At 33.2% G+C, this 45,811-nt stretch carries 47 protein-coding genes; 20 read left to right on the forward strand and 27 right to left on the reverse strand.

Annotation, left to right across the window (positions count from 1 at the left end; genetic code table 11):
• Window positions 1–163: 163 nt before the first annotated feature.
• Genes J6V67_RS03840 through J6V67_RS03850 form a run of 3 tightly spaced genes read right to left on the reverse strand, consistent with a single transcriptional unit; the run spans window position 164 to window position 3,910 of the window.
• Window positions 164–2,578, reverse strand: coding sequence for an MMPL family transporter (locus J6V67_RS03840; RefSeq protein ID WP_291859003.1), 2,415 nt, complete (start codon window positions 2,576–2,578; stop codon window positions 164–166).
• Complete coding sequence (locus tag J6V67_RS03845; RefSeq protein ID WP_291859007.1) at window positions 2,575–3,168, reverse strand: phospholipid-binding protein MlaC; 594 nt, start codon at window positions 3,166–3,168, stop codon at window positions 2,575–2,577. The genes J6V67_RS03840 and J6V67_RS03845 overlap by 4 nt, the downstream gene beginning before the upstream one ends.
• A gap of 22 nt (window positions 3,169–3,190) precedes the next feature.
• On the reverse strand, window positions 3,191–3,910 hold the full coding sequence (locus tag J6V67_RS03850; protein ID WP_291859010.1) for a VacJ family lipoprotein: 720 nt from the start codon (window positions 3,908–3,910) through the stop codon (window positions 3,191–3,193).
• Window positions 3,911–4,090: 180 nt separating this feature from the next.
• Between J6V67_RS03850 and J6V67_RS03855 the strand changes: the two genes are divergently transcribed.
• The 5 genes from J6V67_RS03855 (at window position 4,091) to J6V67_RS03875 (ending at window position 8,076) form a co-directional block, all read left to right on the forward strand.
• A complete protein-coding gene (locus J6V67_RS03855) occupies window positions 4,091–4,876 on the forward strand; it encodes a TOBE domain-containing protein (RefSeq protein ID WP_291859013.1) in 786 nt (261 codons plus the stop codon).
• Window positions 4,877–5,177: 301 nt separating this feature from the next.
• Complete coding sequence (modA, locus tag J6V67_RS03860; protein ID WP_291859016.1) at window positions 5,178–5,909, forward strand: molybdate ABC transporter substrate-binding protein; 732 nt, start codon at window positions 5,178–5,180, stop codon at window positions 5,907–5,909.
• Window positions 5,910–5,916: 7 nt separating this feature from the next.
• Window positions 5,917–6,825 (forward strand): sulfate/molybdate ABC transporter ATP-binding protein, encoded by a 909-nt coding sequence (locus J6V67_RS03865; RefSeq protein ID WP_291859020.1) that lies wholly within the window; start codon window positions 5,917–5,919, stop codon window positions 6,823–6,825.
• Window positions 6,822–7,487, forward strand: coding sequence for a molybdate ABC transporter permease subunit (gene modB, locus J6V67_RS03870; protein ID WP_291859023.1), 666 nt, complete (start codon window positions 6,822–6,824; stop codon window positions 7,485–7,487). The genes J6V67_RS03865 and modB overlap by 4 nt, the downstream gene beginning before the upstream one ends.
• 34 nt (window positions 7,488–7,521) lie before the next feature.
• The gene (locus J6V67_RS03875; protein WP_291859026.1) at window positions 7,522–8,076 is read left to right on the forward strand and encodes a hypothetical protein; all 555 of its coding nucleotides are present in this window, start codon (window positions 7,522–7,524) and stop codon (window positions 8,074–8,076) included.
• Window positions 8,077–8,237: 161 nt separating this feature from the next.
• On the opposite strand, the gene J6V67_RS03880 is transcribed toward J6V67_RS03875, so the two are convergent.
• On the reverse strand, window positions 8,238–9,032 hold the full coding sequence (locus tag J6V67_RS03880; RefSeq protein WP_291859029.1) for a sulfite exporter TauE/SafE family protein: 795 nt from the start codon (window positions 9,030–9,032) through the stop codon (window positions 8,238–8,240).
• A 134-nt stretch (window positions 9,033–9,166) separates the two neighbouring features.
• Here J6V67_RS03880 and J6V67_RS03885 point away from each other — a divergent pair, with 134 nt between their 5' ends.
• From J6V67_RS03885 to thiS, 12 genes are all read left to right on the forward strand, one after another.
• Window positions 9,167–10,423 carry an anthranilate synthase component I family protein gene (locus J6V67_RS03885; RefSeq protein WP_291859032.1) on the forward strand — a complete coding sequence of 419 codons (1,257 nt, stop codon included), beginning with the start codon at window positions 9,167–9,169 and terminating at the stop codon, window positions 10,421–10,423.
• Between the two features lie 3 nt (window positions 10,424–10,426).
• Window positions 10,427–12,028, forward strand: coding sequence for an anthranilate phosphoribosyltransferase (gene trpD / locus J6V67_RS03890; protein WP_291859034.1), 1,602 nt, complete (start codon window positions 10,427–10,429; stop codon window positions 12,026–12,028).
• Window positions 12,025–13,125 carry a DNA adenine methylase gene (locus J6V67_RS03895; RefSeq protein ID WP_291859037.1) on the forward strand — a complete coding sequence of 367 codons (1,101 nt, stop codon included), beginning with the start codon at window positions 12,025–12,027 and terminating at the stop codon, window positions 13,123–13,125. Before trpD ends, J6V67_RS03895 begins: the two co-directional genes overlap by 4 nt.
• Window positions 13,122–13,736, forward strand: coding sequence for a phosphoribosylanthranilate isomerase (locus tag J6V67_RS03900; protein ID WP_291859040.1), 615 nt, complete (start codon window positions 13,122–13,124; stop codon window positions 13,734–13,736). Before J6V67_RS03895 ends, J6V67_RS03900 begins: the two co-directional genes overlap by 4 nt.
• Window positions 13,737–13,740: 4 nt before the next feature.
• Window positions 13,741–14,922: a tryptophan synthase subunit beta gene (trpB, locus tag J6V67_RS03905; RefSeq protein ID WP_291859043.1), complete on the forward strand. Its 1,182-nt coding sequence runs from the start codon at window positions 13,741–13,743 to the stop codon at window positions 14,920–14,922.
• Entirely contained in the window at window positions 14,915–15,661 is a 747-nt protein-coding gene (gene trpA / locus J6V67_RS03910; protein ID WP_291859046.1) for a tryptophan synthase subunit alpha, read from the forward strand. Before trpB ends, trpA begins: the two co-directional genes overlap by 8 nt.
• A gap of 108 nt (window positions 15,662–15,769) precedes the next feature.
• Window positions 15,770–16,189, forward strand: a complete 420-nt coding sequence (locus tag J6V67_RS03915) for a restriction endonuclease (RefSeq protein WP_291859048.1) — start codon at window positions 15,770–15,772, stop codon at window positions 16,187–16,189.
• Window positions 16,186–16,491, forward strand: coding sequence for a flagellar motor switch protein FliN (fliN, locus tag J6V67_RS03920; RefSeq protein ID WP_291859053.1), 306 nt, complete (start codon window positions 16,186–16,188; stop codon window positions 16,489–16,491). The genes J6V67_RS03915 and fliN overlap by 4 nt, the downstream gene beginning before the upstream one ends.
• Complete coding sequence (locus J6V67_RS03925) at window positions 16,488–17,633, forward strand: hypothetical protein (RefSeq protein ID WP_291859055.1); 1,146 nt, start codon at window positions 16,488–16,490, stop codon at window positions 17,631–17,633. Before fliN ends, J6V67_RS03925 begins: the two co-directional genes overlap by 4 nt.
• Before the next feature lie 19 nt (window positions 17,634–17,652).
• The gene (locus J6V67_RS03930) at window positions 17,653–18,840 is read left to right on the forward strand and encodes a tetrahydrodipicolinate N-succinyltransferase N-terminal domain-containing protein (RefSeq protein WP_291859058.1); all 1,188 of its coding nucleotides are present in this window, start codon (window positions 17,653–17,655) and stop codon (window positions 18,838–18,840) included.
• 9 nt (window positions 18,841–18,849) lie between these two features.
• Window positions 18,850–20,442, forward strand: coding sequence for an ABC-F family ATP-binding cassette domain-containing protein (locus tag J6V67_RS03935; protein ID WP_291859061.1), 1,593 nt, complete (start codon window positions 18,850–18,852; stop codon window positions 20,440–20,442).
• Window positions 20,442–20,642, forward strand: a complete 201-nt coding sequence (thiS, locus tag J6V67_RS03940; protein WP_086229880.1) for a sulfur carrier protein ThiS — start codon at window positions 20,442–20,444, stop codon at window positions 20,640–20,642. Before J6V67_RS03935 ends, thiS begins: the two co-directional genes overlap by 1 nt.
• Before the next feature lie 254 nt (window positions 20,643–20,896).
• Here thiS and flhB read toward each other — a convergent pair whose 3' ends face one another.
• The 13 genes from flhB to lpxB are packed head-to-tail and all read right to left on the reverse strand — an operon-like array spanning window position 20,897 to window position 33,065.
• Complete coding sequence (gene flhB / locus J6V67_RS03945; RefSeq protein WP_086228752.1) at window positions 20,897–21,973, reverse strand: flagellar biosynthesis protein FlhB; 1,077 nt, start codon at window positions 21,971–21,973, stop codon at window positions 20,897–20,899.
• 9 nt (window positions 21,974–21,982) lie between these two features.
• Entirely contained in the window at window positions 21,983–23,116 is a 1,134-nt protein-coding gene (gene nspC, locus J6V67_RS03950) for a carboxynorspermidine decarboxylase (protein ID WP_291859072.1), read from the reverse strand.
• Window positions 23,117–23,169: 53 nt separating this feature from the next.
• Window positions 23,170–23,724 (reverse strand): aminoacyl-tRNA hydrolase, encoded by a 555-nt coding sequence (gene pth / locus J6V67_RS03955; protein ID WP_291859075.1) that lies wholly within the window; start codon window positions 23,722–23,724, stop codon window positions 23,170–23,172.
• Window positions 23,724–24,260: a 50S ribosomal protein L25/general stress protein Ctc gene (locus J6V67_RS03960; RefSeq protein ID WP_291859078.1), complete on the reverse strand. Its 537-nt coding sequence runs from the start codon at window positions 24,258–24,260 to the stop codon at window positions 23,724–23,726. The genes pth and J6V67_RS03960 overlap by 1 nt, the downstream gene beginning before the upstream one ends.
• A gap of 57 nt (window positions 24,261–24,317) precedes the next feature.
• On the reverse strand, window positions 24,318–25,298 hold the full coding sequence (locus tag J6V67_RS03965) for a transaldolase (protein ID WP_291859081.1): 981 nt from the start codon (window positions 25,296–25,298) through the stop codon (window positions 24,318–24,320).
• 10 nt (window positions 25,299–25,308) lie between these two features.
• The gene (gene serB / locus J6V67_RS03970; RefSeq protein WP_291859083.1) at window positions 25,309–25,932 is read right to left on the reverse strand and encodes a phosphoserine phosphatase SerB; all 624 of its coding nucleotides are present in this window, start codon (window positions 25,930–25,932) and stop codon (window positions 25,309–25,311) included.
• A 9-nt stretch (window positions 25,933–25,941) separates the two neighbouring features.
• Complete coding sequence (locus tag J6V67_RS03975; RefSeq protein ID WP_291859086.1) at window positions 25,942–26,442, reverse strand: chemotaxis protein CheW; 501 nt, start codon at window positions 26,440–26,442, stop codon at window positions 25,942–25,944.
• Between the two features lie 9 nt (window positions 26,443–26,451).
• On the reverse strand, window positions 26,452–28,812 hold the full coding sequence (locus J6V67_RS03980; RefSeq protein ID WP_291859089.1) for a chemotaxis protein CheW: 2,361 nt from the start codon (window positions 28,810–28,812) through the stop codon (window positions 26,452–26,454).
• A gap of 10 nt (window positions 28,813–28,822) precedes the next feature.
• Window positions 28,823–29,779, reverse strand: a complete 957-nt coding sequence (locus tag J6V67_RS03985; RefSeq protein WP_291859092.1) for a chemotaxis protein — start codon at window positions 29,777–29,779, stop codon at window positions 28,823–28,825.
• Window positions 29,772–30,488, reverse strand: coding sequence for a UDP-2,3-diacylglucosamine diphosphatase (locus tag J6V67_RS03990; protein WP_291859095.1), 717 nt, complete (start codon window positions 30,486–30,488; stop codon window positions 29,772–29,774). Before J6V67_RS03990 ends, J6V67_RS03985 begins: the two co-directional genes overlap by 8 nt.
• A complete protein-coding gene (argC, locus tag J6V67_RS03995; protein WP_291859098.1) occupies window positions 30,485–31,492 on the reverse strand; it encodes an N-acetyl-gamma-glutamyl-phosphate reductase in 1,008 nt (335 codons plus the stop codon). Before argC ends, J6V67_RS03990 begins: the two co-directional genes overlap by 4 nt.
• A gap of 18 nt (window positions 31,493–31,510) precedes the next feature.
• Window positions 31,511–31,996, reverse strand: coding sequence for a transcription elongation factor GreA (gene greA / locus J6V67_RS04000; protein WP_291859102.1), 486 nt, complete (start codon window positions 31,994–31,996; stop codon window positions 31,511–31,513).
• A 43-nt stretch (window positions 31,997–32,039) separates the two neighbouring features.
• On the reverse strand, window positions 32,040–33,065 hold the full coding sequence (gene lpxB, locus J6V67_RS04005; protein ID WP_291859105.1) for a lipid-A-disaccharide synthase: 1,026 nt from the start codon (window positions 33,063–33,065) through the stop codon (window positions 32,040–32,042).
• Window positions 33,066–33,145: 80 nt separating this feature from the next.
• On the opposite strand from lpxB, the gene surE reads away from it, so the two are divergent.
• From surE to J6V67_RS04020, 3 genes are read left to right on the forward strand one after another with little or no spacing between them, the layout of a single operon-like run.
• Window positions 33,146–33,928, forward strand: a complete 783-nt coding sequence (gene surE, locus J6V67_RS04010) for a 5'/3'-nucleotidase SurE (protein WP_291859108.1) — start codon at window positions 33,146–33,148, stop codon at window positions 33,926–33,928.
• The gene (locus J6V67_RS04015; protein ID WP_291859110.1) at window positions 33,918–34,556 is read left to right on the forward strand and encodes a ThiF family adenylyltransferase; all 639 of its coding nucleotides are present in this window, start codon (window positions 33,918–33,920) and stop codon (window positions 34,554–34,556) included. Before surE ends, J6V67_RS04015 begins: the two co-directional genes overlap by 11 nt.
• The gene (locus tag J6V67_RS04020; RefSeq protein WP_291859113.1) at window positions 34,553–35,434 is read left to right on the forward strand and encodes a nuclease-related domain-containing protein; all 882 of its coding nucleotides are present in this window, start codon (window positions 34,553–34,555) and stop codon (window positions 35,432–35,434) included. Before J6V67_RS04015 ends, J6V67_RS04020 begins: the two co-directional genes overlap by 4 nt.
• Here the strand turns inward: J6V67_RS04020 and J6V67_RS04025 are convergent.
• From J6V67_RS04025 to J6V67_RS04070, 10 genes are all read right to left on the reverse strand, one after another.
• Window positions 35,427–35,849: a Sua5/YciO/YrdC/YwlC family protein gene (locus J6V67_RS04025; protein ID WP_291859116.1), complete on the reverse strand. Its 423-nt coding sequence runs from the start codon at window positions 35,847–35,849 to the stop codon at window positions 35,427–35,429. The two genes, J6V67_RS04020 and J6V67_RS04025, sit on opposite strands and share 8 nt — an antisense overlap.
• 46 nt (window positions 35,850–35,895) lie before the next feature.
• On the reverse strand, window positions 35,896–39,150 hold the full coding sequence (gene carB / locus J6V67_RS04030; RefSeq protein ID WP_291859139.1) for a carbamoyl-phosphate synthase large subunit: 3,255 nt from the start codon (window positions 39,148–39,150) through the stop codon (window positions 35,896–35,898).
• A 169-nt stretch (window positions 39,151–39,319) separates the two neighbouring features.
• Window positions 39,320–40,066, reverse strand: a complete 747-nt coding sequence (gene mreC, locus J6V67_RS04035) for a rod shape-determining protein MreC (protein WP_291859118.1) — start codon at window positions 40,064–40,066, stop codon at window positions 39,320–39,322.
• Window positions 40,059–41,093 carry a rod shape-determining protein gene (locus tag J6V67_RS04040; RefSeq protein ID WP_291859120.1) on the reverse strand — a complete coding sequence of 345 codons (1,035 nt, stop codon included), beginning with the start codon at window positions 41,091–41,093 and terminating at the stop codon, window positions 40,059–40,061. Before J6V67_RS04040 ends, mreC begins: the two co-directional genes overlap by 8 nt.
• 10 nt (window positions 41,094–41,103) lie before the next feature.
• Window positions 41,104–42,318, reverse strand: a complete 1,215-nt coding sequence (gene clpX, locus J6V67_RS04045) for an ATP-dependent Clp protease ATP-binding subunit ClpX (RefSeq protein WP_086225529.1) — start codon at window positions 42,316–42,318, stop codon at window positions 41,104–41,106.
• On the reverse strand, window positions 42,318–43,103 hold the full coding sequence (lpxA, locus tag J6V67_RS04050; RefSeq protein WP_291859126.1) for an acyl-ACP--UDP-N-acetylglucosamine O-acyltransferase: 786 nt from the start codon (window positions 43,101–43,103) through the stop codon (window positions 42,318–42,320). Before lpxA ends, clpX begins: the two co-directional genes overlap by 1 nt.
• 12 nt (window positions 43,104–43,115) lie before the next feature.
• Window positions 43,116–43,562 carry a 3-hydroxyacyl-ACP dehydratase FabZ gene (gene fabZ, locus J6V67_RS04055; RefSeq protein WP_291859129.1) on the reverse strand — a complete coding sequence of 149 codons (447 nt, stop codon included), beginning with the start codon at window positions 43,560–43,562 and terminating at the stop codon, window positions 43,116–43,118.
• 107 nt (window positions 43,563–43,669) lie between these two features.
• Window positions 43,670–44,743, reverse strand: coding sequence for an epoxyqueuosine reductase QueH (locus J6V67_RS04060; protein ID WP_291859132.1), 1,074 nt, complete (start codon window positions 44,741–44,743; stop codon window positions 43,670–43,672).
• A gap of 5 nt (window positions 44,744–44,748) precedes the next feature.
• A complete protein-coding gene (gene bcp / locus J6V67_RS04065; RefSeq protein WP_291859135.1) occupies window positions 44,749–45,267 on the reverse strand; it encodes a thioredoxin-dependent thiol peroxidase in 519 nt (172 codons plus the stop codon).
• Window positions 45,267–45,467 (reverse strand): 4-oxalocrotonate tautomerase family protein, encoded by a 201-nt coding sequence (locus J6V67_RS04070; protein WP_291859137.1) that lies wholly within the window; start codon window positions 45,465–45,467, stop codon window positions 45,267–45,269. Before J6V67_RS04070 ends, bcp begins: the two co-directional genes overlap by 1 nt.
• Between the last annotated feature and the right edge of the window lie 344 nt (window positions 45,468–45,811).

Consider the following 45,811-nt stretch of genomic DNA (forward strand, 5'->3'; position numbering starts at 1 on the left):
AGTCTAAAGAATTTCATCGCTAAAAATAGCCTAGATGAAAGTGAGTTTATAAATATGCTTCTAAAAAACTAAAAGGCAAAATAGAGCAATTTTAGAGTTTAATACTTTTTAATTGCTCTTTATAATTTAAACGTTATTATAAAAATTTTCTAGCTTATAATACCTAAATACGCACCTTATAAAATGATACAATCATCGCTGGAAGTAGTATCAAAGCTCCAAGCAACATCATAAACATAACCAAATCTGTCAAAATTCCAAAATAAATAGTCGGCCAAAAATTACTAAGGCTCATCACGCTAAAGCCTAAAAATATTGCAAAAGATGTGTAATACATAGCATAGCCAATACTTGCATGTGAACGCTCTACTGCGCTAAAAATATTATGTGTACGATTTTCTTTTTTAAATCTATGAATATAATGGATTATATCATCAACCCCAATTCCAAGACTAATAGCAGCAATTGTAATACTCATAATATCAAGCGGGATTCCTACAATCCCCATTATGCCAAATACAGCACACAGAGGAACAAGATTTGCAATAATTCCAATTAGTGATAACTTAATACTTCTAAAAATTACTACAAAAACCAAAAATAGTGCCAAAACTACAAATATAAATGTATCAGCCTGTGAACTAAAGAGCGCTTGAAGCATATTATTATATAGTACCATTACGCCAGCTACTTGAATCTCTACTGGTTCATCTTTTAATAGTTTTTGCAAATCGGCCTTGAGTGATTTGACAAACTCATCACGGCGTAAATTTGGATCACTATCGATAGTTCTAATACTAAATCTTGCCTCATTATTTTCTATATTTATATATGGTGTTAAGATTAGCTGCTTATACTCATTAGGTAAATTTGTATAAATTAGCGAGAGTGCAAGCGGATCAAGCTCCTTACCATTATTTATACTTTTTCCTACTTCAAGTAAAGTAGCAAGCGAGCCAACATTTCCAACAAACTCACGCTCAGCAATAAATTTATTAACTCTTTTAATAATATCAAGCTTATAAGCATTAAACCAATATTGCTCCTCTTGACTACCGCCAAATTCATCTTCAAATTCGCCTAATTCATCATCACTATTTTGCTCAATTGGTTTAAATTTAATAATCACATCCAAAGGAATCGTTCCGCCTAGCTCTTGATCGATCACCTTCATACCTTGGTAAATTTCAGTATTTGATTTAAAGTATCCTATAAAACTATTTTCAACCCTAAGCTGACTAATACCATAAATACCAATAACTACTATAAACAAACTAATTATATATATTATTTTTGGTTGATTTATGGCAAATTTAGCACACCACTGTGTGAATTTAAAGTGATTTTCAAAGCTCATTTTTGGCTCTTTTTTCTTAAGCATCATAAGCAAACTGCCAAAAATAAAAAATGCAACTAAAAGCGATATAGAGATACTCACACTCATCATCGCCCCAAGCATAATAATTGGTTTAATATCGCTTAGGCAAAGTGATAAAAATCCAATTACTGTAGTAAAAATTGCAAAAAAGCAAGGTGTGAATTTAGAACGCAAAGTAAGATAAACTAACTGCGCATTTGTATAAATTTTATGTTTTAAATACAACTCACGATATGCTACGATTAAGTGAATCACCACTGAAATTGTAATGATTAGCTGAAGGGCTATATAATTAGAGCTAATTACGGTAATCTCATAACCTAAAAGCCCAAATAGTCCACTTGCTAAAATTACACTTAAAAAACAGACAATCACTGGTAAAACTACAAACCTAACTTGTCTAAAAAATAACCATAAACAAAACCCAAGAAGCACTAAAACACTACTTCCATAAACTACTAAGTCATTTTTAACAAAGCTTATCATATCATCAGCGATCATACTAATGCCGCCTAAAAATAGCTGCTCATCCCCCTTATAGCGCTCTATAATCTCCCTAATTTTAGCAATATTTTCATGCTCAACAATCCTTTGAGCGTCTCTGTATTTTTTAAATTCAATTTCTAAATTTGCTAATTCTTGGCCCAACTCTTTTAGCTTTGCTCTTTGTTCTAAAAATCTAGCATAAGTCTCATCATCTTTTAAATTTACCACAATAGCTGTGGTTTTAAAATCACTACTAACTAATGAGTTTTTATATAATAAGCTATTCATTAGCTCATCTTTGGCCTTGGCCATATCGATACCAGTTTTGCTTAAATTTGGCACATCCTCTATTAGTTCACTAATGCTTAAATTGGGATTATTAGTTAAAAGTGGGGCTTTTAAGATTGAAAAAACTGAATCAACACTTTTTAAATTCTCAAGCTCTCTTGAGATTGCTGCGATTTTATCTAGGCTATTTTGGTTTAAAAGTCCTAAATTTGGCGTATAAGCAATAACTAAAAAATTCTTACTATCATAGCGTTTAGCAATATCACGCCAAATAGCTAAATCCTTATCATTTTCAAGTAATAAAGTCTGAGTAGAAGCATCAATCTCAAGTTTATAAGAAAAGACTCCTATTCCAAGGCAAATAAGCAAACTAAACGCTAAAACAGCCTTAGGAAATGCGACAATTAGCTTAAATATTTTTTTCATTTAACAGTGGCATTATGATCAGCTGTTGCATTTTGAAGACGCTTTATAATCTCATCAAAGCCTGCATTTTTACTTAAATCATTAAACTGACTTCTATAGCTTTGAACTAAACTCACGCCTAAAATATCAATATCATAGATTAGATAATCACTCTTATTTGCTGGATGAAATTTAAAAATTAATGGATAATTTTCGCTTTTATTTTTTATTACAGCATAGACATTGTATCGATTTTTGTTTCCCATTTCGCCTTTTACAAACTCAATCTCTTGATCGCTATAATATCCAAGCTTTTGCGTAAAAGATGCCTTTAAATTTGCTATAAATTGTTTTTTAAACTCATCTTGCTGCATAGGATTTAGCCCATTATATTGCTTAGAAAGGGAGAGTCTAGCCATCAGTGAGTAGTCAAAATATCCATCAAAAAGCTTAAAAAGCTCTAAAGGCTTTTGCTCTTTTGCTATAGATTTATCATTCATTATCTCTATTGCTTTTTTAAAATCACTCTTTAGCGTATCATCAATTTTTTTAAACTCAATTCCAAAAGCTACACCACAAATTAAAAATAATAAAAATAAAACTTTTTTCACATTACCCTCCTATTTTTTAATTCTACTCTTGAATCAATGCATTTCTGCGTTGTTCATAGCCATCTTTTATAAATGTATATAAATCAATTGCACCACTAGTAAGCTTATTATATAGTTCTGGATCTTTAGAACCATCGTTAATTAATTGCCATGATTTAACAGCTAAATTTAGATGAAAATATTTATGACCATCATCGCTAAAGGCTTCATTTGTATATGTTAATGGGTTAATAAAAAAATCACCGCCCATACCGACTAAATCACGCAAATTTGTCTGTCCTAAAACTGGTAATACTATAGGAAAACCGCTACCAATTCCCCAATATCCAAGTGTTTGACCAAAATCCTCATCATGTCTTTTAAGCCCATAAACATTAGTTGCTACATCGCTTATACCACCAAAACCAATTATAGTATTAGCAATAAATCTTAGCGTCTCCTCTCCAGCTGCTACAAATTTAAACTGCAAAAGATTATTAACTAATCTAATTGGAAACATTAAATTATCAAAAAAATTACTTATAGCATCTTGAGCAGGATCTGGCATAATATAATCATAACCTTTAAATGTCGGTACAAACAGATTTTGATATAGAGTATGGTTGAATTTAGTCATAACTCTATTATATCCGCTAAGTGGGTCAAAGCTGCTACTTTGAGAATATTCATCTTCAAAAGAGTCTATATCATTTGCTAAACAACTCATAAAAAATATTAAAATTACAATAAAAATTCTACCCATTTTTTCTCCAAAAATAAAATCTAAAATTATATAAAAGTAAAACTTAAAATTAGTTTTAATTATATAATTTAGTATATTACTAGATTTTTCAATAATTTATCTAAATTCTACTATAATTTTAAGAAATTTATATTATAATAAACTTAGTAATAATTATATTTAAAAAGGAAAATGGTTTTTATGAAGGCTCAAATTAATCTTGAGCTATTTTTAGATGATGAAATAGCTTTATTGCCCAAACATATTAAATTATTAAAAGCTCTTGATGAAACTAAAAGCATAACTAGAGCAGCAAATGCAGTTGATATCTCATATAAAAATGCTTGGGATTGTCTTGATCTTATAAACTCACGCGCTAAAGAGCCACTTATCTTAAGAGTCGATGGCAAGCGTAAAAATAGCGGAAGCGAGCTTAGCTCATATGCTAAAGAGATTATTAGTAGATATGAAGTAATTTTAAAAGCTCAAAATGAGTTTTTAAAAGAGATATGTGCGCACAGTCAAATCGATGTAAATAATCTAAAAAGGATAAATATGAAACTCAGCGCTAGAAACCAACTTCAAGCTACAATAACAGATATTAATCTAGGTGCAGTAAATGCCAAAATAACTGCTATGCTAAATGATGGAACCAAGCTAAAAGCTATAATTGCATTAGAGAGCCAAAAAGAGTTAAATTTAGAAGTTGGCAAGGAAGTTTTATTTATATTTAAAGCCTCAAGTGTAATTCTAGCTAAAGCAGATGAAAACGAGCTAAAAATATCTGCATCAAATAGACTCAAAGGCAAAATAACTCAAGCTACTTTAGGGGCAGTAAATGCGCAAGTTGCCGTAAATATAGGCAGTAATCAAATAATATATGTCGCTCTAACAAACGAATCAGCTCAAGATATGAAAATAAATGTCGGCGATGATGTAGAGCTATTTATCAAAGCTAGCCAGATCATAATCGGCGCCCAAATTTAATTTACTACTTATAATTTTAACAATCAAACTTATTATTTTTTAATAGCTACAAGCTAATTCATCGCAATGGCGATTTTTTCGTCATTGCAAGCTGATTAGTTGGCTTACAATGACAGCTATATTTGATAATAAATCTAGCATATAACAACAAATTTAAAATAGATTTTGGTTTTAAGAAATTTGACTAATTTAACAACTTTTTTAAAAATATAAATATATAATTTATATAAATAAAATTACTATATATTTATATTTTTACCATATAATTTCAAAATATAATTTTAAAATATGAAAGATAAAAATGAAAATACTCTTGTTACTTTTAACTTTTATAGTTAGCTCATTTTCTGCTAGTTTAAATATTGCAGCTGCAGCAAATACTGCTTATGTTTTAGAAGAGATCAAGCGTGAATTTATAAAACTCTACCCAGATGCTAAAATCAATATATCTCTTGGTTCAAGCGGTAAGCTGGTTGCACAGATTAAAAACGGTGCCCCATTTGATCTATTTTTTAGTGCAAATATGGACTTTGCACAAACACTTTATAATGATAAATTTGCCATTAATGCGCCTCAAATTTATGCTAGTGGCAAGGTGGCAATTTTAAGCATTAGAGGCCATAAGCCAAATCTTAACTCCCTAAAAGATGATAAAATCAAAACCATAATAATCGCCAATCCAAAAACTGCCCCGTATGGTGCTGCTACTCTTGAGATACTACAAAAAGTTGGAATTTACGAAGACATCAAGCATAAAATTATAAAGACCAATAGTATAGGTGATGCGCTAAATCAAACTATAAAAGCTGGCGATATTGGATTTGTTGCAGCTAGTTCTTTGATGGCTAAACAGATGCAAATATATAATAATTACTTAATACTTGATAATTCACTTCATACTAGTATTGACCAAGGAATGGTGATTTTAACTCATGGCAAGGACAATCAACTAGCCAAGGCTTTTTACGACTTTATCTTAAGCAAAACCGCTCAAGATATTTTTGCAAAATTTGGTTATACACCTGTAATTTAGGGATAAAATGATAAAATTTAACTGCCAAAAATCTTTTAAAAACTTCTATTTAGATGCTCAATTTGAAGTTCAAAATGGTGAGTTTATTGCACTATATGGTAAAAGCGGTAGTGGAAAAAGCACTATTTTGCGGTTATTAGCTGGGTTTGAGCGTCCTGATAAAGGAGAGATTTTAAACAAAGAAGAAATTTATTATGATAAATCCACATTTTTACCTCCACAAAAACGAAATATCGGCTATCTATTTCAAGATTACGCCCTATTTCCCAATATGAGTGTAATTCAAAATCTACTTTTTGCTAAAAATGATCCTAAATTTGCTAAAGAATTGCTAGAGCTTTTTGAATTATCGCAATTTTGCAATACCAACCCTAGCCTGCTCTCAGGAGGTCAAAAGCAACGCACAGCATTAGCTAGATGCCTAATGCGTCGCCCTAATCTTTTGCTTTTAGATGAGCCACTCTCAGCACTTGATAGCAATCTAAGAGCAAAATTACAAGAATATTTAAGCCAAATTCATAAAAAATATTCTATAAGTATCATTTTAGTTAGCCATGATAAGCACGAAATTTACAGACTTGCAAGTCGTATCTACTGTATTGAAAATGGCAAAATTACTAAAACTGGTACACCAAAAGAGATATTTTTAAGTCCTAATTTAGGACAAAATATCAACTTAATGGCTACAGTTTTAGAGATCAACAATGGCATTATCACCTGCGAGCATGCAAATCAAATTTATCAGATTTCTATGTCTAATTTAATACCAAATACTACGCCAAATTTAAAAACAACCACCATAAATTCCCAGCTAAATTCTAGCAACACAATCACAAATCTAACACCAAATACTCTAAAAATTGGCGATATTATAACTCTAAGTATTGATATGTCAAATTTAAAGGTTATACAATGATTGATTGGACGCCATTTTTATTATCATTTAAACTTGCTTTTATATCTACTATTATACTATTTATTGTATGTTTGCCACTTGCGTACATTATAGCACGATGCGAATTTAAGCTAAAGCCTGTTATTGAGAGTTTGATCTCTTTGCCGCTAGTGCTTCCGCCATCGGTGCTAGGCTTTTATATTTTAATACTTTTATCGCCATATTCATTTTTGGGTGAATTCATACAAAAGCATTTTGATATGCGGCTAGTTTTTAACTTCACCGGTCTTGTAATTGCTAGCTGTATTTACTCGCTTCCTTTTATGTTTTCACCAATTTTATCAGGCTTTAAAACGCTTCCAAATTCATTAATTGAGGCTAGTTATAGTCTTGGTAAAGGGCGCATTACTACGCTTTTTCGTGTTGCAATACCAAATATAAAACCATCGTTACTAAGTGCGATTATCATTAGTTTTGCTCATACCCTGGGTGAATTTGGCGTTATTTTAATGATTGGTGGAAGTATTGAAGGAGAGACTAAAGTCGCAAGTATTGCAATCTACGATGCTGTAGAGATTTTAGATTATGAGTTAGCGCATATCTATTCAGCTGCAATGCTTGCTATTAGCTTTTTGGTGTTATTTTTAGTCTATTTTATCAACCAAAAAATGGCAAAAAAATAGTATAATTTAAAATTTAAAAAATTGGAGAATAAATATGAAAAATATACTTTTTTATCTATTTATTATTTTAGCGTTTATTGGATGCGGCAAATCCATCCAACATAGTTATATAGCTACTTCAAATCCAATTTTTATCACTGAAAAAATTAAAGGTTTAAGCTTTAATCTATCATCACAAGGATTTTCACCAAATTTTGAACAGAATTTAACTAAAGCTTTAGAAGAAAATGGCTACAAAAAAGCTATACAAAATCCTGATATTATTATTAAAACTAACTTAAATTATCTGCGTAAAAATAGTGATATTCGCCCTAATAACTTTATGGAATTTGGTATTGGCTTTGGCGGATTTAGGGGAATTGGTTTTGGAAGTAGATTTGGGGGTGGATTTGATTCTAGATATGAAAATGAACATTTTTATGATGCTCAAGCAGAGCTATTTATCGCTATTAGCAAAGGCAAAGAGTATCAAACAAATCTAAATTTACAAAGTCAAAAATCTAGCTACGACTATGGTAAAGCTCAAACTCAATCAAATTTTGAAGCTGAAATTATAAATAAAATTATAGATATTTTAAATGGGTTTTAAGTTTTTAGTTATGCAATACTTTAAAATCAAAGCTTTGCTATGTTAGTTAAAACTAGCTACTTATTTTACCTTTTAAATTACAAAGAATAAAAAATAGACTAAAAAGCGTTTATGATCTCTTGTATTAAATTTATTTCTATACTAAATTTTAGCTATTTAGCCTAAGATAAGATATTTTTAACCATTAAAATAAACATAATTATATAAAGCCCTAAGGCTAATTTTTTTTGAATTTGCTTATCAACCCTATGACCGGCCTTAACACCAAAATAGACCCCAATTATAGAACCAATTCCTATCATTAAACCAGTTTTATAATCTACTAATTCAGCATTTGCTAAGCTAATAAGTCCAGCAAATGAGCTAAATACCACAAAAAATAGCCCGATTGATACAGCTTTTTTAATATCCATTTTTAAAAAACCAACAAAAATCGGAGTTAAAAATAAAGCTCCCCCAAGTCCTACAGATATTGCCACAGCGCCAACAAATAGCCCTACACAAAACATTATAGGTTTTGAGATCTCTTTTGGGTTTGGATTTTGCACATCGGTTTTAAAAAATTTAACTATTGCAACCATAAGCATAAAAAGCACAGCTAGCTTAAGCACTATACTAGGTGTATTAGCTACAATTAATCCGCTAAAACTTGCTCCAACAAGCCCGCCAATACCGACTATAATTCCATCATTTAGTACTAATTTTTTATTTTTATAATTTACATAACTACCAAATAATGCACCCATAAACATCTGAAGAACGCTAATACCAATTGCACTTTTAATATCAAAACCTAAATTTAATAATATCGGAACTAAAATAGTACCACCGCCAATGCCAAAAAATCCGCTAACAAACCCAATCCCCATACCAATTACTACAAATATAGCAAATGACATAGCCGCCGATATTACAAAAACATTATCAAATATCATTAAATTAAATTCGCCAACCATTTTTATACCTTAATTTTATTAATGCCCTATTATAATAATCTTAAGATAAAATTAGCTTTAAAAGGTTAAATTTTAAGATTGATAAAGAAAAATTTTTGTATAATATTTTTTTAAAAAAACTTTTTGGAGCTAAGATGCTTTTATATGATCCCACTATATATTTTAAAGAAATTTTAAACAAATATCCTCGCTCATATCTAGCCGAAGATGAAACTCAAGCCATCATAGGAATTGATTGCGAATACATAAGTGGAGATGATTTTGCTAAGCTAAATGAAAGGATCAAAAATGGCAATAAAATCTCAAATTTTGCTGGACTTTTTGGGATTTTAAGCTATGAGGCAGTATATAAATTTGAAAATATTGGCAATACAAAACCTACTTTATATGAGTTTCCACTTTATCACTACAGCGATGCTAAAGCATATTTGCACTATGATAAACAAAGTAAAATTTATAGCTTTTATGGAGATAGTATCTACTTTAAAGAGCTTGAAAATATAAAACCTCAAAATATTCAAAACCAAAACTACTACTACACTATAAAAACTGATTTAAAAAATGAAAAAGAACACTACTTAAATATGATCCAAACTGCTAAAAAATATATAAAAAGCGGAGATATATTTCAAGTTGTTTTATCTAAAACCTTAGAATTAGAAAGCGATTTTGATCCACTTGAGTTTTATCAAATTTTAAAAGCTCAAAATCCTAGCCCATATATGTTTTACTATCCAAGCGAATTTGGAATTGTAGTTGGTAGTAGCCCCGAACTTGTAGTAGAGATTAAAAAAGGAATAATCCACACAAGCCCAATTGCTGGTACAAGAAAGCGTGGAGTAGATGCTAATGAAGATGAGGAGATAAAAAAAGAGTTATTAAGCGATGAAAAAGAGCTTAGTGAACATAGAATGCTTATTGATTTAGCTAGAAATGATATAGGCAAATTTGCTCTTAAAGGTAGCGTAAAGGTAGTCAATCCAATGCATATAAAGCTATATGAAAGCGTAATGCATATTGTAAGCGATATTTACGCAGAACTTAAAAGCTCAGCTTCTGCTATGCAAGCACTTACTACTATATTTCCAGCTGGCACACTTAGTGGCAGCCCAAAAATTAGAGCAATGCAGATCATAAATGAGCTTGAAGATTATAGTCGTGGAATTTATGGTGGTGGAATTGGATTTTGGCATTTTAATGGTGATATGCAAATGGCTATTCTTATTCGCTCAGCTATCTTTACTAAAGATTTAAACTCAAATAGAGTATTTATCGGAGCTGGAGCTGGAATTGTATGGGATAGTATCGCTCAAAATGAGTATGATGAGATCTGCAACAAACGCAAAAGTTGCCTAAAAATTTTTGAACAATACGCAACTCAAAGGGATTAAACTATGATTTTAATGATTGATAACTATGATAGCTTTGTTTATAATATATACCAATATCTTTTAGATACAACTAATGAGCCTATAAAATGTGTACGAAATGATGAGATTAGCATTGATGAAATTAAAGTATTAAAACCTAGTAAAATTATCCTAAGCCCAGGACCAAAACACCCTAAAGATAGCGGAATTTGCATTGATATCCTAAAGGCAAATTTAGGTATTCCAATTCTTGGAATATGTCTTGGCCATCAAGCAATTGGTCTAGTAAATGGTGCTGATATAAAAGTACTTGATACTCCAGTACATGGTAAAACTAGCCAAATTCAAACTCAAAATAACAGCATCATTTTTGATGGGTTACCAAGTAGTTTTAGCGTAATGAGATATCATTCATTATATGTAGATAATCTACCGCCAAACTTGCAAGCTACAGCATATAGCAGTGATGGAATTATCATGGCGCTAGAGGATAAAGATAAGCAAATTTTTGGTATTCAGTTTCATCCTGAAAGCTTTTTTAGCCAATATGGAAAGCAGATAATTGCTAATTTCGTCTCATTAAATAAAGTAAAAGATCAAATTCAAGAAAAAGCAAATTTTGCCCCATTTCTGACTAAATTGCAAAAAGGCTTTCCATTAGATGCTAGCGACTATGAGATAATATGCAAAGAAATTTATAATAAAAACTATGATGATGTACAACTAGGTGCACTTTTAGTGCTAATAAGCGAAAAGTCGCTATATCCAGATAGCTTAGCTGCACTTGTTAAAAATATACTAAAATACTCTACAACCTACAGCGATAACTCACAAATGATAGATATAGTAGGCACTGGTGGAGATGCACTAAAAACTATAAATATCTCTACTACGGTAAGTTTTATTCTAGCTGCACTAGGAGTTAAAGTAGCTAAGCACGGCAATAAAGCTATAACATCAAAAAGCGGAAGTAGCGATATTTTAAGCCAGATTGGTATAAATCTTGATAGCAATATAGAACATTTAAAATCTAAACTAAATGAGCAAAATCTAGCCTTTTTTCATGCTCCATATTTTCATCCTATAACTGCGTGTGTGCGTGATGTTAGATTGCGACTTGGGATTGGGAGTGTATTTAATATCCTTGGCCCTTTGCTTAATCCAAATTTAAACCTATCTAATCAAGTTGTTGGAAACTACCTTGAAGAGGTAAATGAACTAATTGCTAGAACGCTTTTATCGCTTGGACGAAAACACGCTCTAGTAGTCCATGGTATGGATGGTATGGATGAGATTACTCTATGCGATGAAACGCTAATCCACGAAATAAAAGATGGCCGAATTTTAGAGTATAAAATCACGCCTGAACAGTTTGGTTTTGATAGAGCATTTCACGCTGATATTGCTGGAGGCGATGCTAGCTATAATGCTGATATTTTAAGAGCCACATTAAAAGGAGAACTTAGCGGGGCTAAATTTGATATAGTACTTTTAAATGCAATGTTTGCTTTATATGCTGCTGATGCAGCTGTTTCGCCTATGATTGCTAAAGATATAATATTAAATGCTATAAATAGCGGTAAAGTTTGGGAATTTTATAAAAACTACACCGGAGATAATAAGTGAAAGAAGACAAAGAGTATCTAACTACTCAGTTAATTAGCTATTTAGGCAATAAAAGAGCGCTTTTAAATCATATTGAAGATGTTATAATTGATATTAAAAATGAGCTTAAAAAAGAACGCATTGAGTTTGCCGACGTATTTAGCGGTAGCGGTGTAGTCGCACGAGTTGCCAAGGCGCATTCTAGTTTAGTTTTAGCTAATGATTTAGAAAGATATTCATATATTATAAACTCTTGCTATCTATCAAACTCTAGCTTAGAGTTATTAAATGCTTTAAAAGAGTATTACGCTCAAATTCAAAATAATTTTACTCCAAAAGAGAGTTTTATCAGTGAGCTTTATGCTCCAAAGGACGATAATAATATAAAAAATAATGAGCGGGTATTTTATTCTCGCTCAAACGCTTTGATTATTGGTGGATTACGCCACGCCATAGAACAAATCCCAGCTGAATTTCAAAACTTTTTTATCGCTCCTTTACTTAGTAAGGCTTCAGTGCATTCAAATACTGGTGGAGTGTTTAAAGGCTTTTATAAAGATAAAAATGGAATAGGCAAATTTGGCGGAAGCGGAGAGAATGCTTTAAGTAGAATTCTAGGCAAAATTACTCTTGAGATGCCAGTATTTTCAAATTTTAAAAGCGAATTTGAAGTATTTCAAAATGATGCGTTAGAATTTGCCAAGATTGCTCCATCTGTGGATATAGCATATTTTGATCCACCTTATAATCAACATCCGTATGGCTCAAACTATTTTATGCTAAATTTAATTAGCGATTTTAAAGCACCCAATACAAATAAAATCAGCACAATAAGCGGAATACCAGATAATTGGAATCGCTCAAATTATAATAAAAAAGCCTTAGCAAGTAAGGAATTTTTCAATCTTTTAAGCGAATTTAAGGCTAAATATTTAGTAATATCTTTTAATTCTGAAGGCTTTATAACAAAAGATGAGTTTATCTCTAATTTAAATCAAATAGGTAAAGTCTATACTAAAGAGATAAAATATCCAGCCTACAGGGCTAGTAGAAATCTAAACAATCGTGAACTTTATGTAACTGAGTATCTCTACATTATCAAAAAGGAGATCAAATGAGCGTTTTGATTAAGGTGTGCGGGATTAAAAGCCAAGATGAGGCAAAAAGCGTCTGTGAAGTTAATTATAATGGCAAGAAAGTAGATTTTATAGGAATTATCCTAGCTAAAAGCCCACGCCAAGTAGATCTAGACACAGCCAAAGATATAGTAAATTTAGCTCATAGCTATGATATAAAGGCTGTAGGAGTTTATGATAGTAAAAATTTAGATGAGATTTTGCATAGTGCTTTAGAGGCTAAATTTGATGTAGTGCAAATTTATACCCAAGCAAGCGAGCAAGACTTTGTAAAATTTAGCTCAAATAGTATAAAATTATGGCAAGCATGTAGTGTAAGCTCAAAATTGCCAGATTTAAGTCAAAATTGCGATCTTATTTTATATGATGCCAAAGGCGTAAGCTTAGGCGGTAATGGAATTAGCTTTGATTGGAGACTTTTAGATGGAGTTAAGGGCAAATTTGGTCTAGCTGGCGGGCTAGGCGCGCATAATGCTAAAGATGCGTTAAAAATAGGGGCAGTTTTGCTAGATTTTAATAGCAAATTAGAAGATAAAAATATGATTAAAGATCCCCAAAAAATATATGAGATATTAAAAATTATTAAGGAATAAAAATATGAATGCAAAGGCCTATTTTGGTAAATTTGGAGGGCAATTTGTCCCTGAGACTGTTATGAGTGCTTTAATAGAGCTTGAAGAAGCGTATGAAAAGATTGCAAAAAGTGATGAGTTTAAAACCGAACTTAACGGACTTTTAAAAGATTACGTAGGAAGACCTAGTCCATTATATCACGCTAAAAGACTAAGCGAGCATTATGGACATGATATCTATCTAAAACGAGAGGATTTAAATCACACAGGTGCGCATAAAATCAACAACGCCCTAGCCCAAGCCCTACTAGCTAAAAAAATGGGGAAAACAAAAATAATGGCCGAGACTGGAGCTGGGCAACACGGAGTAGCTACTGCTACAGCGGCTGCTCTTTTAGGGCTTGAATGTGATGTGTATATGGGTGAATGCGATACTAAGCGTCAGGCGTTAAATGTATATAAAATGGAGCTTTTAGGTGCTAATGTTGTGCCTATTAGTGATGGGCTTGGCACATTAAAAGAGGCTACCACCGCAGCTATTCAAGCGTGGGTAAATGAGATTGAGAGTAGATTTTATGTAATTGGCTCAGCTGTAGGGCCTCATCCATATCCAAAGATTGTTAGAGATTTCCAAACTGTAATTGGCTCTGAGGCCAAAGTTCAACTAGAAGAAATTGGGGTAAAACCTGATTATATAATCGCTTGTGTTGGTGGAGGTAGTAATGCAATTGGAATATTCTCAGCTTTTATTGATGACCCAAGTGTAAATATAATTGGAATTGAAGCTGCAGGGCTAGGAATTGAGACAAAATATCACGCTGCTACATTAACCAAAGGTAATGAAGGGATAATACATGGAATGAAAACCATAGTACTTCAAGACGAATTTGGTATGATCTTGCCAGTACATAGCATTAGTGCTGGGCTTGATTATCCTGGTGTTGGACCAGAGCATGCACACTTACAAGATATAGGAAGAGTAAGCTACTACGCAGTTAGCGATGATGAATGCATTAATGCTTTAAAACTATTATCAAAGCTTGAAGGCATAATCCCAGCCATAGAGAGTTCGCATGCTCTAGCTTACTTAGATAAATTATGTCCAACACTGCAAAAACGCTCAAATATCGTAATAAATGTAAGCGGTAGAGGTGATAAAGATATGCATACTATAATGGATTATAAAAAAGGAACGATATATGGATAAGATTGCAAATGCTTTTAAAGACAAAAAAGCAAATATAGGCTACATTGTAGCTGGATACCCTAGTCTTGAATACAGCAAAGAGTTTTTAAATTTACTTGATGATAGCATACTTGATATGATTGAGATTGGAATACCTTATTCTGATCCTCTAGCAGATGGTAAGCTCATAGCCAACGCAGCATTTCAAGCATGCAATAATGGTGTAAATACAGCCAAAGTATTTGATATGTTAAAAGGTGTTAAAACCTCTAAAGCATTAGTATTTTTAGTATATTATAATATTATTTTAGCTTATGGCGAAGATAAATTTTTGCGCCAAAGCTTAGAGTGTGGTATTAGTGGGATTTTAGTGCCTGATATGCCTTATGAGGAGAGTTGCGAGCTTGCTGCTAAGTGCGAACAATATGGTATTAGCTTAATCCGTCTAATTGCACCTACAAGCACTAAACGTTCAAAGGAAATCTTAAATGGCTCTAAGGGCTTTATCTATGCAGTTGGCTCTCTTGGTGTAACTGGTGGCGAACAAAGTTCACTAGATAGACTCAAGGATATGATTAAGTTTATAAAAGATAATACTAATTTACCAGTTGCAGTTGGGTTTGGGATTAAAAACTCAAGCGATGTTAAAAAAACCAAAGAGTACGCAGATGGCGCAATCATAGGTACAAAAATTGTAGAGATTACAAGCAAATTTGACCCACAAACCGCACATCAAAAGATAAAAGAGTTATTTGAATAGTTACACAATTTGACTAAATTTCAAACTAAAATCAGTCAGAATTTAGTCAAATAAACTCTTTTAAAGCTAAATTTTGTATAATATTAGCCAAAACTCAAGGAGATTATAATGCTAAATGCTATCAATTATGCTACTAGACACTTTTGCACAGATGTCTTTGGCTATGAGATAGAAGAGGGAAAAAGCTTAGGTAAAAATCTATATGGTGCTAGTATTCCACTGTATAAAGATGATACTGAATTTCAATTTTTTCTATATTTTAAAAAAGAGACTCTAGAGCTTTTTTTAGATAAATTATTTAACCCAGAAGAGGCTAAAACTGTTGAACTAGGAGATTTAAGCAGAGAGGTAGCTAATCAAATCGTAGGTTATGCCAAGCATCTCTTAAGTGATAACAATGATGGAATTTATAGGCTTGGTACACCTGAATTTCTAGGCAAAGTCGAGAGATTTCCAGTTAGACTTGAAAAATCTCATATCTTTAAAATGAAAAATAAAACTTTCAAAATAGGCTATAAAAAAGTATGAACGAGACAAATACAAACCAAAATGGATTATTTCGTGGCTACGATGAGTTGCTAGATATTGGCGTAGAGTTTATTAGCGATCTTGGTATGACGACCATTAGCGTACGTGAGCTTTTACGACTTGATGTTGGTTCAGTTATCGATTTAGATAAACCAGCTGGTGAAAGCGTAGAACTATACATCAATAATAGAATATTTGGCAAGGGCGAGGTAATGGTATATGAAAAAAACTTGGCAATCCGTATAAATGAGATATTAGATTCTAAATCTGTAATCCAATATTTTAGAAGAGAGCTAATATGAAAATTTGGCTTTTAATGTTTATAGCTCTGCCAATTTGGGCAGCAAATTTGCTTACTCACAATATATATGAACGTGATGAGCGTATCGATATTATGCTTAGTTTTGATGCTCCATATGATGGCACTATAAAACAACAAAATAACGCTGATTTAACCTATATCATCCTAAGCGATCTATCTTTAAAAGGTCAAGTAAGCAAGCAGATCAAATCAAATATTATCCAAAATATTTTGATTACCTCAGCTAATAATAGTGCTACACTACAGCTAAAATCATCTAAGCCAATCTCTATAGTTGCCTCTAAAACTAGCGATAAATTTGGTCTTAGAATCCGTGTAACACCACAAATCCCAATTAAATCTACTAGTCAGTCAGCTATAGAAAAAACTGCCCAATCAGCACAAAATATCAAACCAACACAAGTTGCAAATACTCAACCAAAAGAACAAAATCTACTAGCTAATATCCCAACCAAAAAAGATAGTGGCGATGATATGTATACAAACTACATTATAGTAATTTTAGTTCTATTTACACTCTTTGTTTTTTTAATGTTTATCAAAGCTAAATATACAAAAAAACATCAACAAGCCAAAAGCATACAAACTGCTAAAACTACTATAAATACACCAAAAGTTACGCCAAATCCAAAACCATTTGATATTGCTACACCAAATCCACAAGTATCGCAAAATTATCAAGCCGCTGATTTTCAAATAGAACAAAATCATCAAAGCACTACAAATTCACAATCAGCACAAAGTTATCAAACGGCTCAAGATTTTCAATCCTCACCAAATTCGCAAGCAAACTCAAGCTATCAAACCGCTTCAAATTTTCAAGCCACTACAGCCACTATAAGTAACTTTAATTGGGGCAATGATAGTGTAGATGTCCTCTATGAAAAGTCATTAGATGCCCAAAATAAAGTAGTTTTACTAAACTACGAAAACCAAAAATATTTAGCTTTAGTAGGTAATTCAAATGTACTTTTGGATAAATTTGGCGAAGATGGAATAAAAAGTCAAGATGATTTTGAACTGATTATACAACAAAGCAAGCCAAGACTAAATAGCTATCTACAAGAGCGTAAAAATGCTCTAAGTAGCTACAAAGATATGATGGACAAAGAGTCAATTTAATTTAAATAAAAGGAAAGATATGAATATTAAAAATTTAGATGATTTAAAAAAATTTACCGATGAGATTCGTTCTCAAGCTGGTTATAAAGATCCAATTGCATTTGCAATCGGTAGAAGCATAAAAGGTAAATCAGCCAAAACAATCAGCGTAAATTACGCAGTAGTAAATATGAATGAAAATTATGGAAGTGCAGCTGTATTAAACTGGGCAATTGAAAAAAATGGTATAAAAATAGATAATAGTGGGAGTGAATTTGTAGCACCAATCAATTCAGCCATTACAGCTGATGCGCTTAATGTATTTGATTTTTTACTAGATGAATGCGAAGGTGATAAGCATAAAAATGTCCAAAATCTACTAGTAATAGATGAGATTTTAAATGATGGCGAAATAGAAAATGATGTTGAGTTTGTAGTAACATTCTTATATAGTGATGATGCGCCAAAAAGTGTTGAAGCTGTCTATCTCAAACTATATTTACTATCGTTAAATAAAGCTGAAATTCGATCATTAAATCTTAATGGCGCCTTTGGCCTATTACCAAATTTAGCCTGGGATAGCGATGGCAATCCACACGAACTAGATCACTTAAGAGAGAATGAAATTTGGTTAAAAATGAAAGGCTGGTATCCAAATATAGTGAGCGTGGATAAATTCCCACGCTACTTAAATCACATAATACCAAGTGATAATACTAGAATACTAGATAGTGCAAAAGTAAGAATGGGTGCAGTCCTAGCACCTGGCACAACAGTAATGCCGGGCGCTTCATATATCAACTTCAACTCTGGAACAACCGGCCCAGTAATGGTAGAAGGCAGAATCTCAAGCTCTGTAAGCGTGGGCGATGGAAGTGATGTAGGTGGAGGCGCTAGCATTCTAGGCGTACTAAGCGGTACAAACGGTAATCCAATTAGCGTAGGCAAAAGATGTCTTTTAGGCGCTAATTCAGTAACTGGCGTGCCTCTTGGCGATGATTGTATAGTAGATGCTGGATTAGCAATTCTTGAAGGTACAAAAGTTTATATAAATGATAAAGAGGCTCTTGAAAATTTAAATCCTGAATTTAAATTTGATAAAGAGATATACAAAGCAATTGAATTATCAAATCTAAATGGTATTCACTACCGCCAAAATAGTCAAACAGGTCAAATCACAGCTAGCATCAGCAAAAGGGCTATTAAGCTAAATGCTGACTTACATTAAGGAATAGTAATGGTTGAAATTAAAGGCTTAACGCACCGTTTTGGCTCTCAGCTACTATTTGAAGATGTGAATTTAAAGCTAAATTCACACAATCGATACGGCTTAATAGGTGCCAATGGTGCTGGAAAATCGACATTTTTAAAAATTTTAAGTTCTCAAGTAGAACATACTAGTGGTGATATTATTATAGAATCAGGTAAGAGAATTGGTGTCTTAGGTCAAGATCAATTTGCATTTGAAAATTTTACCTTAAAAGATGCTGTTTTATGGGGTAATAAAAGATTATATGATGCAATTAAAGAAAAAGAAAAGCTCTATTTGAGTGAAGAATTTACAGATGAGATTAATGAGCGTCTTAGCGAGCTTGAGATTATTAGCGCCGAAGAGGATCCTACCTATGAATATGAGACTAGAATAGAAAAAATCCTAAGTTCTCTTGGTTTGCATGAATATGATAAATTAATGAGCGAAATCGAAAGCAGTGATAAGGTTAAAATCTTATTAGCTCAAGTACTATTTCCTAAGCCTGATATATTATTCCTTGATGAGCCAACAAATAACCTTGATATCGATGCTATTGCATGGCTAGAAAGAGAGTTAATCAATCATGAAGGAACTTTGGTAGTCATAAGCCATGATAGACACTTTTTAAACCGAGTTTGTACTCATATCTTAGATGTAGATTTTAAACAAATTAGAGAATTTAGCGGCAATTATGACGACTGGTATATAGCTGCAAATTTAGTTGCTAAACAAGCTGAAATGGAGAGGGATAAAAAGCTAAAAGAGCGTGAAGAGCTAGAGAAATTTATCGCTAGATTTAGCGCTAACGCTAGTAAGGCTAAACAAGCAACAAGTAGAGCCAAACAGCTTGAAAAGCTTCAAATAAATGAGATTAAAACTTCTAGCCGTAGAGATCCTAGTATTTTATTTAGAACTAATCGTGAAATAGGAAATGAACTAATAGAGCTAACTGCCATCAATAAAAAATTTGATGATAAGGTGATTTTGAATAATTTTAATTTTAAAATGAACAAAGGTGATAAAATCGCTATTATTGGCACTAATGGCGTAGGTAAATCAACTCTATGTAAAATTTTAATGAGTGAACTAGAAGCTGATAGTGGCAAGGTACATATCGGAGCTACGATTGAGCCAGGCTACTTCGCACAAGATAGCTCAAATAAAATAACAGGTACTCTAAAGCTATATGAATGGCTTCAAGATAGCAAAAATAAAGATCTAGATGAGATCCGTAAATGCCTTGGTAGAATGCTATTTAGTGGAGCTGAGCAAGAAAAAGAAGTAGGCAGTCTAAGTGGAGGGGAAAAACATAGATTAATGCTCTCAAAACTAATGCTACAAAGAGCAAATTTACTAATATTAGATGAACCAAATAACCACTTAGATCTAGAGGCTATCATTGCTTTAGGTGAAGCATTATATAATTTTAGCGGTAGCTGTATTTGCGTTAGTCACGATAGGGAACTAATCGATGCCTTTGCCAATAGAATATTACACCTAAAAGGTAATGGTGAAATTATAGACTTTAAAGGTAGCTACGAAGAGTATCGTACAACCTATGCAATGGATGAGAAGTAATGCAAATTTGGCTAAACTCAAATCTAATTAATATCGCTGATGATACCAATCTAGCCCAGCTCATAGAATCTCAAAACTATGATAGCAACAGAGTTGCTGCCGAAGTTGATATGCAGATAGTCCCACGGACTATCTGGAATGAATTCAAACTAAAAGATCAGATGAAAATCGAAATTGTTGAATTTGTCGGTGGCGGCTAAGCAATTAATTTAATTGCTATATCATTATATACATTAAGAAAACCATTAAGGCAATACTCTACTAAAGCCTTTTTGCGTTTCATACTAATTGCCATTTTTAATACATCATTTTGCTATTAAACATTCTACAAAAAGAATCTAAACTACTAAAAATGGCAACAAACTCTTATACTATAAGCAATACGTAAAAAATTATTATACCTTGCTTTTGCAAGTATAATCACAACTAATGATAATACTTAAAAAATAAACACTTACCCATTTAATCTTTTAGCAAATTTAGTCTTATTACCTAAATATACAAATGTAAGCACTTCGGCCACAGCCTTAAATAGCGTAGCTGGAATCTGATCGTCAACATCACACAATCGGTATAGCTCACGAGCAAGAGGCGGATTTTCTACTATTTGCACTCCATGCTCAATGCCAATCTGTCTAATTCTTAGAGCTAAATGATCCACGCCTTTAGCTAGCACTACAGGTGCTGATTCTTTATCTTTATCATAACGGATAGCTACAGCGTAGTGAGTTGGGTTAGTTATAATAGCATCAGCTGCTGGAATATTTTGCATCATACGCTTCTTGGCTGCTTGCATCTGAAGCTGACGAATTCGCCCTTTGACACGAGGATCTCCATCCATTTGCTTGTATTCATCTTTTACCTCTTGCTTAGACATCCTAAGCCCTTTAAAATATTGATACCTTACGATAAAAATATCTGCAATTGCAATCAGCATAAAGAGCAAGAGCATAATCCCAGCTAAAATAAACATTTTATTTCTAAGCCAAACTAACTGGTCAAACATCGTATAAAACATTGTATAAGGCAACTCGGTAATAAATTGTAAAAATACGTAAAACGCACAGCCAAAAATTGCCGAAACTTTAACTACAATCTTAACCGTCTCCACAGCTTTTTTGAGTGAAAAAAGATTAGCAAGACCTTTAATTGGGTCAAGTTTAGAGAAATTTGGCGTAAGCGGCTCAGTAGTAAAGATAAAACCAAACTGCATAACATTAGCAATAATACCTGCGATCATCACACAAATTAATAGCGGTAAAAGTATAAGCAAGCACTGTAAAACCGAATGAATTACAATCTTAAAAAACAGCTCTCTAGTAAGCGGAGTGCCAATTATATCTTGATAATATAGATACAAATTCATTACTCGATCGCCCATAAATCCCATCAAAGCAATGAGTGCTACACATCCCACAAGCAATGTTACAAAGCCGCTCATATCTTGAGATTTAGGGACATTACCTTTATTTCTAGCATCCTCAATCTTCTTGGCGGTGGCCTCTTCGGTTTTCTCTTGTTCGTCTGCCATTTAATCTACTTAGTTTCGTTTTGCATAATCATCATAACCAAATTCACGCCAAATAGTGACATTGCCACTCTCATCCATCATTGCCAAACTTGGAAGCTTAACGCCATTAAAGGTAGTATTTTTAACTATTGTATAGTGAATTTGATCCTCAAAAATTACCCTATCGCCGATATCTATTGGCTTATCAAAGCTATAAATTGGCTCACCGGCCTCAGCTCCTACTATATCGCCAGCTAAGCAAGTCGCTCCACCAAATCTGTAACAAAATTCACCATCAACTCTCTCGCCTCTAATTTTTGGACGATATGGCATTAAAATCGTATCAGGCATATGACATTCAGCTGAGGCATCAATTATACAAGTTTTTTGCTCATTATCTACAATATCAAGCACACTTGCAATCAAAAACCCGCACTCCCAACCTACAGCTTCACCTGGTTCAATATAGACTTGTACACCATATTTTTGAGAAAAGCTTTTAATTAAATTTATTAATAGCTCTATATCGTATCCTGCTTTTGTGATGTGATGGCCTCCACCAAAGTTAATCCATTTCATACGTGGAATAATCTGACCAAATTGCTCTTCAAATGCTTTTAAAACAATCTCTAAGCTTTGCGCACTCTCCTCGCAAAGTGCGTGAAAATGTAATCCTTCAATTCCATCAAGCTCATTAAATTCAAAGTTTGTTTTAGTAATACCTAAACGAGAATATTTTCCACATGGATTATACATATCAGTTGGACTAGCTGAGACATTTGGGTTGACACGTAAGCCTATGCTAGCTTTACTATTTTTAGCCTTAGCAGCAAACCTTCTCCACTGTGCAAAACTATTAAAAACAACATGATGGCTAATTGATAAAACTTCATCTATATCATCATCGCTAAAAGCTGGAGAATAGGTATGAATTTCTCTAAAACCATGCTCTTTGGCATATTTAGCTTCTATTAAACCACTACATGTAGCACCATTTAACATTTTAGAGACAAATGGCATACCAGGGGAAAAAGCAAAGCCCTTAAGCGCACAAAGCACCTTAGCTCCACTCTCTGTGGCAACATAGTTAAGTATATTCAAATTTGACTTAAGTTTAGCCTCTTCACAAACATAGGCTGGAGTTTTAATATCTTCTAATTTCATGTTAATCCTAAATTTAATTTTAGTATTATATCAAATTTAGGATTAAGATAATTTTATGCTTTAAGTGTAAATTTTGATGAAATAGCTGCAATATCACCAGAATTTGCTAAGGCTAAAACAGCTTCTTTAGCATGAAGTAAAATTTTATTAAGTTGCGTCATCTCACTATTATCAAATTCACCCAAAACATAACTAATCACATTTCTTTCGCCTTTATCGCTACGACCAATACCTATGCGAACTCTATCATAACTATTGCCTATTAATGCGTCAATAGATTTAATACCATTGTGGCCGCCGCTACTACCGCCATGTTTAAATCTCATCGCACCAAAAGCAATATCTAATTCATCATGGACTACTATTATGCGCTCGGGCTTATAAAAATCATTTACAGCTTTTAGAGATTTACCACTTGCATTCATATATGTGGAGGGTTTAAGAAGAAGAAGTGAGCCTTTTTTATATAGCTCACCTTGAAATTTAGCCGAACTAACATCACTAAACCCGCCATCTTTTAAAATAAGATCAACGAGCATAAATCCGACATTATGGCGAGTATTTTCATACTCCTTACCGATATTGCCTAGTCCGGCTATTAGGATCATTACTTAGCTTTTACAACACCTAAAACTGCCACACGGCCTGCATCAATTATGCGAACATTTTCTGGTGCTACGATATCACGAACTAAAACTGTATCATCAATATCAAGTGGAGTTACATCAATGTTAAAGCTATCTGGAAGGTCTTTACCTTTACATTTTACGCTTAAGCGTTTTTTAGATTGTAGTAAAACACCTTTATTTTTAATACCTGCTGGAGTACCAACTGGAACAACTGGAACAAGGTATTTAGACTCAACATCTGGTAAAACAACTTTCAAATCAACATGTTTTAACATACTTGTTACTGGATGTTTTTGATAATCAACAACTACAACATTGTAAGTTTTACCACCTACGCTTACATCAAATTTCAAACCGCTTTTAGCTTTTACAGCTTTAATAAAATCATTTACTTTAAAAGCAGCATTGATATTTTCAATACCTTTTGCGTAAATGTTAGCGATTAGATAACCATCTTTCCTAAGAGCTTTTGTGCTTCTTTTGTCAATACTCTCTCTAACAATGCCTTCTAACATTATCTTTCCTTAAAATAAAATAAACGGCAATTATAGCTAAAAAATCTAAATTTAAGCTTATGATAACGAGGTTAAAATCTCATCAAAAGCCGCTACAAATGCATCCAAGCCATCATCTAAAAGCTTAGTACAAACCTTATTATAATCCACGCCAGCTTCTTTAGCTTTGGTCATAAATCTATCTATTTCCTCGCTACTTGGTATAGTTTTTGGAGTAAATTCGCCACTTGCGATAAATGATTTAATAGTATCAAGTGGGGCTGTATTAATTGAATTTGGATACAAAAGTTCTTTAATATAATAATCTGCTGGAAGTTGATTACTCTTTACTCCAGTACTTGCAAATAGTGTTCTTACATTTCTTTGGCCAGCATTTTGAATTTTATTATAGATATTTGTAGCATTATAAATTCCAAATTTACCAGTCTCTTCAAGTTTTTCATCAAGTAGTCTATCAAACCTGCTTACAAACACGCTAATCACTCCTTGAGGAAGTGGAGTCTGTGGAAATTTTTTGCTATATTTTTTAGTACCTTCTTTAAATGCATCTAAACAATTTTGCGCTTGGTCTTTAGAAAAAATTAGTGTTGCATTTACATTAATTCCCTTTTTCATTAACTCGCACATTGCATCAAATCCAGATGAAATAGCTGGAATTTTAATCATTACATTTGGCATTTTTATCGCATTATATAGTTTTTTACCTTCTTCTATTATATCGCTAGTTAAGGTTAAATTTGGATCAATTTCAATACTTACAAAGCCATCGTTTCCAGCTGCATAATTAGCAAGCATTTTATGTGCTGCCATTTTAATATCGTTTGTAGCTAAAATTTCATATATCTTTTTTGCGCTTCTTTTGCTAAATTTGGCTTTTTGTTCACTATAGGCTTGCGAGTTACAAATCGCCTCTTTAAATATACTTGGATTACTTGTAGCTCCATTGATTGTGCCATTTTGAATTAATTCTATAAATTCTGAATTTATAAAATCACGCTCTAAAAAATCACACCAAAGAGAAAAGTTAATATCTCTCATTTTCTACCTTTTATATAATTTTTTTAATCTCATTTAAATCTTTGATATCTATGATGTGGGTTGCTGCCTCTTTTAGTATCTTATTTGCACAAAATGCAATACCAGTGCCAGCCTCTTTAAACATAGATAAATCGTTTGCTCCATCGCCTACGCAGGCAACCTCATCGCTACTTAAACCCATAAAATCTTTAAGTCGTAAAAGCATCTTGCCCTTAGAGTCACCAAACATCATCTCGCCACCGACATTGCCAGTTAAAATACCATTTTTATGATGAAGCTCATTTGCAAAATTTAGATCAAAGCCAAGCTTTTTTTGTGCTGCATCAGTAGCGATATGAAACCCACCACTAAATACAACTGTCTTAATATTTTTAGATTTTAGATATGCAATTATCTCTTTTGCACCGGTAATAAATGGTAAATTTGATGTAATTTCTAACGCCCTACTAAGTTCTAAACCCTCAATCAATCTAACACGTCGCACTAAACTCTCATAAAAATCAAGTTCACCCGCCATAGCCCTAGCAGTAATTTCGCCGACTTCCTTATCCTTACCCATTGCGCTTGAGAGGATGGTGATAGTCTCACCATCCATTAGCGTAGAATCAAAATCAAAAACACAAAGTTTTATCATATAAAAACCTTAAAAATCACGCTTTAATAAAGATTCAACTTTTAATATCGTTAAAATGTTATTATCTCTTTTACCGATACCATGAATCATACCTTTATCTTTAGCTAATGTTTCAGGTGGCTGATCTATTCTATTTGTATTTATTCGAATAGCCTCTGTGAGTCTATCAATTACAAATCCTGCGATATTATCGTTATCTTGCATAACAATATATCTCGTATTTGGCGTCATTTTGCTAGGTTCAAGATTAAATCTAATTCTTAAATCTATCAAAGGAATTACGCTACCTCTAAGATTAAACACACCAAGTACATATGGCGGAACGCTAGGCACTCTTGTATACTCAATTGGCTTAATAATCTCTTTGATATATAAAATTGGAATAGCAAATTCCTCATCGCCAACTATAAAACCTACAAGCTGTTCTATCTCTTCTCTATCTTTAGTATTTTCTGGTTCATTTATTTGCTGTTTTTGTCTTTGTAAAACTTCACCTAATCTATCGCTCATTTTACTTCCTTACACTAGCTTTATATTTTTTCTAACGACATTTTCTAGGTATTCTGGTGAATATGGTTTGGTAATATACTCAGTCATACCAGCTTCTACGCCCCTTAAGCGATCGCTCTTACTTGTTCTGCTTGTTACTGCAATTAGTGGCAGATTGCGATATTTAGAGTATTTTCTAATTTCTCCAGCTAGGGTATATCCATCCATTCTAGGCATTTCAATATCTATTAGCATCGCATCTAGGCTATGTTCGCCTGATTTAATAATATTTAACGCCTCTATACCATTTGTTGCCTCAATCACAGTTACACCGATTGGCTCAAGTGATTTTTGCATCATTGTCCTATCCATTTTAGAGTCATCTACGATTAGGACTTTATAATCGCTTGGTTTCTCTTTTTTAGTCATTTGTGAATTTGATTCCATACTGGCTCTGATATCTACTTTAATCTCTTTAGCCATATCCATAATCATACCAACATCAACAATTAGTGTAACCTTTCCATCGCCTCTAATCGTGCCGCCTGCAATTCCACGAATATTTTGTAAGTAGTTACCAAGAGATTTAATAACAATCTCCTCCTGGCCAATTAAACTATCAACAATAATACCAAGCTTACTATCAGCTACATTGATTACAACTACATAGGTCTGATCGCCACTTTCAAATACCTGTTTAACTCCAAATAGATCACTAAGTCTAACAAGACTAAGAACCTCATCACGAAGTCTAAGGACATTTTTACCTTCAATAGTGTAAATATTATCTACTGGAACTCTAACAGTCTCTTTTACGCTTGCTAGTGGTATAGCATAAAATTCTTCTTGAGAACCTACTAATAAAGATTGGATAATAGCTAGAGTTAGAGGAATTTTTAGCTTAATTATTGTACCTTTACCTACTTCGCTATCTATATCAATTATACCATTTAGCTTCTCAATATTTGTCTTAACAACATCCATTCCCACGCCACGGCCGCTAACATTTGTAACTTGCTTAGCCATAGAAAATCCAGGTTTAAAGATAAGTGAGTATGCTTCTTTATCGCTCATACTATCAACTTCTCTTTCTGTTATCAAGCCTCTTTCTAATGCTTTCATCTTAACAGCTAAAGCGTCAATTCCCTTACCATCATCTACTATTTCAACTACGATATGATTGCCTTCATTATAAGCTTTTAGCTGAATAATACCTTTTTCAGGTTTGCCAGCTGCTAATCTCTCTTTAGGACTTTCAACACCATGGTCACATGAATTTCTAATGATATGAACTAGCGGATCGCCAATCTCTTCTACGATTGATTTATCTAGCTCTGTCTCTTCACCGCTTATTTCTAGATCTATTTGTTTACCTAGTTCACGACTTAAATCACGCACCATTCTTGGGAATTTGTTAAATACTTTAGCAATTGGTAGCATTCTAGTCTTCATAACAGCTAACTGGATATCAGTTGTTACTAAACTTAATGCACTTACTACTTGATTTAACTCCTCAAGGAATTTCTCACCCTCATATCTCTCTTCTACATCATCATAAATTTTAAGAAGTCTATTTTTACCAAGAACTAGCTCACCGATTAAATTCATCAAGTTATCAAGTCGCTTCACCTCGACCCTAATAGTTTGTTCTACAGCTGAGGCGCTAGAATGAGCTGGTGCATTTGATTCTTTTGACTCTTTTTTAGGTGCTGGTTTAGTAGCTGGAGTTGGTTCTGGTGCTGGCGCTGGGGTTGATTCAGGAGTTTGCACTGCTGATTGTCCGCTATTTTGTTTTTGCTTATCACGTCTAGCTTGATCTTCAGCTTTACGAACTTTAAGCAATCTTTCGATCTCGGCTTCTACCTCAGCTTCGCTTAAACTATTTACATCCACCTCTGGCTCTTGATCCATTGCTGATTGTGGCTCTAAATGACTATCTTGCTTAGATTGCGCCTCTTCTTGCGGCTGTATAGATATATTATGATCAGCATTTGGATCTCTGCCTTCATTAATAGCAGTTAATCTATTGCAAATATCTGCTATACTCACTCCTGCATCTGTATCATTGCCACGCTCTCTAATGCTTCTTAAAAGTGCTTTCATCATATCAACTGATTCTAACACTACATCCATAATATCTGGAGTTATTTTTAACTCCCCGTGGCGAGCTTTATTTAACACATCTTCCATATGGTGAGTAAGCTTTGTTAAAACATCAAAATTTAAAAATGATGAGCTACCTTTGACTGTGTGAGCTACACGGAATATCCTATTTAATAATTCTAGATCCTCAGGATTAGCCTCTAACTCGACTAAATCATGGTCAATTTGCTCAATAAGCTCAAATGCCTCGACTAAAAAGTCTTCAAGTATTTCTTGCATATCATCCATAAATCACCTCTTAACTGATATATTTTTTGCGTGTTTCAATCACTCTTGAAACTGCTTTATAAAATTCTGTAGCATTAAATTTAGTTAAGAACACATCACCGCCTGCATCCTTGCCATGAAGCTCACTAAATTCATTACTTAGCGATGAATTAAAGATAATAGGAATATTTGAAAATCTTTTATCATCCCTTACATTTGCTGCAAAGTGAAAACCATCCATCTGTGGCATCTCAACATCGCTGATAATAACACGTAGATTTTGTTCTAAGTCGTTTTTATACATTGAGTAAAGATCTTCTAGTTTCTCAAGTCCTTCAACGCCATCTTTTGCCTCTACTACTCTTAAACCCATTTTTGTTAGTGCATCACTAACTAAACGTCTAGCTGTAAGGCTATCATCTAAAATTAGCGCTACACCACTAAATTTATGTATCTCATCTACCTCAACTTCCATTTTTGGCTGATATATTCCTAGTTCTTCAACAATACTTTCTAAATCCAAAATAAGTAAAACATCATCATTTTCAATTCTTGTTACGCCTGTGATTTTAGATCTGTCTAAAGTTCCAGTTCCAGCACTTCCAGCAAAATTTGCTGGTTCAATATCTTTCCAGTTTATACGTCTAATTCTTTTAGCCTCATGAACAATAAAGCCAATAAAAATATTGCTAAACTCAGCAATAATAACTCTAGGTTTTACAAAGGCCTCTTTAGGCTCTTCAATTTGCATCCATTTAGCAAGGCTAATAACTGGAATAACTACGCCACGAAGGTCAAAAATCCCCTCAATATAATCGGGCGTGCCTGGTAGTTCGGTGAGATTTGGCATTTTGATTATCTCTTTTACTTTAGCAACATTGACACCGTAAATACCCTCATATACAGTATCTTTGCCCTTTTTTAAGATGCGAAAATCAACAAGTTCCATCTCATTCGAACCCGTTTTTAAGATATTATCATCAAACATTTGGGCTCCTTATGGGTTGAAATTTAATTTCAGTATTATATTGTACAATAAAATAACTACGCTCAGACGCAAAACAAGGTAAATTTATATAATCTTTTCCATTTATTTTAAATTCGCACCCTTGATGATAGTGTCCTTCTATTACTATATCGCTTTTATAATTATCGATTTTTTTAGCTATGAGTTCTTTAAATTTTGGTATTTTATAAGATAATTCTTTATTTTCTTGACTTGATAAAATCTTTTTAGTAATTTTAAATTTAAATGCTCGATCAATAAAATTCATAATTTTTAAAAAGATAGAGTTACGAAGCATTTTAAGTGAGGTTTGGGTAAAAAATCCTAAATATATATCTCCATGCGCTATGGCAACCTTCTTATTATTTAGATTAAAAATTACTGGCTGAGATGAGAGCGGATATATATTAATTTGATTAAAAATAGAACTAAGATTAAAATCGTGATTACCTTCAAAATAGTAAATTTGAGTTTTTTGAGCTAGTAAATTTAGCTCATCAATCCACTCTTTATAAACCATTTGACTATAGTATGTACAGCTAAGATAATCAAACATATCCCCTACTAAAAATATTTGTGGTGGAATAGGTAAAACGCCACTATTAAAACCTTTAATAAGCCTTAATAACTCATGGCGTTTACAATTTTCATGTGCATCCGCTATAAAAATTGCCCCATTTAAAATCCTCATATAGAATTTCCAATAATTGGCAATGCTGTTGCTTCATCTATTCCCATAATTAAATTTGCATTTGCCATTGCTTGAGATGAGGCACCACGAAGTAGATTATCTATACTTGAGTTTATCCAAATTTTTCCATTATGATTCATAGCATAAATATCGCAAAAGTGCGTTCCTGCTACATCTTTTATGCTTACAGGCTCACGTCTAATTCTTATAAATTTTTCACTTTTATAAAAATCCTCAATCACACTCAATGGATCAATATCTTTAAATTCATCTTTTAAATATCCATAGCTACTAACTAGCATTCCTCTACTAAGCGGGATAAGGTGCGGAACAAACATTACATCGATCTTTTGGCTAAGGTTTAAATTTAAATGCTCGCTAATCTCATCGCTATGTCTATGAGTAAGTGGTGAATATGCATTCATATTCTCATTTACACTAATATAATGGCTACTAGGTTTTAAGCTTTTTCCAGCTCCGCTTAGCCCACTTTTTGCATCGATCATAACATCATTTTTAAGCATCTTAGCAAATGGTAAAAGGCCTAGCAAGCTACAAGTAGGATAACAACCTGGATTTGCAATTAAATTTGCATTTTTTATCTTATTACGATTAATTTCTACTAGTCCATAAACAGCATCTTCTAACCCTTTTGGATCAAGGTGTGGGCAGTAGTTTTTCTCATAATTTATCTGACTTACCCTATAATCAGCCGAGAGATCAACTATCTTTACCTTACTTCCTCTAAGCGCACTAGTAAGTTTCATCCCCTCAGTATGCGGCAAAGCTAAAAATACTAAATCACATCTAGATTTTATCTCATCAGCATTTGCTTTTTCAATTGGTATATCAATCACGCCTTTTAAACTACTAAAACTCTCAGATAAGATTCCATTACTACTAGCTCCAGCGTAGCAAAGTCTAAAGTGAGGATGAGCTACTATCATTTTAACTAATTCAAGACCCGTATAACCACTAATTCCAACTATTCCTACTCTTATCATTGCTGCGTCCTTAATAAATTATTCAAAAACTATATCTTGATACTTAACCTCTACAATCTCAATCTCAACTCTACCATTTGGCAAGGTCAAGATCACATCATCACCCTCTTTTTTGCCTATTAATTGTTTAGCAATTGGTGTTGAGATAGAGATCAATCCTCGCTCAAGATTACTCTCTGTAACTCCAACTATTGTATATGTAGTCTCTATCTCAGTATCTACATCCATTATTGTAACCGTAGAGCCAAATTTGACTTTATCGTGCTTATACTCGCTTGGGTCAATTACTTTAGCTCTACTTACAATATCACTTAGCTCAGCAATTCTATTTTCTATAAAAGCTTGCTTCTCTCTAGCAGCATGATATTCAGCATTTTCTTTTAAATCGCCATGGCTTCTTGCTATATCTATCTCTTGAACTATCGCTGGTCTTTGGACTGTTTTTAAATCTTTTAACTCAGCAGTAATTTTTTCATAACCATACATTGTCATTGGTTCTGTCATAACTTTATCCTTAATATATTTAAATTTAGGATTTTATCCTATTTTATCTTAAAATCATATCAGCAACACTCTTTGCGCTTCCGTGTTGTAGATACTCTCTTAGCTTCTTACATGATTTTAAAAATTTATTAGCATCATAGTTTTCATAGCATTTTAACAAATTTTGCACTGTAGCACTCTCTTGTATTAACTCCACATGAAGTGGCTCTTTGCCCATAAAATCAAATATTATATTTGCTAGTCCAGCGTATTTTAGCTTTACTAATCTTCTAGCTATAAAAATATCAATCGCTTTAGCTTTATAACAAAGCACAAACGGAGTGCCAATAAGTGCTGCTTCTAGCGTAGCTGTACCAGAACATATAAAAGCAAACTCACTAGCCATTAAAGCCTCTTTAGTATCATATATAATCTCAAATTCGCTTACATCACCATAATATTCATCTATATTTTTAGCTAAAAATGGCGGTACAACCAAAAGTTTTTTAGCCTCAATATTCTTAGCTACTTCTTTATATAAAGGCATGAGACGACTAATCTCGCTACGCCTTGAACCTGGCATAAAAGCTATAATTGAATTTTTTGTATGGGTGGTTTTTTGCACATTAATCTCATCTAAAAGCGGATGCCCTACATACTCGCTTTTATTATAAAACTTCTCATCAAATGGTAAAATAGACGCTAATCTATCACAATATTTCTCAACCGTTATTACTCGTCTTTTTTTCCATGCCCATACTTGTGGTAATATATAATAAACTATTTCACACTTTAATCCCGCTTCTTTAATGGCTTTAGCAAGTGGAATATTAAAAGCTGGGCTATCAATAAGCAAAACTCTATCACAATTACGAGCTAGCTCTACCATCTGCTTTAATGCTTTTTTAGCTTTAAAAATCAGTGGTAAAATTTCTACAAATCCCATAGCACTAAATTCCTTACTATCATATAGTGCATCTCCAAACCTCTTATCAAATATTCCACAAATTTGCGCCCCATTTAGATGAGATAATACCTCTTTAAGATGCAAATTTGCCGATGCTTCTAGTGATGAAACTAAAATTTTCATAATTTTCCTTTTAAATTTAGCCTAAATTATAGCCAACAATTTAAAAATTACAGGTAAAATTTAATCAAAAAAGGTAAAATATGAAAGAGATACTTATAACAAATGATGATGGATTTGAAGCTGCTGGATTGCTTGCTTTGCGTGATAAGCTACGCCAAATAGCTAATGTAACAGTCGTAGCCCCTAGCAGTGAAAAATCAGCTTGCGCTCACTCTATTACACTTACTCGCCCACTAAGATTTATACAACTTGATGATGGGTTTTTTAAGCTTGATGATGCCACCCCAAGTGATTGTATTTATCTAGCACTTGAGACGATGTTTAAACATAAAAAGCCAGATCTTATCATAAGCGGAATAAATCACGGAGCAAATGTCGGTGAAGATATTACATATTCAGGTACTTGTGGTGGAGCGATGGAGGGTACACTTCAAGGGGTCAATTCAATTGCCGTTTCTCAACTATACAATAATGATAGTTTAGATAAATTTGGATTTGATCTAGCGTGTGAAATTACCCTAGAGCTTGTACAAAATATCTTTGAAAATGGCTATCCTTTAAACAAAAGAGAGTTTTTAAATTTAAATATTCCAGCAGTTTCCAAAAATGAGTACAAAGGACTAAAGATAGTTCCAGCTGGCCAACAAAACTACAATACAAACGCTCAGATTCACCGCAATCCAAGAGGACTAGAATACTACTGGCTAGGTACACCTGGAATTCGCTATGCTGCAGATTTGGGCTATCCTTGCGATATCACAACCCTTAATCAAAACTATGCTAGCCTAACACCAATTAAGCTTGATATGACATCATATAAAAGCATTGAAATTTTACAAAACTGGACACAAAATGAACGATAGATTTACTAGAAGTCGCTGGATATTTGGCGATGGATTTACAAAACTTCAAAACGCCAAAGTACTAGTATGTGGATGTGGTGGTGTAGGTGGGGTTTGCATTGATGCTCTATATCGTAGCGGAGTAGTAAATATCACTGCAGTAGATTGCGATAAATTCGATATAACCAATCAAAATCGTCAAATAGGTAGCAACTATGTTGGCGAATATAAGACAGATGTATTTGCTAAATTATATCCTGGTATAAAGTGTATAAATTTAAAGCTTACTCCAGAAAATATTGATAGTTTAAATTTAGATGAGTTTGATTTAATTATAGATTGCATTGATGATATACCAGCAAAGATTGCTTTAATTACTAAGACATATAAAAAGCTTTTAAGTTCAATGGGGGGAGCTAAAAGATTAGATCCAACTGCTATAAAAGTAGATAGCATATGGAAAACATATAACGATCCATTTGCTAAAAAAATCAGATATGAGCTAAAAAAAGCTGGCTTTAAGGGCGATTTTAAGGTGGTATTTTCTAGCGAACTGCCAAACTGCACCAATCTAGGAAGTTTTATTGGAGTAACGGCAAGCTTTGGATTAAATTTAGCTGCGCTTGCAGTAAATAGGCTAATTAAATGATAAAAAGCTTTTGGCAAAATTACAAGCTAGTATCAAATCCAAGTATAACTCCACCTGATATGGTTAGTCGTGCTGGGAATTTAGCCGAGAATGATTTTTTTAATACCATTAGTCAAATTAAAGGGCTAAATATCTATAAAAATAAACGGGTAAAAGATAGCGAGGCTGGACTTCATGAAATAGATTTTATCATTATAGATGGATTTACAATCTATCTTATAGAGTTTAAGCATTGGGTTGGTAGTATAGAGATCAAAGGAGATGAATGGATACAAACAACCAAAAAGCGTACTATAGCTCATCAAGATCCGCTTGCTAAACTCATTAGGCATACTCAAATTTTCAAAGATTTTCTAACTAGTAAAGAGTTTGATCTAAACAATTATACTATTTTGAGTTTTGTAGTTTTTGATAAGACTAGAATTAGTATGTCAAAGCAAATTAGACAAAATAAACAGATAATAACTAAGCATAATTTTTTAAATACAATTCATAAAAATCATAGCAAAATACGTCCAAATAGCGATGAACAAAATAGATTAAAAGAGATTCTAAGCTCTATGACTGTATGGTCTAGACTACATCTATATGGCGGAGAAATATTAACTGGATCTATACGCTACTTCTTAATTGGTAGTAAAAAGAAAAAGCTACCAAAACATTTTAGAGTAAATTTAGATCTAAACTGGCAAAGAAATAGTACAATAAGCTTTATTAATGCACTATTTGGCAAACGAAAAAAACTTAAAATCAAATCTAAAATATACAAAATTCATCCAAACGACAGTGTAGGATTTATTCAAGCTGGTGGATATGGAATCAAACATATTAAATTTGGTTTAATAGAAAAAATAGTAAAAGATGATGAAATCATCTAATTTTTTTTATATTTGTTTTAGAGATTTTATATATTTTTGAGGCTTGTGCTGGGGTGAATTTTGTATCTATAATTATATCAGCATTAGCTACTGCAAATTCGATATCAAATGCCTTTTTATGAGGGTTTGCACTAGTAGAATATGCCCACCCTAACTTATCTAATAACTTAGTGTGTGGATGATCTTTTACCACTCTTATAGCTTGTGAGTTTGGGTAGATAAATGTTGTTTTTTTGGAACGGCGGATTAAATTTTTATATTTTTTAGGTATTCGTGAAAAGTTTTGCAAATTTCTAAATTTGCTAACACATATTAAGCACGGCTGATTTAATGGACGATTTTTAATAGCATTTAACTTTTTTAAATCTTGACTTAAAAATCCAACTGTTGTATCAGTTTGTGCTAGATAGATCATTTAAATATATCCTAAAGGTTGCCACGACTAAGCGTGGCAAATCTCTTTATCTATTTAAATACTCTTGCAGGCTCTTAACCTCTAAGGCTGCTTCATTTGAACTAATTGACTCAGCTGCTTTTAGGGCTGCATTCATATTTGTAAAGTATGGAATTTTAAATCTTAATACAGCTTGGCGAATCTTAACTGCATCACTTGTACTACTTTTAGAATCACTTGTATTTACCGCTAGTGCAATTTGTGAATTCTTTAGTTTATCTTCGATGTTTGGACGACCCTCGCTAATTTTATAAACCATCTCACATTTGACTCCAGCTTGAGCTAAAGTTTTATATGTACCGCCAGTTGCTACGATCTCAAAACCTAGATTTTCAAATTTTTTAGCCAATTCAATACCACGACCTTTATCAGCATCAGCTAGACTAATAAATACTGTTCCGCTACTTGGTAGGATATTTTTTGCTGCAATTTGCGATTTTACAAAGCTCTTTTCAAAGCTATCACTAATACCCATAACCTCACCAGTACTTTTCATCTCTGGCCCTAAGATTAGATCAGCTCCACTTAATTTATTAAATGGAAATACGCTCTCTTTAACGCATACTACGCCATTTAAACTAGGTTTATAAATTTCACCATCAAATTTAACTACTTTAAACTGATCATAAAACTCAAGTGCCTCTTTTAAATTACCTTGCCACATTACACGTGTTGCTACCTTGGCCATTGGTAAGCCTGTAGCTTTACTAACAAATGGCACTGTACGGCTAGCTCTTGGATTGACCTCAATAATATATAACTTATCATTATATACTGCAAATTGAATATTCATAAGTCCAACTACGCCTAATTTTAATGCAATATCTTTTGTACAGCTCTCTACTTGAGCAATAATCTCTTTAGAAAGGTTGCGAGGAGGAAGAATACTAGCACTATCGCCACTATGAATTCCAGCTTCTTCTATATGCTCCATAATCGCACCAATATACACATCCTTGCCATCGCTAATAGCATCTACATCAAGCTCAGTTGCATCTTGCAAAAACTTATCAAGTAAAACTGGAGAGTTATTACTAACCCTAACTGCTTCGCTCATATACTCTTTAAGCTCAAGTTCGCTATGAACTCTTCTCATTGCTCTACCGCCTAATACATAACTAGGACGAACTAAAACCGGATAGCCGATTTTATTTGCTTTTTCTAATGCTTCAGACTCGCTAATAGCAGTATCATTATCAGGTTGAGCTACATTAACTGAGCGGATAAACTCACTAAATTTCTTTCTATCTTCAGCAACATCAATCACTCTAGCTGTAGTTCCAATTATCTTCGCACCAATCATTGATAGACGTTTAGAAAATTTAAGCGGTGTCTGTCCGCCAAAATGAACAATAACACCATCTGGATTTTCACGCTCAATTACTGCTCTTAAATGTTCAAAATCAATTGGTTCAAAATATAAAATATCACTAGTATCATAGTCAGTTGATACAGTTTCGGGATTACAATTATACATAATAGTTGTAACACCTAAATCTTTTAAAGCATAACTAGCATGCACGCAACAATAATCAAACTCAATACCTTGACCTATACGGTTAGGACCACCACCAATAATTAAAACCTTTTTATTACTATTATTTGTAGGTAAATTTGGTAAATTTGGCGTAATATTTGTGCTACTATATAGATATGGAGTTAGTGCTGGAAACTCACCACCGCAAGTATCAACTTCGCTATACTCTAAGCCGATTTGGTGACGCATTCTAGCATAATATATATCATTTTGACTTAGTTCTAGATTGTCTTTAGCGTTAATTAAATGCGCTATCATCTTATCACTAAAGCCCCAAGTTTTAGCTTTTCTTAGCAACTCTTTATCATTTAAAATATCCATATCAATACGGTCTTCAAATTCAATTATCTCATAAATTTGAGTTAAGAACCATCTATCGATCTTAGTTAATTCATATACATCTTCTACGCTTTTACCATTTCTAAAAGCTTGAGCAATATACAAGATTCTATTTTCATGACCATTTCTTAATCCAAAAACTAAATCCTCATCGCTTAAATTTAGATGATTAAATCCACTATAATCTTTTTCTAAACTACAAAGAGCTTTTTGAACACTCTCTTTAAAGCTTCTACCAATTGCCATTACTTCACCAACACTCTTCATCGCAGTGCCTAGATATGGATTAGAACCTGGGAATTTCTCAAAAGTAAATCTAGGAATTTTAGTTACTATATAATCAATCACTGGCTCAAAGCTTGCTGGGGTTCCTGTAATGTCATTTTTAATCTCATCAAGAGTAAAGCCAACAGCTAGCATAGTTGCTACCTTGGCAATTGGGTAGCCTGTAGCCTTACTTGCTAAAGCCGAGCTTCTACTTACACGTGGGTTCATCTCAATTACTGTCATTCGACCATTCTTTGGATTTACAGCAAATTGAACATTACTACCACCAGTATCAACACCGATCTCACGTAGGATTTTAAAACTAGCATCACGCATATACTGATACTCTTTATCAGTTAGCGTAAGAGCTGGAGCTACCGTTATAGAATCACCCGTATGTACGCCCATTGGGTCAAAATTTTCAATCGAGCATACAATAATACAGTTATCAGCTCTATCTCTGATAACCTCCATCTCATACTCTTTCCATCCTAGCAAACTCTCTTCTATTAAAATTTCGTTAATCGGACTAGCCTCAATTCCACTCTCGGCAATATCTCTAAATTCATCAAGGTTATATGCCACACCGCTACCAGCGCCGCCAAGAGTATAGCTCGCTCTAATAATAAGCGGAAATCCAATTTCATTAGCAGCTTTTAGAGCCTCCTCCATATTGTATGCATACATAGATTTTGGTAGATCCATACCGATTTTAATCATAGCCTCTTTAAATGCCACTCTATCTTCACCTTTTTTGATAGCTTCTGGATTGGCACCTAGAAATTTAACATTTCCAAGCATATTGTTTTCATAAAGCTCCATAGCTACATTTAAAGCAACCTGACCGCCCATTGTAGGCAAGAGTGCATCTACATTCTCTTTTTTAATAATTCTACTAATGCTCTCTTTGGTGATAGGCTCGATATATGTCGCATCGGCAAAATCTGGGTCTGTCATAATTGTGGCTGGATTTGAGTTAATTAGTACTACTCTATAGCCTAACTCTTTTAAAGTCTTAGCAGCTTGAGTCCCACTGTAGTCAAATTCGCAAGCCTGGCCGATGATAATAGGGCCACTACCTATTAACAAAATCGTCTTGATATCGTCTCTTTTTGGCATAGTTCTACCTCTTTTCATTTATATGCATTTTTGGGTTATCAATTTATTTTGATTTCAAATAAAAACTAAGCGTAATTATATTTAATTGTAGATAAAAATCAGCATAAAAAGGAGGAAAATTTACTGTTAAATTTAGCAATTTATATTAAATTTAATCAAAATAGTAAAGCTATTGATTTGTTACAACATAAAGATAGCTTGGGACTTGAATTTTCAAATCAGTTTCTACAATTGCGCTTTTATATAGTTCTTCTTCATAGACTTTGGTAATTTTACCTACTGGAACACCGCTAAAAAATATCCCATCAAGCCCACTAGTATAAACCTCATCGCCGACTTTTGGGCTTAGCCATTGAGCAATAAATTTAACTACAATATTCTTGCCATTTCCTGTAGCAATTCCTGCTATGCGCTGCTCTCCTATACTAACTGAAAATGTCGATTTTGGATCTGTTTGTAATAGAGCAAGCGGACTGCCATCTTTATTTATCACGATTCCAGCGGTTTTACCCTGTGAGATTAAGCCATAGATTTTATTTTCATCAAATTCATCAAAATCAATCCAAACCTTATCATGATCGCCAATATTCATATATGATAATGCACGAACCAACTGGATATTTGGTGCAAATTTAGTAGAGTTTTGCTCATTTAATAAAGCATCAAGCTTATAAGCAAAAGCTGAAAGTAGCGTAACAGAGCGCTCTAATTCAATATTTTGTTCTCTAAGCGCTCTTATCTCGCTGGTTTGATTAAAATGTTCATTGATAGTATCTATGATAAAATCCCTGCTATCTTGGTATAAAGATAGTGTAAGCTTAACCCCACTCATCACTACACTTCTAGCATAATCACTTAAGTAAAAAGATATAAAACCTAAGCAGATAACTATCAATAAGAATTTAAGTTTATTCATTGATTAATTGGTGTAAAAGCCCTATCTCTTCTAAAGCCTTACCGGTACCTCTAGCCACTGCAAGAAGCGGTTCATCAGCTACATATACAGGCAACTTAACAATATCAGATAGATACTTATCTAGCCCCCTAATAAGCGCTCCACCACCGGTTAACACGACACCACGCTCAACTATATCACCAGCTAAATCAGGCGGCATATTTTCTAAAACTGTTTTTAACGCATCAGCAATCTCTTTTAAAGACTCTCTCATTGCCTCTCTAATATCTTCACTAGTGATTTCAATACGGCTCAATAAGCCACTTACTTGATCTCGTCCTTTTATAACCATAGATAGCTCTTTAGGCAACTGGATCGCTGAGCCGATTTTGATTTTTATCTCTTCACCATTTCTCTCACCAATTAATAGATTAAATTTCTCTTTTACATAGTTTACAATGCTTGCATCAAGCTTATCTCCTGCAGTCCTAATGCTTTTAGAAATTACCAAACCTCCCAAAGATACCACGCCAATCTCAGTTGTACCACCTCCGATATCAACTACTAAACTGCCTTGCGGTTCACGAACCGGCAAATTTGCTCCAATTGCTGCAGCCATAGGTTCTTCAATTAAAAAAACCTCTCTCGCTCCAGCTGATAACGCACTTTCTCTTACAGCTTTTCTCTCTACTTGAGTTAATCCATATGGTACAGAGATAATAATTCTAGGGCGTAAAAATGTCTTTCTTCTATGAGTCTTTTCGATAAAATATCTAATCATTTTCTCAGTCATATCAAAATCAGCTATAACTCCATCTCTCATCGGTCTAATAGCTTCTATATCACCTGGAGTCTTACCTACCATCTCCTTAGCATCCTGTCCAACTGCTAGTATCTTTTGCTTACCATACTTCTCTCTTTGAACTGCTACGACGCTTGGTTCGTTAATTACAATACCTTTATCTTTTATTAAAACCAATGTATTTGCCGTGCCTAAATCAATACCCATATCACTTGAAAAAAGTCCTACTAGTTGGTCTAAAATCATATATCCCCTTTTATTTTACTTTCATTAATAACGGCTTTGCTTCGCCATCAATTACACTTTTTGATATTATTACATCATAGCCATTTAGTTCTGGAAGGTCATACATAATATCTATCATAACATCTTCCATTATGCTTCTTAGGCCTCTTGCTCCGGTTTTGCGTTTGATAGCTTGATTTGCTACCTCTTTAATCGCCTCATCTTCAAATTTAAGCCTAGCCCCATCAATAGCAAAAAGCTTTTCATACTGCCTTAAAAGTGCATTTTTTGGCTGAGTTAATATTCTTATCATATCCTCAGTCGTAATTTCATTTAAAGTAGTAATAGCATGCAATCTACCAATAAGCTCAGGAATAAGTCCAAAATGTACTAAATCATCAGGCTCTACAAGACTAAGCAAATTTGTCTTCTCGCTTTTGCCTCGTTTTTCTTGGCCAAAACCTAAAACATTCTTACCCAATCTTCGCTCGATTATATCTTTTAGCCCATCAAATGCACCACCGCACACAAATAAAATATTTGTAGTATCTATTTGAATAAATTCTTGATTTGGATGTTTTCTGCCACCTTTTGGCGGAATATTTACTACACTACCTTCGATAATTTTTAACAAGGCTTGTTGAACACCCTCGCCGCTTACATCACGGGTAATTGAACGATTCTCACCCATTCTAGCAATCTTATCAATCTCATCTACAAAAACAATCCCTTGTTGCGCTCTAGCTACATCTCCACCAGCTGCATTTAAAAGCTTAGTTAAGATATTTTCTACATCTTCGCCTACATATCCAGCCTCGGTTAAACTTGTAGCATCGCAAATAGCAATTGGTACATCTAAAAATCTAGCCAAAGTCTGCGCCATCAAGGTCTTACCACTTCCAGTTGGGCCAATTAGTAAAATATTTGATTTTGAAATTTCGGTATCATCTTCGATACTATGCTGCTTAAATATTCTTTTATAATGATTATAAACTCCTACGCTAAAGACTTTTTTGGCTCTTTCTTGACCAATTACATAATCATCTAAAACTCCCTTTAAGATCTTTGGCGTAATATCTTTATAATCCATTGCCGGTTGGCTATTTAATCCTATTTCATCACCATGAACTGCATTATATGCTGCATCTACGCAAAATTCGCATATAAATGAGCTATCACTCTCATTAGCTAAAAGTTTTCTATCATTTGCTTCGCTCTCACCGCAAAAACTACACTTTCTAGCCATTAATCTCTCCCTTTATCAAGCGGTATTCCTCGTTTTGTATTTATGATAAATTCACACATTTTTTTAGCTTCTATGGTAGGGTTTTGTTCTAAAAGTTCCAAGGCTCTATCTTTTAATCCTCCACCACTTCTAAATAGAAATTTATAAGCCTTATTAATATCCTCAACCGTATCTTTATCAAATCTTCTACGAATTCCGACTAAATTTAAACTTCTAATATAGGCCCTATTGCCCTCAGCTAAGCAAAATGGTACAACATCTTGACTAAGTGCTGAAGCGCCAGCTATCATACAACTCTCACCAATATGAACAAACTGATGAACTGGGGTAAGCCCACCAATTACAGCATAATCATCAACTATAACATGCCCAGCAAGAGTTACACCATTAGCCAAAATAATCCCATCACCAAGACGACAATCATGAGCTATGTGTGTATAAGCCATTATAAAATTATCATTGCCGATTATGGTATATCCATCACCTTTTTTGGTGCCTGAATTTATTGTAGCAAACTCCCTAATTGTAGCATTAGTACCAATTCTAACCCCACCTGTATCTTCTAAAGAGTGGCTAATATCTTGAGGTATATCACCTACTATAGCATAACTATAAATTTTACTACCACTACCAATATGGGTATCACCAATGATTCTAGCACCTTGTTTAATAGTTACATTATCACCTAAAATTGCTTTTGAACTAACAAAAGCATATGGTTCAATCACGCACCCATCGCCTAAAATTGCACCATCTTCAACTACTGCTGTACTATGAATTTGCATATTTTCTACTTATTACTTATCTACGATCATTGCCTTTAGCTCAGCTTCAGCCACTAGTTTATCATCTACATAAGCCTTACCAGCTAAAACCCAAATATTTCCCTTATGTTTTAAGACCTCTAAACGGTACTCTAGTTTATCGCCTGGGCGAACCGGGGATCTAAATTTTGCCCCATCGATACTCATAAAATAAACTACCTTATCTTCTGCATTAGCTTGTTCAGCCTCACCCATGCTTTTAAAGGCCAAAATACCGCCAGCTTGCGCCATTCCTTCGATTATCATAACGCCTGGATATATAGGATGACCTGGAAAGTGACCTTGGAAAACTTGCTCGGCAATTGTTATATTTTTATAACCTTTAATAAATTTGCTAGGTTCTAGCTCAGACACTCTATCAATAAGCAAAAATGGATATCTGTGTGGTAATATTTTTTGGATTTCAACTACATCTATCATAAAATACCTCGGAATAAAAAGTGCTAGATTGTATCTAAATTTAGCAAAATATTAGTTGAATTTTATTAATAATATTAAAAATTTTCGCTAAATTCAGATATATTTTTTTAAATTTTTACTGCCAACTCTATGCTAGAGTGGTAAATTTGGCTATTTGCTTCAATTATATATCTACCAGTTTTTATCTCATCTAGCACAATGATTGGACTAAGATTAAAATCTAAACCTGTTAGCATTTTACGCAATTTTAACTCTTTTTTTATCTTTGGGGGATTAATTAATAATTCCATTATATTTTTATATTTAAAACCGCCAATAGAGTTAAACTTAGCTAAGCTTATTAGTTTAATATCATCTTTATTTACATTAACTTGCTCGCTTAAAACCTCAATGTTAAACTTAGAACTCTTAAGCTTAAAATGTGAGTAAAAGATAAAATAACTAGGTACAACATTAGTATCGACTTTTACCCTTCCAAAATGTAATCTATAATTTAGAATCTTTTGTCTAATTAGATCAAATTCTACCCTTTTTTGTTCTAGTTTTCTTACTTTTTTATATAATTTTAAACGATAACTGATAGAACCTGGTTGGATTTGAGCGCCAAGTGGTTCGCAAAGCTCGTCTATCACCTCTTCATTTTGACGTTGTTTAATTAATCCATATATACAACCGCAGTAGTTTTGATGATAAAGCTTATCTTTTTTAGCTAGTTCAAACTGTCTTTGAGTACCACCATTTTTTCTTAAATCTACAGCAATAGCCTCTAGATTAGTCCCTTTTATAGCATTATTGAGCGCATTTTCTAACTGTGTAAAATCCTTTTTAGGACTCATCAACAATGTTGTAGTAATCTTTTTACATCCTAATTCCATAGCAGCTTTTGCGCTATTTCCTACACGAAATTCAAAGCAATATTCACAACGTTTACCTTTTTCTGGCTCATTTTCTAAACCCTTAGTGCCTCTTAGCCACTCTTCATACTCATACTCGCCGCAAATAACCTTTATATCAAGCTGTTTACAACTACGCTTGACATCTTTAAATCTTAGCAAAAACTCGCTATATGGATGAATATTTGGATCATAAAAGTAGCCAATAATTCGCTCATTAGGGTATAATTTCTTCAACTCAGCGATAAAATAGTGACTATCGACGCTGCAACATATATGAACTAACAAATTAACTACTTTACTAAATCGGCTAAAACTTTGGCAGCGTGACCGGCAGCTTTTACACTTTTATAGACTTTTGCGATCTTACCTTCTTTATCTATAACAAATGTCGTTCTTACAATCCCTAGATACTCTTTGCCATAATTTTTACGAACCTGCCACACGCCATACGCTTTTGCTACATCTTTATTAATATCACTCAATAAAATATGCTTTAAATTTTGCTTAATAATAAATCCACTATGGCTCTTAACGCTATCTGGGCTAACTCCTACAATCACAGTATCATTGGCTATAAATTCATCATAATTTGCACTAAATTCACACGCCTCAGTTGTGCATCCTGGCGTATTATCCTTAGGATAAAAGTATAATACTACATTTTTACCTCTAAAATCTCTTAAACTAATACTTACTCCATCGCTATTTTCTAGACTAAATTCTGGAGCTATGTCGCCAGCTGCTAAAATTACTTTACGATCAATATCTTCTTGATTAAATACTGTAGCTTCTTTTATTTTTTCAGCCATTATTTACCCTCTTTCATAGCTTGAACAGATTTACCGCCAAAATATGTTGCATCACTTCTAATTTCATCAAAATTTATAACAACTCTTTGAGGATTTTTGCCTAAATCATTTACCATTATATCAGTGATTTTGGTTGCGATTTCATCTAGTTTTTGACGACTTGGCATTGGGTCTGCAAGCTTAATATTTATAATTGGCATATTTTTCCTTTAGATTTGATTTTAAAAATTTAATTTAGAAAATTATATCTAATATTAAAAAACAAAAGATAAAGATAAATTTGGATAATTACCACATATTAATGTTTTTATAATTATTAATAAACATTTTAATATCTAGCGTAAAAAAGATACTTGTGTCTTGTAAATTCTATTTAATATGCTTTTATTTTAATATTTTAGCAATCCTAAATAAAATTCAGCGATATAAATAGTATAAAAGAATAATACTTAAACCCGCTTACAATCACAACTCCATTTTGTACAAATTTAAAAACGATATATAAAAACGTCCATCATCCTAACATCTTTAACTCTAATAAAAA

This window comes from Campylobacter sp. (genome assembly GCF_017646085.1).
Classification (GTDB): Bacteria; Campylobacterota; Campylobacteria; order Campylobacterales; family Campylobacteraceae; genus Campylobacter.

Bases quoted from the DNA above. Each gene is read 5' to 3' on its own strand.
- J6V67_RS03990 (WP_291859095.1), bottom strand. From the start codon at position 30,488: ATGAGGATTTTAAATGGGGCAATTTTTATAGCGGATGCACATGAAAAT.
- nspC (WP_291859072.1), bottom strand. From the start codon at position 23,116: ATGAAATTAGAAGATATTAAAACTCCAGCCTATGTTTGTGAAGAGGCT.
- J6V67_RS04020 (WP_291859113.1), top strand. From the start codon at position 34,553: ATGATAAAAAGCTTTTGGCAAAATTACAAGCTAGTATCAAATCCAAGT.
- J6V67_RS03840 (WP_291859003.1), bottom strand. From the start codon at position 2,578: ATGAAAAAAATATTTAAGCTAATTGTCGCATTTCCTAAGGCTGTTTTA.
- J6V67_RS04015 (WP_291859110.1), top strand. From the start codon at position 33,918: ATGAACGATAGATTTACTAGAAGTCGCTGGATATTTGGCGATGGATTT.
- J6V67_RS04025 (WP_291859116.1), bottom strand. From the start codon at position 35,849: ATGATCTATCTAGCACAAACTGATACAACAGTTGGATTTTTAAGTCAA.
- argC (WP_291859098.1), bottom strand. From the start codon at position 31,492: ATGATAAGAGTAGGAATAGTTGGAATTAGTGGTTATACGGGTCTTGAA.
- J6V67_RS03925 (WP_291859055.1), top strand. From the start codon at position 16,488: ATGAAAATTTGGCTTTTAATGTTTATAGCTCTGCCAATTTGGGCAGCA.
- fabZ (WP_291859129.1), bottom strand. From the start codon at position 43,562: ATGATAGATGTAGTTGAAATCCAAAAAATATTACCACACAGATATCCA.
- lpxA (WP_291859126.1), bottom strand. From the start codon at position 43,103: ATGCAAATTCATAGTACAGCAGTAGTTGAAGATGGTGCAATTTTAGGC.
- J6V67_RS03865 (WP_291859020.1), top strand. From the start codon at position 5,917: ATGATAAAATTTAACTGCCAAAAATCTTTTAAAAACTTCTATTTAGAT.
- serB (WP_291859083.1), bottom strand. From the start codon at position 25,932: ATGATAAAACTTTGTGTTTTTGATTTTGATTCTACGCTAATGGATGGT.
- J6V67_RS03915 (WP_291859048.1), top strand. From the start codon at position 15,770: ATGCTAAATGCTATCAATTATGCTACTAGACACTTTTGCACAGATGTC.
- J6V67_RS03935 (WP_291859061.1), top strand. From the start codon at position 18,850: ATGGTTGAAATTAAAGGCTTAACGCACCGTTTTGGCTCTCAGCTACTA.
- surE (WP_291859108.1), top strand. From the start codon at position 33,146: ATGAAAGAGATACTTATAACAAATGATGATGGATTTGAAGCTGCTGGA.
- J6V67_RS03980 (WP_291859089.1), bottom strand. From the start codon at position 28,812: ATGGATGATATGCAAGAAATACTTGAAGACTTTTTAGTCGAGGCATTT.
- clpX (WP_086225529.1), bottom strand. From the start codon at position 42,318: ATGGCTAGAAAGTGTAGTTTTTGCGGTGAGAGCGAAGCAAATGATAGA.
- greA (WP_291859102.1), bottom strand. From the start codon at position 31,996: ATGACAGAACCAATGACAATGTATGGTTATGAAAAAATTACTGCTGAG.
- modA (WP_291859016.1), top strand. From the start codon at position 5,178: ATGAAAATACTCTTGTTACTTTTAACTTTTATAGTTAGCTCATTTTCT.
- J6V67_RS04070 (WP_291859137.1), bottom strand. From the start codon at position 45,467: ATGCCAATTATAAATATTAAGCTTGCAGACCCAATGCCAAGTCGTCAA.
- carB (WP_291859139.1), bottom strand. From the start codon at position 39,150: ATGCCAAAAAGAGACGATATCAAGACGATTTTGTTAATAGGTAGTGGC.
- trpD (WP_291859034.1), top strand. From the start codon at position 10,427: ATGATTTTAATGATTGATAACTATGATAGCTTTGTTTATAATATATAC.
- lpxB (WP_291859105.1), bottom strand. From the start codon at position 33,065: ATGAAAATTTTAGTTTCATCACTAGAAGCATCGGCAAATTTGCATCTT.
- J6V67_RS04040 (WP_291859120.1), bottom strand. From the start codon at position 41,093: ATGATTTTAGACCAACTAGTAGGACTTTTTTCAAGTGATATGGGTATT.
- J6V67_RS03975 (WP_291859086.1), bottom strand. From the start codon at position 26,442: ATGAGCGATAGATTAGGTGAAGTTTTACAAAGACAAAAACAGCAAATA.
- J6V67_RS03880 (WP_291859029.1), bottom strand. From the start codon at position 9,032: ATGGTTGGCGAATTTAATTTAATGATATTTGATAATGTTTTTGTAATA.
- J6V67_RS03960 (WP_291859078.1), bottom strand. From the start codon at position 24,260: ATGTTAGAAGGCATTGTTAGAGAGAGTATTGACAAAAGAAGCACAAAA.
- pth (WP_291859075.1), bottom strand. From the start codon at position 23,724: ATGATCCTAATAGCCGGACTAGGCAATATCGGTAAGGAGTATGAAAAT.
- trpB (WP_291859043.1), top strand. From the start codon at position 13,741: ATGAATGCAAAGGCCTATTTTGGTAAATTTGGAGGGCAATTTGTCCCT.
- J6V67_RS03875 (WP_291859026.1), top strand. From the start codon at position 7,522: ATGAAAAATATACTTTTTTATCTATTTATTATTTTAGCGTTTATTGGA.
- J6V67_RS03850 (WP_291859010.1), bottom strand. From the start codon at position 3,910: ATGGGTAGAATTTTTATTGTAATTTTAATATTTTTTATGAGTTGTTTA.
- modB (WP_291859023.1), top strand. From the start codon at position 6,822: ATGATTGATTGGACGCCATTTTTATTATCATTTAAACTTGCTTTTATA.
- trpA (WP_291859046.1), top strand. From the start codon at position 14,915: ATGGATAAGATTGCAAATGCTTTTAAAGACAAAAAAGCAAATATAGGC.
- J6V67_RS03930 (WP_291859058.1), top strand. From the start codon at position 17,653: ATGAATATTAAAAATTTAGATGATTTAAAAAAATTTACCGATGAGATT.
- J6V67_RS03855 (WP_291859013.1), top strand. From the start codon at position 4,091: ATGAAGGCTCAAATTAATCTTGAGCTATTTTTAGATGATGAAATAGCT.
- flhB (WP_086228752.1), bottom strand. From the start codon at position 21,973: ATGGCAGACGAACAAGAGAAAACCGAAGAGGCCACCGCCAAGAAGATT.
- mreC (WP_291859118.1), bottom strand. From the start codon at position 40,066: ATGAATAAACTTAAATTCTTATTGATAGTTATCTGCTTAGGTTTTATA.
- thiS (WP_086229880.1), top strand. From the start codon at position 20,442: ATGCAAATTTGGCTAAACTCAAATCTAATTAATATCGCTGATGATACC.
- fliN (WP_291859053.1), top strand. From the start codon at position 16,186: ATGAACGAGACAAATACAAACCAAAATGGATTATTTCGTGGCTACGAT.
- J6V67_RS03965 (WP_291859081.1), bottom strand. From the start codon at position 25,298: ATGAGAGATATTAACTTTTCTCTTTGGTGTGATTTTTTAGAGCGTGAT.
- J6V67_RS03985 (WP_291859092.1), bottom strand. From the start codon at position 29,779: ATGTTTGATGATAATATCTTAAAAACGGGTTCGAATGAGATGGAACTT.
- J6V67_RS03885 (WP_291859032.1), top strand. From the start codon at position 9,167: ATGCTTTTATATGATCCCACTATATATTTTAAAGAAATTTTAAACAAA.
- J6V67_RS03900 (WP_291859040.1), top strand. From the start codon at position 13,122: ATGAGCGTTTTGATTAAGGTGTGCGGGATTAAAAGCCAAGATGAGGCA.
- bcp (WP_291859135.1), bottom strand. From the start codon at position 45,267: ATGGCTGAAAAAATAAAAGAAGCTACAGTATTTAATCAAGAAGATATT.